Origin of the sequence: Duganella radicis, assembly GCF_009720825.1 — a bacterium.
Lineage (GTDB): Bacteria > Pseudomonadota > Gammaproteobacteria > Burkholderiales > Burkholderiaceae_D > Rugamonas > Rugamonas radicis.
Map to the genome: position 1 here is coordinate 114,238 of NZ_WNKY01000005.1, position 57,671 is coordinate 171,908.

The 57,671-nt window shown below is 62.6% G+C and carries 49 protein-coding genes and 1 pseudogene (1 of these 50 running past the window's edge); 9 read left to right on the plus strand and 41 right to left on the minus strand.

Annotation, left to right across the window (positions count from 1 at the left end; translation table 11 throughout):
• The 4 genes in view from GM676_RS07745 to panB are tightly spaced (at most 42 nt apart) and all read left to right on the plus strand, a layout consistent with a single transcriptional unit that may run on beyond the window.
• Positions 1-583 carry the 3' portion of a histidinol-phosphatase gene (locus GM676_RS07745; RefSeq protein ID WP_155462946.1) on the plus strand. 89 nt of this gene lie to the left of the window's left edge, so 583 of the gene's 672 nt are visible here — the last part of the coding sequence; its start codon lies beyond the left edge, outside the window; the stop codon is at positions 581-583.
• Positions 576-1,991 (plus strand): polynucleotide adenylyltransferase PcnB, encoded by a 1,416-nt coding sequence (pcnB, locus tag GM676_RS07750; RefSeq protein WP_155462947.1) that lies wholly within the window; start codon positions 576-578, stop codon positions 1,989-1,991. The genes GM676_RS07745 and pcnB overlap by 8 nt, the downstream gene beginning before the upstream one ends.
• A gap of 24 nt (positions 1,992-2,015) precedes the next feature.
• The gene (gene folK, locus GM676_RS07755; RefSeq protein ID WP_155462948.1) at positions 2,016-2,555 is read left to right on the plus strand and encodes a 2-amino-4-hydroxy-6-hydroxymethyldihydropteridine diphosphokinase; all 540 of its coding nucleotides are present in this window, start codon (positions 2,016-2,018) and stop codon (positions 2,553-2,555) included.
• Positions 2,556-2,597: 42 nt separating this feature from the next.
• Entirely contained in the window at positions 2,598-3,449 is an 852-nt protein-coding gene (gene panB / locus GM676_RS07760; protein ID WP_155462949.1) for a 3-methyl-2-oxobutanoate hydroxymethyltransferase, read from the plus strand.
• Here the strand turns inward: panB and GM676_RS07765 are convergent.
• From GM676_RS07765 to GM676_RS07800, 8 genes are read right to left on the minus strand one after another with little or no spacing between them, the layout of a single operon-like run.
• Entirely contained in the window at positions 3,446-6,754 is a 3,309-nt protein-coding gene (locus GM676_RS07765; protein WP_155462950.1) for a DEAD/DEAH box helicase, read from the minus strand. The two genes, panB and GM676_RS07765, sit on opposite strands and share 4 nt — an antisense overlap.
• 56 nt (positions 6,755-6,810) lie before the next feature.
• Positions 6,811-8,166: an aspartate aminotransferase family protein gene (locus GM676_RS07770; RefSeq protein ID WP_155462951.1), complete on the minus strand. Its 1,356-nt coding sequence runs from the start codon at positions 8,164-8,166 to the stop codon at positions 6,811-6,813.
• Entirely contained in the window at positions 8,163-9,500 is a 1,338-nt protein-coding gene (locus GM676_RS07775) for a glutamine synthetase family protein (RefSeq protein WP_155462952.1), read from the minus strand. The genes GM676_RS07770 and GM676_RS07775 overlap by 4 nt, the downstream gene beginning before the upstream one ends.
• 13 nt (positions 9,501-9,513) lie before the next feature.
• Positions 9,514-10,812, minus strand: coding sequence for a type III glutamate--ammonia ligase (glnT, locus tag GM676_RS07780; RefSeq protein WP_155462953.1), 1,299 nt, complete (start codon positions 10,810-10,812; stop codon positions 9,514-9,516).
• Positions 10,794-12,275 carry an aldehyde dehydrogenase gene (locus tag GM676_RS07785; RefSeq protein ID WP_155462954.1) on the minus strand — a complete coding sequence of 494 codons (1,482 nt, stop codon included), beginning with the start codon at positions 12,273-12,275 and terminating at the stop codon, positions 10,794-10,796. The genes glnT and GM676_RS07785 overlap by 19 nt, the downstream gene beginning before the upstream one ends.
• A gap of 10 nt (positions 12,276-12,285) precedes the next feature.
• Positions 12,286-13,674, minus strand: a complete 1,389-nt coding sequence (locus GM676_RS07790) for an aspartate aminotransferase family protein (protein ID WP_155462955.1) — start codon at positions 13,672-13,674, stop codon at positions 12,286-12,288.
• A 9-nt stretch (positions 13,675-13,683) separates the two neighbouring features.
• Complete coding sequence (locus GM676_RS07795) at positions 13,684-15,054, minus strand: glutamine synthetase family protein (protein WP_155462956.1); 1,371 nt, start codon at positions 15,052-15,054, stop codon at positions 13,684-13,686.
• Between the two features lie 18 nt (positions 15,055-15,072).
• Positions 15,073-15,825 carry a gamma-glutamyl-gamma-aminobutyrate hydrolase family protein gene (locus GM676_RS07800; protein WP_155462957.1) on the minus strand — a complete coding sequence of 251 codons (753 nt, stop codon included), beginning with the start codon at positions 15,823-15,825 and terminating at the stop codon, positions 15,073-15,075.
• A 95-nt stretch (positions 15,826-15,920) separates the two neighbouring features.
• On the opposite strand from GM676_RS07800, the gene pdxR reads away from it, so the two are divergent.
• Positions 15,921-17,459, plus strand: coding sequence for a MocR-like pyridoxine biosynthesis transcription factor PdxR (gene pdxR, locus GM676_RS07805; RefSeq protein WP_155462958.1), 1,539 nt, complete (start codon positions 15,921-15,923; stop codon positions 17,457-17,459).
• The gene (locus tag GM676_RS07810) at positions 17,456-18,421 is read left to right on the plus strand and encodes an MFS transporter (RefSeq protein ID WP_155462959.1); all 966 of its coding nucleotides are present in this window, start codon (positions 17,456-17,458) and stop codon (positions 18,419-18,421) included. The genes pdxR and GM676_RS07810 overlap by 4 nt, the downstream gene beginning before the upstream one ends.
• Here the strand turns inward: GM676_RS07810 and GM676_RS07815 are convergent.
• The 29 genes and pseudogenes from GM676_RS07815 to GM676_RS07955 form a co-directional block, all read right to left on the minus strand.
• Complete coding sequence (locus tag GM676_RS07815; protein WP_092276520.1) at positions 18,418-19,254, minus strand: ABC transporter permease; 837 nt, start codon at positions 19,252-19,254, stop codon at positions 18,418-18,420. The genes GM676_RS07810 and GM676_RS07815 overlap by 4 nt on opposite strands.
• Positions 19,251-20,156, minus strand: a complete 906-nt coding sequence (locus GM676_RS07820) for an ABC transporter permease subunit (protein ID WP_155462960.1) — start codon at positions 20,154-20,156, stop codon at positions 19,251-19,253. Before GM676_RS07820 ends, GM676_RS07815 begins: the two co-directional genes overlap by 4 nt.
• A gap of 13 nt (positions 20,157-20,169) precedes the next feature.
• Positions 20,170-21,297 (minus strand): ABC transporter ATP-binding protein, encoded by a 1,128-nt coding sequence (locus GM676_RS07825; RefSeq protein ID WP_155462961.1) that lies wholly within the window; start codon positions 21,295-21,297, stop codon positions 20,170-20,172.
• A 54-nt stretch (positions 21,298-21,351) separates the two neighbouring features.
• Positions 21,352-22,722: a glutamine synthetase family protein gene (locus GM676_RS07830; RefSeq protein ID WP_155462962.1), complete on the minus strand. Its 1,371-nt coding sequence runs from the start codon at positions 22,720-22,722 to the stop codon at positions 21,352-21,354.
• Between the two features lie 54 nt (positions 22,723-22,776).
• Positions 22,777-25,497 carry a nitrate reductase gene (locus tag GM676_RS07835; protein ID WP_155462963.1) on the minus strand — a complete coding sequence of 907 codons (2,721 nt, stop codon included), beginning with the start codon at positions 25,495-25,497 and terminating at the stop codon, positions 22,777-22,779.
• 17 nt (positions 25,498-25,514) lie between these two features.
• Positions 25,515-26,729 (minus strand): NAD(P)/FAD-dependent oxidoreductase, encoded by a 1,215-nt coding sequence (locus tag GM676_RS07840; RefSeq protein WP_155462964.1) that lies wholly within the window; start codon positions 26,727-26,729, stop codon positions 25,515-25,517.
• On the minus strand, positions 26,726-27,073 hold the full coding sequence (gene nirD / locus GM676_RS07845) for a nitrite reductase small subunit NirD (RefSeq protein ID WP_155462965.1): 348 nt from the start codon (positions 27,071-27,073) through the stop codon (positions 26,726-26,728). The genes GM676_RS07840 and nirD overlap by 4 nt, the downstream gene beginning before the upstream one ends.
• Before the next feature lie 10 nt (positions 27,074-27,083).
• Positions 27,084-29,618, minus strand: a complete 2,535-nt coding sequence (gene nirB, locus GM676_RS07850; protein ID WP_155462966.1) for a nitrite reductase large subunit NirB — start codon at positions 29,616-29,618, stop codon at positions 27,084-27,086.
• A gap of 13 nt (positions 29,619-29,631) precedes the next feature.
• Positions 29,632-30,936, minus strand: coding sequence for an MFS transporter (locus GM676_RS07855; protein WP_155462967.1), 1,305 nt, complete (start codon positions 30,934-30,936; stop codon positions 29,632-29,634).
• 300 nt (positions 30,937-31,236) lie between these two features.
• Entirely contained in the window at positions 31,237-31,911 is a 675-nt protein-coding gene (locus GM676_RS07860; RefSeq protein ID WP_170304248.1) for a methyl-accepting chemotaxis protein, read from the minus strand.
• A 15-nt stretch (positions 31,912-31,926) separates the two neighbouring features.
• The gene (locus tag GM676_RS07865) at positions 31,927-32,730 is read right to left on the minus strand and encodes an ABC transporter ATP-binding protein (RefSeq protein WP_155462968.1); all 804 of its coding nucleotides are present in this window, start codon (positions 32,728-32,730) and stop codon (positions 31,927-31,929) included.
• Positions 32,731-32,741: 11 nt separating this feature from the next.
• The gene (gene ntrB / locus GM676_RS07870; protein WP_155462969.1) at positions 32,742-33,659 is read right to left on the minus strand and encodes a nitrate ABC transporter permease; all 918 of its coding nucleotides are present in this window, start codon (positions 33,657-33,659) and stop codon (positions 32,742-32,744) included.
• 15 nt (positions 33,660-33,674) lie between these two features.
• Positions 33,675-34,847 carry a CmpA/NrtA family ABC transporter substrate-binding protein gene (locus tag GM676_RS07875; RefSeq protein ID WP_155462970.1) on the minus strand — a complete coding sequence of 391 codons (1,173 nt, stop codon included), beginning with the start codon at positions 34,845-34,847 and terminating at the stop codon, positions 33,675-33,677.
• Between the two features lie 361 nt (positions 34,848-35,208).
• Entirely contained in the window at positions 35,209-35,826 is a 618-nt protein-coding gene (locus tag GM676_RS07880; RefSeq protein WP_155462971.1) for an ANTAR domain-containing response regulator, read from the minus strand.
• A 128-nt stretch (positions 35,827-35,954) separates the two neighbouring features.
• Complete coding sequence (locus GM676_RS07885; protein ID WP_155462972.1) at positions 35,955-36,827, minus strand: ABC transporter permease; 873 nt, start codon at positions 36,825-36,827, stop codon at positions 35,955-35,957.
• A complete protein-coding gene (locus tag GM676_RS07890; protein WP_155462973.1) occupies positions 36,824-37,675 on the minus strand; it encodes an ABC transporter ATP-binding protein in 852 nt (283 codons plus the stop codon). The genes GM676_RS07885 and GM676_RS07890 overlap by 4 nt, the downstream gene beginning before the upstream one ends.
• Positions 37,672-38,667, minus strand: a complete 996-nt coding sequence (locus GM676_RS07895) for an ABC transporter substrate-binding protein (RefSeq protein ID WP_155462974.1) — start codon at positions 38,665-38,667, stop codon at positions 37,672-37,674. Before GM676_RS07895 ends, GM676_RS07890 begins: the two co-directional genes overlap by 4 nt.
• Before the next feature lie 26 nt (positions 38,668-38,693).
• A pseudogene (locus GM676_RS07900) lies at positions 38,694-39,462 on the minus strand (TauD/TfdA dioxygenase family protein).
• A gap of 78 nt (positions 39,463-39,540) precedes the next feature.
• Positions 39,541-40,392, minus strand: coding sequence for a nucleotidyl transferase AbiEii/AbiGii toxin family protein (locus GM676_RS07905; RefSeq protein ID WP_155462975.1), 852 nt, complete (start codon positions 40,390-40,392; stop codon positions 39,541-39,543).
• Complete coding sequence (locus GM676_RS07910; protein ID WP_155462976.1) at positions 40,367-41,428, minus strand: type IV toxin-antitoxin system AbiEi family antitoxin; 1,062 nt, start codon at positions 41,426-41,428, stop codon at positions 40,367-40,369. Before GM676_RS07910 ends, GM676_RS07905 begins: the two co-directional genes overlap by 26 nt.
• Before the next feature lie 393 nt (positions 41,429-41,821).
• A complete protein-coding gene (can, locus tag GM676_RS07915) occupies positions 41,822-42,493 on the minus strand; it encodes a carbonate dehydratase (RefSeq protein WP_155462977.1) in 672 nt (223 codons plus the stop codon).
• A 99-nt stretch (positions 42,494-42,592) separates the two neighbouring features.
• A complete protein-coding gene (dnaJ, locus tag GM676_RS07920) occupies positions 42,593-43,714 on the minus strand; it encodes a molecular chaperone DnaJ (protein ID WP_155462978.1) in 1,122 nt (373 codons plus the stop codon).
• Between the two features lie 107 nt (positions 43,715-43,821).
• Positions 43,822-45,765, minus strand: coding sequence for a molecular chaperone DnaK (gene dnaK / locus GM676_RS07925; RefSeq protein WP_155462979.1), 1,944 nt, complete (start codon positions 45,763-45,765; stop codon positions 43,822-43,824).
• A 75-nt stretch (positions 45,766-45,840) separates the two neighbouring features.
• Entirely contained in the window at positions 45,841-46,389 is a 549-nt protein-coding gene (grpE, locus tag GM676_RS07930) for a nucleotide exchange factor GrpE (RefSeq protein ID WP_155462980.1), read from the minus strand.
• A gap of 212 nt (positions 46,390-46,601) precedes the next feature.
• Positions 46,602-47,720 carry a ferrochelatase gene (gene hemH, locus GM676_RS07935; RefSeq protein ID WP_155462981.1) on the minus strand — a complete coding sequence of 373 codons (1,119 nt, stop codon included), beginning with the start codon at positions 47,718-47,720 and terminating at the stop codon, positions 46,602-46,604.
• 34 nt (positions 47,721-47,754) lie between these two features.
• On the minus strand, positions 47,755-48,006 hold the full coding sequence (locus tag GM676_RS07940; protein WP_170304249.1) for a hypothetical protein: 252 nt from the start codon (positions 48,004-48,006) through the stop codon (positions 47,755-47,757).
• Between the two features lie 68 nt (positions 48,007-48,074).
• Positions 48,075-49,727: a DNA repair protein RecN gene (gene recN, locus GM676_RS07945; protein WP_155462983.1), complete on the minus strand. Its 1,653-nt coding sequence runs from the start codon at positions 49,725-49,727 to the stop codon at positions 48,075-48,077.
• 18 nt (positions 49,728-49,745) lie between these two features.
• Complete coding sequence (locus GM676_RS07950; protein WP_155462984.1) at positions 49,746-50,654, minus strand: NAD kinase; 909 nt, start codon at positions 50,652-50,654, stop codon at positions 49,746-49,748.
• 63 nt (positions 50,655-50,717) lie between these two features.
• Positions 50,718-51,785 carry a DUF3667 domain-containing protein gene (locus GM676_RS07955; protein WP_155462985.1) on the minus strand — a complete coding sequence of 356 codons (1,068 nt, stop codon included), beginning with the start codon at positions 51,783-51,785 and terminating at the stop codon, positions 50,718-50,720.
• A 132-nt stretch (positions 51,786-51,917) separates the two neighbouring features.
• Between GM676_RS07955 and GM676_RS07960 the strand changes: the two genes are divergently transcribed.
• The 3 genes from GM676_RS07960 to gloA are packed head-to-tail and all read left to right on the plus strand — an operon-like array spanning position 51,918 to position 53,944.
• Positions 51,918-52,157, plus strand: a complete 240-nt coding sequence (locus tag GM676_RS07960; RefSeq protein WP_155462986.1) for a hypothetical protein — start codon at positions 51,918-51,920, stop codon at positions 52,155-52,157.
• A 17-nt stretch (positions 52,158-52,174) separates the two neighbouring features.
• A complete protein-coding gene (locus tag GM676_RS07965) occupies positions 52,175-53,497 on the plus strand; it encodes a PQQ-dependent sugar dehydrogenase (protein WP_155462987.1) in 1,323 nt (440 codons plus the stop codon).
• Positions 53,498-53,536: 39 nt separating this feature from the next.
• A complete protein-coding gene (gene gloA / locus GM676_RS07970; protein WP_155462988.1) occupies positions 53,537-53,944 on the plus strand; it encodes a lactoylglutathione lyase in 408 nt (135 codons plus the stop codon).
• Between the two features lie 4 nt (positions 53,945-53,948).
• On the opposite strand, the gene GM676_RS07975 is transcribed toward gloA, so the two are convergent.
• From GM676_RS07975 to GM676_RS07990, 4 genes are all read right to left on the minus strand, one after another.
• A complete protein-coding gene (locus GM676_RS07975; protein ID WP_155462989.1) occupies positions 53,949-54,857 on the minus strand; it encodes a UbiA family prenyltransferase in 909 nt (302 codons plus the stop codon).
• A complete protein-coding gene (locus GM676_RS07980; protein ID WP_155462990.1) occupies positions 54,854-55,813 on the minus strand; it encodes a hypothetical protein in 960 nt (319 codons plus the stop codon). Before GM676_RS07980 ends, GM676_RS07975 begins: the two co-directional genes overlap by 4 nt.
• A gap of 87 nt (positions 55,814-55,900) precedes the next feature.
• The gene (locus tag GM676_RS07985; protein ID WP_155462991.1) at positions 55,901-56,803 is read right to left on the minus strand and encodes an SDR family NAD(P)-dependent oxidoreductase; all 903 of its coding nucleotides are present in this window, start codon (positions 56,801-56,803) and stop codon (positions 55,901-55,903) included.
• 12 nt (positions 56,804-56,815) lie between these two features.
• Positions 56,816-57,550 carry an SDR family oxidoreductase gene (locus GM676_RS07990; RefSeq protein WP_155462992.1) on the minus strand — a complete coding sequence of 245 codons (735 nt, stop codon included), beginning with the start codon at positions 57,548-57,550 and terminating at the stop codon, positions 56,816-56,818.
• Positions 57,551-57,671 lie beyond the last annotated feature (121 nt).

Genomic DNA, 57,671 nt, shown 5'->3' on the forward strand with positions numbered 1-57,671 from the left:
CGTGGATGCGGCCGAATTCGACCGCCGCAACCGCGAGTTCTTCGCCCAATACCAGGCCGGCACCCTCGATCCGGTAGAATACCTGGAGTTCGCGCTCGGCACACTGGCCGGCTTCCCGCGCGCGCGGCTGGAGCAAATGCAGGCGCAGTACATGGCCGAAGTGATCGCGCCGGCGCTGCGTCCAGCGGCGCGCGCGCTGCTGCAAAAGCATCTGGACGCGGGCGATCTGGTGGCCATCGTCACCGCCACCAACCACTTCGTCACGGCGCCGATCGCCAAGGCACTGGGCGTGGAGCACCTGATCGCGGCCATGCCTGAAGTGGACGCCGAGGGCAACCTGACCGGCAAGCTGCTTGGCACGCCGACCCAGGGCACGGGCAAGATCGTCCACACCAAGGCGTGGCTGGAAAAAATGGGCAAGAAGCTGGAGGACTTTGAAACCGTCCACTTCTACAGCGATTCGCACAACGATTTGCCGCTGATGTCCATCGTCAGCCATCCGGTGGCGACCAACCCCAATGAAAAACTGAAAACGCACGCCGCCGCCAACGGCTGGCCATTAATTGAGCTGTTCAATGATTAAGAAACTGATCCGCAAAATCCTCGGCACCAAGAGTAAAGCGGCCCGCGACGCAAACACGCCAGTGGTGCTGGGGCCGGAAGCCCACGGCATCGATCCGCGCCTGCTGTCCAACAACGCCATCCGCGTCACCAGCGCCTTGCAGGAAGCCGGCTACGAAGCCTTCGTGGTGGGCGGCGCGGTGCGCGACCTGCTGCTGGGCGTGAAGCCGAAAGACTTCGACATCGCCACCAACGCCACGCCGGAGCAGGTCAAGCGCCTGTTCCGCCGCGCCTTCATCATCGGCAAGCGCTTCCAGATCGTGCACGTCATGTTCGGCAACGACCTGCTGGAAGTGACCACCTTCCGCGGCACCACCTCGGCCAACGCGCCAAAGGATGAACATGGCCGCGTCCTGCGCGACAACACCTTCGGCTCGCAGGCGGAGGACGCGGAGCGCCGCGACTTCACCATCAACGCCATGTACTACAACCCGGCGAATCAGCAGGTGCTGGACTACCACGGCGGCATCGAGGACATCCGCGCCAAAACGCTGCGCATCATCGGCAAGCCGGAAGAGCGCTACCGCGAAGACCCGGTGCGCATGCTGCGCGTGGTGCGCTTTGCCGCCAAGCTGAAATTCTCCATCGAGCAGGAAACCGGCGCGCCGATCAAGGTCATGGCGCCGCTGATCAACAACGTGCCGGCCGCGCGCGTGTTCGACGAAATGCTCAAGCTCCTGATGAGCGGCCACGCGCTGGCCTGCTTGCAGCAGTTGCGCAAGGAAGGCCTGCATCACGGCCTGCTGCCGCTGCTGGACGTGGTGCTGGAACAGCCGATGGGCTTCAAGTTCGTGACCCTGGCGCTGGACTCGACCGACGCCCGCATCCACGCCGGCAAGACCGTGTCGCCGGGTTTCCTGTTTGCCTCGCTGCTGTGGCATCAGGTGCTGGAAAAATGGGAAGCCTACCGCGCGGCGGGCGAGCAGACCATCCCGGCGCTGCATCTGGCGGCCGACGACGTGCTTGATTCGCAGACCGAGAAACTGGCCTTGCAGCGCAAGATCGGCTCCGACATGCGCGACATCTGGGCCATGCAGCCGCGCTTCGAGCGCCGCACCGGCAAGGCCCCGCACAAATTGCTGGAACACCAGCGCTTCCGCGCCGGCTACGACTTCCTGCTGCTGCGCTGCGCCTCGGGCGAGATCGACGCCGAGATCGGCGAATGGTGGACCGCCTTCTACGAAAGCGACGAAGCATCGCGCGAGGATTTGATTTCGTCGGCCAGCCAGCCATCGGGCGGCGGCGCAGGTGGTGCTAAACGCAAGCGCGGCCCGCGCCGTGGCGGCCGCAATCGTAGCGGCGGTGGCCGCGGCGACGAAGGTTCCGGCCCGGACAACGCGGCGCCGGCGCATGACGGCGGCGGCGACTAACAACGCCCACCTGCCCATCGCATCATGAACACCGCAATCACAGCGGGCCTCGCGCCCGCTACGCCGCAGGACGACAAGGCGCCCTTCGCCTTCACCATCGCCTACATCGGCATTGGCGCCAACCTGGGCGACGCCCGCGCCAACGTGCTGGACGCGCTGGAACGCCTGCAACGCCAGCCCGGCTGCACCTTGATGGCGGCATCGGGCCTGTACCGTACCGCGCCCATCGACTCCAGCGGCGACGACTACATCAACGCCGTCGCCCGCATCGCCACCACCCTGGACGCCGAAGCCCTGCTGCAAGCGCTGCAAGCCATCGAACAGGCGCACGGCCGCGAACGGCCCTACCGCAACGCGCCGCGCACGCTCGACCTGGATCTGCTACTGTACGGCGACGCCACCATCAACAGCGCCACGCTGACCGTGCCGCATCCGCGCATGACCGAGCGCGCGTTTGTGCTGGTGCCGCTGCTGGAGCTGGCGCCATCGATTCACATCCCCGGCCACGGCGCGGCGTCGCAATATGCGGCCGGCGTGGCCGACCAGGGCATCAGCCCTCTTTAACACAAAGGATTTACCATGACTGGATATCTGCAAGGAAACGAAATGGCCGCGAGCCAAAAGCCCGCCGACGCCAACGCACCTGCACCGGCCAAAGCGGTCGTATCGAAAGCCGTCACCGTCAACACCCTGGCCACGCTGCGCAACGCCGGCGAAAAGATCACCATGCTGACCTGCTACGACGCCAGCTTCGCCTCGCTGATGGACCGCTGCGGCATTGAGATCCTGCTGATCGGCGACTCGCTGGGCATGGTATGCGCAGGCCACACCTCCACGCTGCCGGTCACCATGACCGACATCGTCTACCACACCGCCTCCGTGGCGCGCGGCACCAAGAACGCCATGATCGTGGCCGACCTGCCGTTCGGCGCCTACGGCACGCCGGAAACCGCGTACGCCAACGCCGTGCTGGCGATGCAGGCCGGCGCGCACATGGTCAAGATCGAAGGCGGCGCATGGCTGGCCGACACCATCAAATTCCTGACCGACCGCGGCGTGCCAGTGTGCGCCCACCTCGGCCTGACGCCGCAATCGGTGCACCAGCTGGGCGGCTACAAAGTACAAGGCAAAACCACCGAAAGCGCCGATCTGCTGAAAGCCGACGCGCTGAAAATCCAGGCCGCCGGCGCCTCGATCGTGGTGCTGGAGGCGATTCCTTCGGCCCTGGGCAAGGAAGTAACCGAACTGCTGTCGATTCCAACCATCGGCATCGGCGCGGGTCCGGATTGCTCAGGCCAGGTGCTGGTGATGCACGACCTGCTGGGCGTCTTCCCGGGCCGCAAAGCGCGCTTCGTGAAAAACTTCATGGAAGGCCAAAGCAGCATCGAAGCCGCCTTCACCGCCTACGTCAGCGCCGTCAAGGACGGCAGCTTCCCGGCGCTGGAACACTGCTTCTAAGCGAGACTGGCGGATGTGACCACACCCGCCAAGAACTCCGCCGGGCTGCGTACCGGCAGCTTGGCATACACCGCGCCGAAGTACGGCTGACCACGCCACACATCCGCGGCTCCTACCATGTAGAAATGTTGCTGTGCTCTCGTCAACGCGACATTGAGCAAGTTCGGCTTGGATGCAGCCCACGTCGCAGAGCCGGCATGGTCCGCATCCACGCCTAGCACCATAATTACCGCTGGCGCCTCCTTGCCTTGGAAGGTATGCACCGTACCGATCCGGTTTTTACACCATTTCTTCACGGTTTTGCGCCCAGGTGATTGGCCCGGCCATTGAATTTCCACGATGCGCCTCCTCAACGCATGGCGCACCGCCTTGAACGGCGAAATGATGAAAAGCTCCGGCAAGGTATCATCACCCAAGCGGTATAACCGGGCAATCAACTCGCCAACGAAGTCGATTTGTTGCGGCACCACCTGCTTGAAATCGACCTGGCCACCAAGCTCGATCCACGCGCTTTCCCCCATCGGCACCTTGAGTGCCTGCGGCGCGCGGCGCGCAGTTTCAATCACCATCTTGCCGTCATAGGCGATGGTGTTGGCCATAGAGAACATGGGATCGGCACAGCGGCGATGTACCCGCAGCGGGCTACCGATCCACAGGCCGTCACCGCCCGGTAACGGCACCAGCGTGCCGTAACGGTTGGCTTCATCGGCCAGCCGCTGGACCGATACCTTGTCCGGTGCATATGCTTCACCAGCGGTGTGAACCGATTGCGCCGACAGCGCCCTTATCAACGATCGGGGGACCGTGAATACCGGTTCGATCTGCAGCGGGTCGCCGACGACTATCGCACGCCGCGCGCGCCACAGGCCGCCCACCGCCGCCTGTGGCACGGCCTGCCCCGCCTCGTCGATGAACAGCCAGCCTATAGCGTCGGCCCCCATGCCATGGAACTGCCGCGCCAACGAGGCAAAGGTGGTCGACACGACCGGCACTACCATGAACAGGCTTTGCCAGATTAAGGGGATGAAGGTGTCGTCATCCGGACGCTGGTTCGTCAGCAGTTGAGCAAGCGCAAACAGGTTGCCACCAAACCCACCGCCCTTACCGACCTCTGCCAACCACGCTTCGTGCAAAGTTAAGGCGGCGGCGAACAACTCTGATCGCAGCTGGGCTAATTCGTTGTCATGCCACAAGCCGGCAATTTGAAACTTGTCTTGCTCAAGTGCGTCCGGAGAGCTGGGCAAGTCAAACGCATATTGCTGCCGCAATCGGCGCAACTGCTCCTGGCCGTTATTCCATGCATCCATACGCCCTTGCCACGCAGTGCGTGCCGCATGGACATCGCTGGTCTGCTGGCTAAGCGAAGTAGTGTACCTGCCCAGCGCCTCCCTGGCCGCAGCCACCTCTCTCAACAAGGCTCGCTGCTCGCCGGCATTGGCCATGCATTCATCGCGATAGCGCGCAGCGCGCGATGGCTGGAACCAGCGTACCCACCAGGCTGGACGCTGCAGTCCCAGCAAGCGCTCCTCCTCGCGCAGGTCGGCCTGCCGTTGCTGCAGTTGCGCCAGCATGGCTTGTGCCGCCGTGTGTTCTTGTGTTGTGTTGTCCAGCCGTTCGTGCGCCAGCTGCAAAGCAAGGTATTCAGTCTTGCAAAAGGCCTCGGCATCCGTACCTTGGTACTGCCGCCATAACGTGGCATATGCAGCTAACGTACCGACCGCGTGCTCCACCTTGGCTGCCAGCTCGCGATAGCGTTGCGCTGCCTGTGAAAAACTGGGGCCTTGGTAGCTGTCCAGCCACTCGCGGATATTTTGACATGTCGGGTCAGGCTCGACCTCTTCATTCCAGTTATTGTGATAAAACTTGGAGACGAAGCGGCGGCGGTTTTCGCTATTGCCCAGCGCGCAGGAAATCAGCCCCCATGGCTCACTCTCAGGTGACGGGTGAAATATGCCATCCTCGTCTTCGGCGGCAATGCGATAGGCCACAGACTTGAGATAACTATTCGCCCGCCAATCCTCGCCGAGCGATTTTAGCTTGGGCAGATCGCGCGAGATATTCTCCACTGCGGCATTGTTGGAGGAGGCAACCACCATTTCAAAGCCCGTCAGCTCTGGCCGCAACCGCCCCATCCAGGTGCTCTTGCCATTCCTGAACTCGACCTTGACCTTGCCGCTAAACGCATCCGCCGCGGTATTCAGGCCGGCCAACACTGCGGCGCGGCGGACAATATTATCGGCAAAGATTTCGCGCAGCAGCGTGGTCTTCCCCGTTCCTGGGGGACCGTTGACCGCAAACATGCCGCCATCGCGCAGCTTATCCAAAGCGGCATTGATCGCAAACTGCTGCATCAGGCTCATACTGTGCGACGCCTGGCTAAGCCAGTGTCCATGGTTGTAGCGCGACGGATGCAACCAATCCAGCAAGGCCAAGCGGCCATCGGCGGCGTAGAGATCCATGCGCTGATCCGCAGGCAGCGGCGACAGATAAGATTCCAGCACGGGTACGCTACCGGCGCGCAGGCTGCTCATGGCCCGTTCGATATCCTCGATATAAAAGCTGTTCAGGATATCGATGTCGATTCCGTCATCTTCGTCGTCATCATGTGGCTCGACATCGGCGTTATCACGCTTGCCGTCTTCCCGTTTCTTGCTGGTCCGCAGCTCCAATAGCAGCGGTTGCTCCGGCGATGGCGCAAAACCAGCCCATTCCGCGAATAGCGATAGCAGTTGACTGATCTCGACTCCGGTCAACGGGGCGATCGGAGCGCCACCAGGCTTGGCTGGCTTGGCCGGAGGGCGCCGCGTCCGAAAATCTTCCAGCAAGTCTTTCAGGTCGAACTTTGCATCCTCGAACGCAGCGGAGGTAAGGCTGCCGATACCCCGTGCCAATGCGCATCCTAGCGCCCACGGCACGGTAGATACCGATACGGGATCAAAGCTGGGTTCACCGTACACGTTCAGATCGATCCTTGCAAAACAACTGCGCCCATCCGCCGTACCGCGTTCATCCTCCTCTTCGCCACTGGCCGCCGTAGGGAAAATTTTCTTGCAGGCTGCCGCAATCTCGCCGGCATCGAATAGGCCAATATACAGCCGGAAGCCAGTAATCTTGCGGTCTTCCGGTATATCAAACCGCTCGAAGTAGTTTGAGGGCCCAGTCTCCAATTGATCTGGTTTGATCCAGCGCAGTTTCCAAGCCTCTTCTACATCCGTAACCTGATCAAGATCAAAAGGGATAAAAAATTCGACCTTATGCCAATAGTCAAGAATCTCAATCAATCGTTGCTGCGCGGCTTGAACCATAACGCTCTCTGAATCTCCATCGTGAAAAGTCAGTATCGCAGTGCCAGTGGCTAGGGTCAACTCCGCAATTCAAGCAGACATTCACCGAAGACTTGCAGGAGCCTGTTCACGTCACATTCGCTGGTCCCTGGACAGACCAGCAGCATGTTGTGGAAGGGCGTGATGAGCAGGCCGCGGTTGAGGAGGTAGAGGTGGATGGCTTGTTCTAGTCCGCTGTCCATGGCGGCCTGCGCCTCCGTGCCGTTGCGCGGGGCGGTGGGCGTGAACTGGAATTCCGTGCGGGCGCCGATTTGGGTGACGCACCATGGCAGCTGGTGGCGCGCGATGATGTCGCGCAAGCCTTCCGCCAGTTGGGCCGCCAGCGTGAACATATGCTGGTAGGCCTCCCCGGTCATTACTTCTTCCAGATTGGCGCGCATCGCCGCCATGGCGAACATATTGGCGCTCAACGTGGTGCCGATGCCGGAATGGCCCGGCGGCGCGCTGCGCTTGGCGTGCTCCACACGGCGCGCCACTTCTTCCGTAAATCCGTATACCGCGCAGGGAATGCCGCCGCTGATTGGCTTGCCGATCACCAGCGCGTCTGGCTGCATGCCGTGCGCGCGGGCGTAGCCTCCGGGGCCACTGCTGATGGTGTGGGTTTCATCGATCACCAGCAGCGCGCCGTGTTGCCTGATCAGCTGCTGCGCTGCTTCCCAGAAGCCCGGCTGCGGCAGCACCATGCCGACGTTGGTCATCACCGGTTCCGCCAGCACGCAGGCGATGTCGCCGGCCGCCAGCGCCGCTTCCAACGCCGTCAAGTCGTTGAACTCCACCACCACAGTGTGATCCGTCAGTTTGTGCACTTGACCCAGCAGGCTATCGCGCTGCGCCGGCACGCCGCCGACCAGATCGACGAACACATCGTCCACCGTGCCGTGGTAGCAGCCGTTGAAGACCAATACCTTGCTGCGTCCTGTCGCCGCACGCAGCCAGCGCAGCACAAAGCGGTTGGCGTCGGAAGCCGATAACGCGAACTGCCAGCATGGCAGGCCAAAGCGCCGCGCCAGTTCGGCCGCTACCGGGCCAGCGTCTTCCGATGGCAGCATGGCGGTGTAGCCGCGTGCCGACTGACGGGCGATGGCTTGCGCCACCGGCTGCGGCGCATGGCCGAACATGGCGCCGGTGTCGCCGAGACAGAAATCCACGTACGCATGGCCGTCCGCATCGCGAAAGCGCGCGCCAGAGGCTTCGCGCACTGTCAGCGGGAACGGCGTGGACCAATCGCTCATCCAATGCATCGGCACGCCGAACAGCAGGTGCCGGCCCGCCTCCTGCGCCAGACGCGCCGATTCAGGATTGCGCGCAATGTAGCTGGCGCGTTCGGCCGCGGCCATCGCCTGCACGCGCTGCCAGTCCAGGCCCGCTCTCATACCAGCAACATCAAATGCTCGCGTTCCCACGAGCTGATAACGCGGCTGTAGGTGGCGAACTCCAGTTCCTTCACCTCGCAGAACGCTTGCACGAACAACTCGCCAAGGATGTCGCTCAGCGGCTCGCACTCGCGCAGGCGTTGAATGGCATCTTCCAGATTGCGCGGCAACTGGTCGTGTACATGTTCAGCGCTACCCGATGTCGGCGCGGATGGTTTGAGGCCTTCCACCATGCCGAGATAACCACATGCCAGCGTGGCCGCCATCGCCAGATACGGATTGACGTCCACACCCGGCACGCGGTTCTCCACACGCCGGTTGACCGGCGCGGAGTTGGGAATGCGGATGCCGCAGGTGCGGTTGTCATAGCCCCAATGCACATTGGTCGGCGCCGACATGAAACGCGACAGGCGGCGGTAGGAATTCACATGCGGCGCAAACAGCAGCGTGGCCGGCGCGATGTACTTTTCCAGCCCGGCGATATAGTTGAAAAAGAGGTCGCTGGCGTCGCCATCCTTGCGCGTGAAGATATTCTGGCCGCTGGTGGTATCCAGCACGCTCTGGTGAATATGCATCGCGCTACCCGGCTCGGTCTCCATCGGCTTGGCCATGAAGGTGGCGAAGATGCCGTGCCTCAAAGCCGTTTCCCGCACGGCGCGCTTGAACAGGAACACACGGTCGGCCAGTTCCAGCGCCTCGCCGTGGGTGAAGTTGATTTCCATCTGTCCCGCGCCGGCTTCGTGAATCAGCGTCTCCACGCCGAGATCGTGCTGCTTGCAGAAGGTCGATAACTCAAGGAAGAACGGATCGAAGTCGTTCACCGCGTCGATGGAGTAAGACTGGCGGCCGGACTCCGTCTTGCCGCTGCGGCCCAGTGGCGGCGCCAGCGGCTCGTGCGGATTGCTGCTGCGGGCCACCAGATAGAACTCCATCTCCGGCGCCACCACCGGTTGCCAGCCGCGCTCCTCGTACAGCCGCAGCACCTTGCGCAGCACGGCACGCGGCGACAGGCCGACCGGCGAGCCGTCGAAATTCTGGCAATCGTGGATCACCAGCGCCACGTTCTCCGCCGCCCAAGGCACCTGACGCAGCGTGGCGATGTCCGGCACGCAGATCATGTCGGGATCGGTCGCGCCGACGTATGGCGTGTTGTTGGGCTGCTCGCCGTTGACGGTGTTCAGCAGAACACTCTTCGGCAATCGCATCTCGCCTTCGTTCAGGAACAGATCCTTGGGCAAAATTTTGCCGCGCGCGATGCCGGTCATGTCCGCGATGACGCATTCCACTTCGTGGATATTGCGTTCGCGTAGAAAGTCTTTCATGGCCTGGCTCATTGCGGTCTCCTGTTTAGAAGCGGTTCAGGTAGCGCGTGGTTTCCCATGCGCTGACGTGTTGGCTGTATTCGACCCACTCGGCGCTTTTCAACGCGGCGAATTCAGCGACGATGTTTGCGCCCAGCGCTTCGGCCAACATGGCATCAGCGCGCAATGCTTCCGTCGCCGCGCCGAGATTTTGCGGCAGCAGGCGCAAGCCAAGCGCCGCGCGGTCCGCGTCGCTCATCTCGTAGACGTCCTGATTTACCGGGGCGCCGGGATCAAGCTTACGGTCGATGCCATCCAGCCCTGCGGCGATCACGCCGGCCAGCGCGAGGTAGGGGTTGGCCGAACTATCGGGCAGGCGCCATTCGATACGCCCGTGGACAGTGCGCGCGACCACTGTGCGATTGTTGTCGCCATGGCCGATAAACGCTGGCGCCCAACTGGTGCCGGACAACGATTGCCCGCACATCAGGCGCTTGTACGAATTGACCGTCGGCGCGCACAGCGCCGTCAGCGCTGGTGCGTGATGCAGCAGGCCAGCCAGGAAATGGCTCACTGGCGCGCCCACCTCGTTGCCATTATCGTCCGCCAGCGACAGATGGAAATGCAGACCGCTGCCCGGCCGCTCGGCGAAGGGCTTGGGCATCATCGAGAACAGCATGCCCTCCTCCTCCGCGATGTGATGCGCGGCCATCTTGAACAGCATGAAATTGTCGGCCGCGCGCAGCGCATCGGCGTAGTGGTAGTTCACCTCGAACTGGCCAGTCGCGTCCTCGTGGTCAATCTGGTAGACGCCGAGGCCGCATTCGTTGAGCGATGTGGTCAGCTTGTCGAGGAAGGCGCGCTGACGCAGCAGGCTTTTGGTGTCATAGGATGGTTTCTCCAGCGTGTCGGCCGCTTCGGCATCGTAGCCGCAGGCGCTTTTTTGCAGCAGGAAGAACTCCGGCTCCAGGCCGGCATTCAACGTCCAGCCACGCGCAGCGAGGCGAGCTACCTGTTTGCGCAGTACTTGACGCGGACAGGCATCGAATGGCTCGCCGGCGACGTGGCCATCCAGCACCACGCGCGCATAGCCGGGCAGCCATGGCATGGGCTGCAAGGTGGTCAGGTCGGCACGGCCATAGTATTCTGAACGCGGTCCGTTGCGCGGCAAGCCGGTTCCCCAGATCGAGGGCCCGGAGAAGCCCGCGCCCGGCGCGACGATATCGCCAAGATGCGCCAGCGGCACCAGCTTGCCCTTGGCAGCACCGTGGATGTCGGTGAATTGGGCGAAGACATAGCGCACGCCTTGCGCCGCCAGCTCCGCTTTTAGCCTATCTGTATCCATGTAGTTTTCAATTCGGTGTATTTATCGAACGCGTGCAGCGACTTGTCGCGGCCATTGCCGGACTGTTTATAGCCGCCAAACGGCACCGTGATATCGTCGCCGTCGTACTGATTGACGTGCACCGTACCGGCTCTCAATGCGCGCGAGGTCTGGATCGCCTTGCTCAGATCCGCCGTCCACACGGCCGCGTGCAAGCCGTACTGCGTGGCGTTGGCCTGCCGCACCGCCTCCTGCACATCGGTAAAGCTCAGCACCGACAGCACCGGCCCGAAGATCTCTTCACGCGCGATGGTCATGTTGCTGTCCACCTGATCGAACAGCGTCGGCTCGACATAATAGCCGCCGGTTTCCGTGCGCGCCTGCTTGCCGCCCGCCAGCAAACGCGCGCCTCCGCTCTTGCCGGCTTCGATGTAGCCCATCACCGTCTTCAACTGCGTGGCGTCGACAATCGCGCCCATGACGGTGCTTTCGTCCAACGGATCGGCCGGCGCGTAATTCGGCACCAGCGCCAGCGCCTTCTCGACAAAGCGGTCCTTGATCGACGCCTCCACGAATAGGCGCGAAGGTGCATTGCAGCTCTCACCTTGGTTGAAGAAAATGGAGCCGATCGCCGACTCCACCGCCGCATCCAGGTCCGGGCAATCCGCGCACACGATGTTGGCCGACTTGCCGCCCAGCTCCGTCCACGCCCGCTTGAGGTTCGATTGTCCCGCCATCTGCATGATCTGCTTGCCCACACGGGTGGAACCGGTAAAGCCGATGCAATCCACATCCATATGCAGCGCCAGCGCCGCCCCAGCCTCCGCGCCATAACCCGGCAGCACATTGAACACGCCCGATGGCACACCCGCTTCCAGCGCAAGCTCTGCCAGCCGCAGCGCCGTCAACGGCGATTTCTCGGACGGCTTGAGCACCACGCTGTTCCCGGCAGCCAGCGCGGGGGCGATCTTCCAGGCTGCCATCAGCATCGGATAATTCCACGGCACGATGGCCGCCACCACACCCACCGGCTCGCGCGTGATCAGCGCCAGGCTGTCGGCCGGCGTCGGCGCGATTTCATCGTAAATCTTGTCGATCGCCTCGCCATACCAGCGAATGCAATTGGATGCGCCGCCCACGTCCACCGTCTGGCTGTACTTGATCGGCTTGCCCATGTCCAGCGTCTCCAGCAACGCCAGCTCCTGGCCGTGCTTCTGCATCAAATCCGCAAACTTGATCAGCACGCGCTTGCGCTGCGCCGGTGACTTGCCCGCCCAGCGACGATCCTCGAACGCCGCGCGCGCCGCAGCGACAGCGATATCCACGTCAGCGCCATCACAACGCGCCACCATGCCCAGCGTGCGGCCGTCGATAGGCGACAGATTCTCAAACTGCTGCCCGGATTTTGCCCATACCCGCTCACCGCCGATGAAGGCGCGGCCGTCCGCTTGCAGCGATGCGGCCTTGTCATACCATGTCGTCATCATCTTCTCCTTACAGCCAGCCGCGTTCTTTCACATCGGCGTAGGTCAGATCGAGGCAGTGGCGGATCAGCGCCAGCATTTCATCGATCTGCGCCGTGGTCAGCACCAGCGGTGGCGCGATGATCATGCGGTCGCCGACGGCGCGCATGATCATGCCGTTGTTGAACATATAGCCGCGACACACCATGCCGACAGCCAGCGATTCGTCGAACGCCACATTCTCATGCACCGTGGCGCCCTTGCTGCGCACCAGATTCAGGCCCGCCACAAAGCCGCAGCTATTGGCGTAGCCGACCAGCGGATGGTCCGCCAGCTCGGCAAAGCGCTTTTTCAGATATGGTCCGGTTTCCTGCGCCACGCGCTCGACCAGCTTTTCCTCTTCAATGATACGGATGTTTTCCAGCGCCGCCGCACACGCCACGGGATGGCCGGAATAGGTGAAGCCGTGATTAAACTCGCCACCCTGCTCGATCAACACCTTGGCCACGCGGTCGCCCACCAGCACGCCACCCAGCGGCACATAGCCCGAGGTCACGCCCTTGGCAAACGTGATCAGATCCGGCCTGATGCCGAACAGCTCTGACGCAAACCAGCGCCCCAAACGTCCGAAGCCGCAGATCACCTCATCGGCAATCAGCAGGATGCCGTACTGGTCGCAGATGCGCTGTATCTCCGGCCAGTAAGTGGATGGTGGAATAATCACACCGCCCGCGCCCTGTATCGGCTCGCCGATAAACGCAGCCACCTTCTCCGGCCCGACTTCCAGGATTTTCTTCTCCAGCCAGGACGCGGCCTCGATGCCAAACGCCTCTTCCGTCATGCCCTTGCCAAACTGAAGATAGTTGGGCTGCTCGATATGCACCACGCCCGGAATCGGCAAGCCACCCTGCGCATGCATATCCTTCATGCCGCCCAGCGAAGCGCCGGCCATGGTGCTGCCATGGTAGGCATTGTGCCGGCTGATGATGGTGTGGCGCTCCTTGTAGCCCAACACGTCCCAATAACGGCGCACCATGCGCACATTGGTGTCGTTGCCTTCCGAGCCCGAACCGGTGAAGTAGACGTGATTAAACTGCGGTGGCGAAATCTGCACCAGCTTGGCCGCCAGCTGCACCGCCGGCACATTGGTGGTGTTGAAGAAGCTGTTATAAAACGGCAGCGTCTCCATCTGCTGATAAACCGCTTCCGAAATGCTGGTACGGCCGTAGCCCACGTTCACGCACCACAGGCCGGACATGCCGTCGATGATCTTGTTGCCCTCTGAGTCCCACAGATAAATGCCCTCGCCGCGCACCATCACGCGCGCGCCCTTCTGGCCCAGTGCCTTGTGGTCGGTGAACGGATGCATGTAGTGCGCCGTGTCTAGCTTCTGGATTTCGTTGGTATCGTAGTTGCTCATGGCGGCTCCTTAAACGTGCAGCAGCAGGTGCTCGCGCTCCCACGGGCTGATAACGGTCATGAATTCCTGATGCTCCAGATCCTTGATAGCCGCGTAGACATCGATGAAACGGTCGCCCAGCACCGTGCGCAGCTTGTCCTCGGCACGCAGCAGTTGCAGCGCTTGCGGCAAGCCTTGCGGCAGCTCGATCTTCAAATCGTAGGCGCTGTCCACCGTCATCGGCGTTGGTTCCACCTGATCGATCATGCCGAGGTAACCGCAGGCCAGCGTCACCGCCAAAGCCAGATACGGATTGGCGTCCGCACCGATAATGCGGTTCTCCACGCGGCGGTCCTGCACGCCGGATTCCGGCACGCGGAAGCCCACGGTGCGGTTGTCCATGCCCCACTGGATATTGATCGGCGCCGCCGTGTGACGCACGATACGGCGGTAGGAGTTCACATACGGCGCCACGATCGCCATCGCCGACGGCATGTAGCGCTGCAAGCCGCCGATGTAGTACTTGAACAGCGGCGAGGCCGAACCATCCTCTGAGCTGAAGATGTTCCTGCCGGTCTTGGCGTCCACCACGCTCTGGTGCACGTGCATGGCCGATCCGGGCTCGCCCGCCATCGGCTTGGCCATGAAGGTGGCGTACATATCGTGCTTGAGCGCCGCTTCACGCAAGGTGCGCTTGAAGAAGAACACCTTGTCGCCCAAGCCTAGCGGATCGCCATGCAGGAAGTTGATCTCCATCTGGCCAGCGCCGATTTCGTGAATCAGCGTGTCCACATCCAGATTCATCATGTCGCAGTAGTCGTAAATGTCTTCGAACAGCGGATCGAATTCATTCACGGCGTCGATGCTGTAGACCTGACGGCTGGTTTCGGCGCGGCCGCTGCGGCCAATCGGCGGTTTCAAAGGCAGGTCAGGATCGCTGTTCTTGGCGGTCAGGTAGAACTCCAGTTCCGGTGCCACTACTGGCTTCCAGCCTTTGTCCTCGTACAGTTTCAGCACGCGGCGCAGCACCGAGCGCGGGGCGAAATCGACCAGACGGCCGTCGGCGAAGTAGCAGTCATGGATTACTTGCGCGGTGGGATCGGTAGCCCACGGCACCATGGTGATGGTGGTCGGATCGGCCTTCAGGATCATGTCGCGGTCGGTGCTGGAAATGGCGCGGTCGTAGCCTGCGTCCTCGGTCGGATAGTTGCCGGTCACGGTCATGCCCAACACCGCTTCCGGAATGCGCATGCCGCGCTCCTGCGTGAATTTGCCGCGTGGGAGGATCTTCCCGCGCGCCACGCCGGTCAGGTCGGGCACCAGGCATTCAATTTCCGTGACGTGCTTCTCGTTCAGCCACAGGTCCATATCGGTGTAGGTAAAGTTTTCGCGAATTGCCATTTGCTTCTCTCATTGTTGTTATCGGGCGGCCTTGTAGGCGCGGCAGGCGTCGCCGAAGGCTCTGAATAATTTGACGGAGTCCGGATTCTCGGAAAAACGCCACTCCGGGTGCCACTGTACTGCGAGCGTGAATCCCTTGGCGTCCGCCACGCGATAGGCCTCCACCAGTTCATCGTCAGCGCGCGCCTCCGCTGCGAGGCCAGGGGCCAGCTGCTTGATGCCTTGCCCGTGCAACGAATTGACCATGATCTCGGCGGCTCCGTCGAGGATCTGCGCCATGCGCCCTCCAGGGTCCAGCAGCACGCGGTGCGATGGCGCATATTGCCGGTCCAGTGTGTGTTCCTTGTTCTCGCGATGGTCGGCCATGCCTGGCACGCGGTGCACCGCTTGATGCAGCGTGCCGCCGAGGGCCACGTTCACTTCCTGGAAGCCGCGGCAGATCGCCAGCAACGGGATGCCGCGCTTGATGGCGGCAAGGATCAACGGCAGTGTGGTGGCGTCGCGCGCCGCGTCCTGCGGCAGGGACGGGTCCAGCACTTCCTCGCCATACAGGCTGGCGTGGACGTTGGATGGTGATCCGGTCAGCATCACGCCGTCGGCCAATGCCAGCAGCGCTTCAAAGTCGGTGGCCGCGCCGAGCGCCGGCACGATCAATGGCGTGCAGCGCGCGCCGTCGGCCACCGCTGCCACGTATTTGAGCTGCGCGGTGTGATATGGGTGCGCGCCGATCTGATTGACGCACGCAGGAACCAAAACGACAGGGCTACGCATAGAAGCTTTCATCTATTTGATTTAACTAAATGATATGCCTATTTTGGTATTATTGTGAGCGCCACTTTTTAATGTTTGATAGAACCACTTTCCAGATGTCCCCGACTTCCGACCTGCTGGCCGCCGCGCTGGCGCAATCCGGCTTTCATCCCCGTCTTCCCCAGCAGCGCAGACTGTACGAGGCCGCCAAGGCCGCGATCCATCAGCAGCGGCTGGGCGCGGGGAGCAAACTGCCGTCCAGCCGTGATCTGGCGCGGGATCTGGGCATTGCACGCAATACGGTGATCGCCGCGTTTGAGCAGCTTGCAGCGGAAGGTTATGTGGTCAGCGCGAAGGGTAGCGGCACTTACGTCGCCGATTTGCAGGCCCACAGCGCTTCCATGCGGGGTGTTGGCGCCGTGCCACAGGGGAGGTCCGCCGCGCGCGGGGGAAGCACCCACGGCGCCATGGCGAGCGGCGCGACGGCGACCATCGCACGGCCTGTGCGCCTCTCGCGGCGCGGGCAGGAACTGTCGGCTGCGGCCGGGCCGCAGTTCGAGATTCAACCGTTCGCGCCGGGCGAGCCGGATTTCTCGTCGTTTCCGTTCAAGCTGTGGCAGCGGCTGCAAAACCGCATCTGGCGCGAGGCGCGCAACGATTTGCTGGACTACGGCCAGTCCGGCGGCCATCTGCCGCTGCGGCAGGCCATCACAGAGTACCTGCGCATCTCGCGTTCCGTGAAAGTGGAAGTCGATCAGGTGCTGATCACCGCCGGCACACAGCAATCGCTGGACCTGTGCGCCCAGTTGCTGGCCGATGCCGGCGACACCGCATGGGTGGAAGATCCGTGCTACTGGGGAGCGCGGCGAGTATTCAACGCGCGCGAGTTGAAACTGCGCCCGATCACCGTCGACAGCGACGGCATGGCGCTGGACGAAACCGATCTCGCCACCAAGCCACGTCTGATCTATGTGACGCCATCGCACCAGTACCCGACCGGCGCGGTGATGAGCCTCGCCCGCCGCCGCGACCTGCTGGACGTCGCCGTGCGCAAGGACGCCTGGATACTGGAAGACGACTACGACAGCGAATTCCGCTACACCGGCCGTCCGCTGGCCGCGCTGCAAGGCCTCGACACCGACGACCGCGTGCTGTACATGGGCACCTTCTCGAAAGTGCTCTACCCCGGCATCAAGGTTGGCTACCTTGTCGTGCCGCCGGCGCTGATCCCAGCCTTCCGCAGCGCGCTGTACGACTTGCAGCGCCCCGGCCAGCTGACCGTGCAAGCCACGCTGGCGGACTTCATCACGCTGGGCCACTTCACCACCCACGTGCGCAAGATCCGCCAGACCTACGGCGCGCGCCGCGAACTGCTGCGCCACATGCTGGCGCAGCAACTGCCGCTCAACGTCAGCATCTCGAAAGAGGAATCCGGACTGCATCTTGTGGTTGAACTACCGGACAGCGTAGACGACGTGGCGCTGGCGCAGCGCGCCGCAACGCTGGGCATCTCGGTCAAGGCGCTGTCCACCTACTACCTCAAGCCGCAAGTGCGGCGCGGCCTGCTGGTCGGCTATGCCTACTGCACGCCCGAGCAAATCACCGACTACGGCCGCCAGCTAGGCGCGTTGATCGCAGCAGAGGTGGCGGCATGAAGAACATGCCATGGCGCGACTTTGCCGCCTTGGTAGCCAGCATCGGCGTGGTCGGCCTCGGGCTCGGCGCGACGATTCCTTTAACCGCGCTGTCGCTCGACCAGCGCGGCGTCGGCTCCGGCGTGATTGGCGTGATCACCGCCATCAGCGCATTCGGGATTCTGGGGGCGGCGCCGTTCGTCTCACGCTGGGTAGCGGGGCACGGCCCACGCGGCTGCATGATCGGCGCGATCGTAGCGGCGGCGCTCTCCACCGCGCTGATGGAAACCACGGACAGCTTGTGGGCATGGGGCGCGCTGCGTTTTGCGTTTGGTGCGGCGATGGGCGTGCTGTTCACGATAGGTGAGGCATGGGTCAACAATCTGGCGCCGGAGAATTCACGCGGGCGGGTGGTGGCGATCTACACGACGGCCTTCACGCTGTTCCAGATGATCGGCCCTGCGCTGGTGGCGGCATTCGCGGGAAAAGTGGCCCTGCCGTTCGCTGCATGCGGCGCGTTGTTCCTGCTCGCGCTGCCCGGCATGCTGCTGATCTCCGGCGGGCTGTCGGCCACCGTGGTGCTGGTGGGCGACACCGCGTTGCAATTCGCCTTCGGCTGGCTGGCCGACCATGTGGGACGGCGCAAAGTACACATCGGCTGTGGCGTAGCCGTGTGCGTGCTGCTGCCGATACTACCGTTTGCGGCGGGCACGCCCTGGCTGTGGTGGACATTGTTGCTGGTACTGGGCGCGGTGGCGGGGGCGATCTACATGCTGTCGCTGGTGGCGTGCGGCGAGCGCTTCGAAGGCCAGTCGCTGGTCGCGGCCAGCGCGGTAGTCAACGCCAGCTGGGGCATCACCAGCGCCGGCGGACCATTGGTGACGGGAGTCCTGATGCAAACGGCCGGCGTGAATGCACTGCCGGCCGTTCTGTGGGCAGGCGCCGCGATCTTCATCGCCAGCGCCGCATGGGACAGGGATTAGCCTTTGGCCGCAGCCGCCAGCTGTTTCGAGCGCAGACGCTCGGCGCGGGCGATGTAGAGGCTGGAGGCGATCACGCCAATCGACACCACCAGAATCGTCAGCGCCGCTACCGCATTCACGCGTGGATCGAGGCCCAGGCGGGCGCGCGAGAAAATCACAATCGGCATGGTCGATGAGCCGGGGCCGGACAGGAAGGCCGACAGCACCACGTCGTCCAGCGACAGCGTGAACGTCAACAGCCAGGCGGAGCCCAAGGCCTGTTTGATGTTCGGCAGCGTCACCAGGAAGAACACCTGGAACGGGCGACAGCCCAGATCCATGGCTGCTTCTTCCAGCGACTTGTTCATTTCCTGCAAACGCGATTGCACCACCACCGTCGCATAGGCCATGCCCAGCAAGGTGTGGCCCAGCCAGATGGTGACCAGGCCGCGTTCCGGGAAACCGAACATTTTCTGCACCGATACCAGCATCAGCAGCAGCGACAGGCCGATGATCACCTCCGGCATCACCAGTGGCGCGCTCACCATGCCGGTGAACAGAGTGCGGCCGGCGAAACGCTGGTAGCGGTCCAGCACAAACGCCGCGAACGTCCCGAGAATCACCGAGCCGCAAGCCGTCAGCAGCGCGATGCGCAGCGACAGTCCGAAGCCGCTGATGATCTCCTGATCGTTCAGCAGCGCCGCATACCATTGCAGCGAGAAACCGCTCCACACCATATCCTGGCGCGAGCTGTTAAACGAGAACACCACCAACACCACGATCGGGATGTACAGGAACAGATAACCGAGCGACAGCCAGCCGCGCCCGAACCAGCGATGCAGGAACTGCGTCATTTGCGCGCCTCCTGTTCCGCCTGATATTTATTGAAGATCGCCATCGGCACCAGAATCAGCAGAATCACCACCACCGTCACCGAGGACGCCAGCGGCCAGTCGTTATTGGTAAAGAATTCGTCCCACAGCTGGCGGCCGATCATCAGCGTTTCCGGGCCGCCCAGCAGCTCTGGAATCACGTACTCGCCCACCGCCGGGATAAACACCAGCATGGTGCCGGCGATGATGCCCGACTTCGACAGCGGCACGGTCACACGCCAGAAGGTCTGCCAAGGCGTGGCCCCCAGATCGGCGGCGGCCTCGATGAAGCGCACGTCCATCTTCACCAGATTCGCATACAGCGGCAGAATCATGAACGGCAAATACGCGTACACCATGCCGATAATCAGCGAGAACTTGGTGTTCATCAGGTGCAGCGGCTCGCTGATCATGCCGATATCGATCAGGAAGCTGTTGAGGATACCGTTGTTGGCCAGGATGCCCTTCCACGCGTAGATACGCAGCAGGAAGGAAGTCCAGAACGGCATCATCACCAGCATCAGCAGCACCGGACGAATCGCCGGCTTGGCGCGTGCCATGAAGTAGGCGAACGGATAGCCGATGGCCAGGCACAATGCCGCCGTAATCGCGGCGAACTTGATGGAGTTCAGGTAGGTGATCGCATACAGCTCGTCCTGCGCGATGTACAGGTAATTGGCGATCTTCACCTTCAGCGTGACCACACCGTCGACCACCGTCATCAGAGTGCCGAACGGGCTGCCGTCGCCGGAATCCAGATCGGTAAAGCTGATGCGCAAAACGATCAGGAATGGAATCAGGAAAGCAAACGTCAGCCACAGGAACGGCACGGCGATGACCGTCGCGCGCCCCGGATGCTTGAACAGGTTCTTGAGGAAGTTCATGCCGCGCCCCGCCTTAGCTGGTCAGCACGACGACGTCGGCGCCGTCCCACCATGCGTAAACGCGCTGGTCGCGCTTGAGCGCCGCGTCATCGTGGCGCGCCACGTTGGTGCGCGAAGCCTTGAGCACCATGCCGCTGTCCAGCGTGATGTGATAGCTGGTCTCGTTACCGAAGTAGGAGATGCCGGTGATGATGCCCTGCACGCAGTTGTAGCCATGTTCGGCCGCCTTGGCGCGCTGCTCCTGCGTTGGCGCCTCCGCCTGCACGGCGATTTTTTCCGGACGCACCGCCACCGATACCTGCATGCCCAGCGTGCCGGTAATGCCGTGGGTGACGTAATGCTTGCCTTCCGGGCTGTCGATGATGACGTGGTCCGCCTCATCTTCCGCCACGCTGCCATTGAACAGATTCACGCTGCCGATAAAGTCGGCCACGAAGCGGCAGTTCGGGGTTTCGTAGATTTCATCCGGCGCGCCCACTTGCAGGATGCGGCCCGCGCTCATGACGGCGATACGGGTGGCCATGCTCATGGCCTCATCCTGATCGTGCGTCACCATCACGCAGGTCACGCCCACTTCTTCAATGATGGACACCAGTTCCATCTGGGTGCGCTCGCGCAGCTTCTTATCCAGTGCGCCCAGCGGCTCGTCCAGCAGCAGCAACTGCGGACGCTTGGCCAGCGAACGCGCCAGCGCCACGCGCTGCTGCTGGCCGCCGGACAGCTGGTGCGGCTTGCGTTTGGCGTAATCGGTCAACTGCACCAGCGACAGCATCTTTTCCACGCGCGATGCGATTTCGTCTTTCGGCAGGCCATCGCGGCGCAGGCCGAAGGCGATGTTGTCCCAGACCGACAGGTGCGGGAACAGCGCATACGACTGGAACATCATGTTGATGGGGCGCTGATACGGCGGCACGCTGACAATATCTTGTCCGGCCAGCGTGATGCTGCCCGACGTCGGCGTTTCAAAGCCGGCCAGCATGCGCAACAGGGTCGACTTGCCGCAGCCCGAGCTGCCCAGCAGTGCGAAGATTTCGCCCTTGTTGATCGCGACCGATACGTCATTGACGGCACGGACACCGTCGAATTCCTTCACCAGGTTCTTGATCAGGAGGAAAGGTTCAGCAGCTCGCTCTATGGTCATGTTGTTAGAAAAATAAAAGGATATTGGCCAAACCTGTGATTATAAAGGCAGTGCTCAGACATGCAGCAATAAGTGTTCCCGTTCCCATGGGCTGATCACCGTCATGAACTCCTGATGTTCAAGTTCTTTAATCGCGGTGTAGACGTCGACAAAGCGCTCGCCCAGCACATCGCGCAGGCGGTCCTCCTGCCGCATCAGCGCCAGCGCCTGCGGCAGGCCTTGCGGCAGCTCGTACACATGGTCGTAGGCGCTGCCGGTGTACATCGGCGTGGGCTCCAGCTGGTCGATCATGCCAAGATACCCGCAGGCCAGCGTCACCGCCATCGCCAGATACGGATTGGCGTCCGCGCCGATGATACGGTTCTCCACACGCCGCTGCTCCACGCCGGAGATGGGAATGCGGAAGCCTACCGTGCGGTTATCCATGCCCCACTGGATGTTGATTGGCGCCGCCGTGTGGCGCACGATGCGGCGGTAGGAGTTCACATATGGCGCCAGGATGGCCATCGCCGCCGGCGTGTAACGCTGCAAGCCGCCGATGTAGTGACGGAAGTGCGGCGACGGCGAGCCGTCCGGCAAATTAAAGATGTTACGGCCGGTGGCGGCATCGCTCACGCTCTGGTGCACATGCATGGCCGATCCGGGCTCGCCCGCCATCGGCTTGGCCATGAAGGTGGCGTACATATCGTGCTTGAGCGCCGCTTCGCGCAAGGTGCGCTTGAAGTAGAACACATTGTCGGCCAGCGCCATGGCGTCGCCATGCTGGAAGTTGAGGCCCATCTGGCCGGCGCCGGTTTCGTGGATCAGGGTGTCGACGTCGAGATTCATCAGCGCGCAGTAGTCGTAGATGTCCTCGAACAGCGGATCGAATTCGTTGACGGCGTCGATGCTGTAGACCTGGCGCGTGGTTTCGGAACGGCCGCTGCGGCCCACCGGCGCTTTCAATGGCAGGTCCGGATCGATATTCTTTTCGGTGAGGTAGAACTCCAGCTCCGGCCCCACCACCGGCTTCCAGCCCTTGTCCGCATACAGTTTCAGCACGCGCCGCAGCACGGAGCGCGGCGCGAAGTCGACCAGCGTGCCGTCGGCGAAGTAGCAGTCGTGGATCACCTGCGCGGTGGGATCAATGGCCCATGGCACGGTGGTGATGCTGCCCGGGTCCGCGCGCAGGATCATGTCGCGGTCGGTGTTGGAGATGGCGCGGTCGTAGGCCGCGTCCTCGGTCGGATAATTGCCGGTGACGGTCATGCCCAGCACCGCCTCGGGGATGCGCATGCCGCGCTCCTGCGTGAATTTGGCGCGCGGCAGGATCTTCCCGCGCGCCACGCCCGTCAGGTCGGGCACCAGGCATTCAATTTCAGTGACTCGGTTATCGTTGAGCCACTGGTCCATATCGGCATCGGAGAAATTTTCACGGATAGACATGGTGCACTCAAGGTTGCGATTGACAAGCCTAGCTTACCATAATCGCAACCTTTCTTACTGCGCTTCCGCTGCCTCCACGCGCGTTTGTACCAGTATCTTCTTGATCTCCGGGACGCAGGAACCGCAATTGCCGCCCGCTTTCAGGCAGGCCGTCACCTCCGGCACCGTCTTCAAATCCTTCTCGATGATGGCATTGCAGATGGTGTTGCGGCCGACGCCAAAGCAGGAGCACACGGTAGGACCGGTGTCGGCACCCTTCTCGACCGGCATGCCAACCAACAGGCCGACGCGGTCAATCTCGCTCAACTGCTCTCTGGCGAACAGGCTGGCCAGCCATGCGCGCGATGGCATGTCCTGGCGCGGCGAGACGAAGATGCACTGGTCGATGCGGTCATTCACCACGTGCACGGCGCGATACACGCCGGCGGTGCGGTCTTCGTACTCCAGCCAGTCGGCATCCAGATCTTCAACGCCCAGCAGCGCGCGCGCCCAGGCAGGATAGTCCTTGATGGTGTTGCGGCCGGCCAGTTCGTAGCGCGCGAATTCGCGGCCCTGAATACGGGTCCAATGCGCCACGCTGTCGAGATTCACTTCGGCGCGGCTCAGGATGAAGCCATGCCAGTTGACGCGGAACTGTTCCACACGCACCGGCGTGTGCTTGAATTCAGGCTCGCCGGACACCGGGTCCACCACCGGATTGACCACCGCGCCAACACGGGCGTCGGAGGCGGTCTGGCCGTTCCAGTGAATTGGAATGAACACGCTGCCGCGCGGGATGCCGCCGCCGTGCTGCACGCGCGCCACCATGGCGCCCCACTCGGAGGTGATGCGCGCCAGTTCACCCTCGCGCACACCGCTCAGCAGCGCGTCTTGCGGGTGCATGTCGACAAACGATTCGGCGATGTGGTCGGCCAGCGTGGCCGACTTGCCGGTGCGGGTCATGGTGTGCCACTGGTCGCGCACGCGTCCGGTGTTGAGCGACAGCGGGTAGTCCTCGCTGACGGCGTGCTTCGGTGCGCGCGGCGCGGTGGCGATGAAGCGCGCCTTGCCGTCCGGGTGGGCATACACATTGTCCTTGAACAGGCGGGTTTCCACTTGCAGCTCGCCGGAAGCGGTGCGGCGCACCGGCCACTGGGTCGGCTCCAGATCGTCGTACTCGCGCTGGTTCAGGCCGCCGAGGCCGGACATGTCGAAGGCGCGCGGCACGTCGCCGACGGCGTTGCGGAAGCCGCTCAGGCGCGCATGCTCATCGAACACATCGTGCTGGCCGCGGAAATCGAAACCGCTGTAGCCCATGCGCTGCCCGAACAACGACAGGATCTTCCAGTCCGGCAGCGCTTCGCCGGGAGCCGGCAGGAAGGCGCGCTGGCGCGAGATGCGGCGTTCGGAGTTGGTCACCGTGCCATCCTTCTCGCCCCATCCCAGCGCCGGCAACAGCACGTCGGCGTAGGCGGTGGTGTCGGTGTTCTGCATGATGTCGGAGGAGATCACCAGCTCGCACTTGTCCAGCGCGCGGCGCACCTGATCGGCGTCCGGCAGGCTGACGACAGGATTCGTCGCGATCACCCATACCGACTTGACCTTGCCTTCTTCGATGGCCTGGAACAGGTCCACCGCTTTCAGGCCGCCCTTGTCGGCCATGACAGGCGATTCCCAGAAAGTCTGCACCACCTCGCGGTGCTCGGCACGCTCCAGATCCATGTGCGCGGCCAGCATGTTGGCCAGGCCGCCCACTTCGCGGCCGCCCATGGCGTTCGGCTGGCCGGTGATGGAGAATGGTCCCATGCCCGGCTTGCCCAGACGGCCGCCGATCAGGTGGCAATTGATGATGGCGTTGGCCTTGTCGGTGCCGGCCGAGGACTGGTTCACGCCCATCGAATAGGCGGTAATGGTTTTGCGGGTGGAGGCGAACAGCTCGTAGAACTCCAGCAGCACCGGCAGTTCGATGCGGCAGATCTTCGCCACCACGGCCGGATCGGCGCAATCGGCATTGGCCACGTCCAGCGCGGCGTCAAAGCCGTTGGTGTGATTCTCGATGAAGCGCGGATCGACCGCGCCGATGCGCGACAGATAGCTCAGCAAGCCGTTGAACAGCCACACGTCGGTGCCCGCCTTGACCGGCAGGTGCAGATCGGCCAACTCGCAGGTGGCGGTGCGGCGCGGATCGATCACCACCAGTTTAAGCTCGGGACGCGCTTCCTTGGCTTTCAGGATGCGCTGGAACAGGATCGGGTGGCACCACGCGGTGTTGGAGCCCACCAGCACGATCATGTCGGCCAGTTCCAGATCGTCGTAGCAGACCGGCACCAGGTCTTCGCCAAAAGCCCGCTTGTAGCCCGCCACGGCGGACGACATGCACAGGCGCGAGTTGGTGTCGATGTTGGCGCTGCCGACGTAGCCCTTCATCAGCTTATTGGCGACGTAGTAGTCTTCGGTCAGCAGCTGACCAGAGACGTACAGCGCCACCGCATCGGGGCCATGTTCGGCGATGATGGTTTTCCACGCATCGGCCACTTTGCCGAGCGCTTCGTCCCACGAGGCGCGGCGCAGGCCATCGGTCTCGCGGATTTGCGGATACAGCATGCGGCCTTCCAGCCCCACGGTTTCGCCCAGTGCGGAACCTTTCACGCACAGGCGGCCCTTGTTCGCCGGGTGCAGCTTGTCGCCGGCGATGGCAATTGCGCCGTCGGCCAGCGGCGTGGCCTGCACACCGCAGCCTACGCCGCAGTATGCACAGGTGGTACGGATAGCCAGATGGTCGGTGGACAGGTTCAAGATGCTTCTCGCTTAAATCATGCGGCCCGGTTGGACAGGGCTTCGCCAAATAACAGGGTTTGCCGGATCGGCGTGATGTCGGCGCGATTCTGGATCAGGCCAAAGTACCACGGGCCGTCCTTCACATCGCCATACAGCACGGCGCCGGTGACGCGGTTGTCCTTCAATACCAGGCGCTTATAGACGCCGCGGCGGGCATCGCGCAGCACCAGGTCTTCGCTGCCTTCGCCGCCGATGAAATCGCCGACCGAATACAGGTCGACGCCGGTGACTTTCAGACGGGTCGGCGAGGTCGATTGTACATAACGGCGCACGCCGGCGCCGGCCAGGTGGGCGCCGCACACGCGGGCCTGATCCCAGATCGGCGCAACCAGGCCGAAAGTGGCGCTGCGGTGCTGCACGCATTCGCCCACGGCGTACACGCGCGGGTCGTAGGTTTGCAGCGTGTCGTCGACCACGATGGCGCGCTCGCAATGCAGCCCGGCCGATTTGGCCAGTTCGATGTTCGGACGCACGCCGGCGGTCATCACCACCAGATCAGCCGGAATCACGGTGCCGTCCTTGAAGCGCACGCCGGTCACGCGGTCGGGGCCGAGGATTTCTTCGGTCTGCGCTTCCATCATGAACTTGAGGCCTTTGGCTTCCAGCGCTTTTTGCAGCAGCAGCGCGGCAGGCTTGTCGAGCTGCTGGTTCATCAGTGCGTCGGTCACGTGCACCACGGTCACGGACATGCCCTGGCGTTGCAGGCCGTTGGCCGCTTCAAGGCCCAGCAGGCCGCCACCGATCACCACCGCGTTGCGGTGATTGCGCGCCATGGCCAGCATGGTCTCGACGTCCTGGATGTCGCGGAAGGCCAGCACGCCATCCAGCTTGTGACCCGGCACCGGGATGATGAAGGGCTTGGAGCCGGTGGCGATCAGCAGACGGTCGTAGCGCACTTCCAGCCCGGATTGCGCGCGCACGATGCGCTTGCGGCGATCGATGTGCACCACCGGGTCGCCGGCGTGCAGCGTGATGTTGTGCTGGACGTACCATTCGCGCGTGTTGAGCATGATGTCGTCGATGCTCTTCTCGCCCGCCAGTACCGGCGACAGCAGGATGCGGTTGTAGTTACCGTGCGGCTCGGCGCCGAACACGGTGATGTCGTACATATCCGGCGCCAGCTTGTACAGTTCTTCCACCGTACGCATGCCGGCCATGCCGTTGCCAATGACGACCAGCGCGGGTTTCATAAACCTACCCAGACTTTGCCGCCGTCGATGCGGGTCGGATAGGTGCCGACCGAGTGCTCGGGCGCTTCCAGGCATTCGCCGGTTTGCAGGTCGAAGTGCTGCTTGTAGATCGGCGAAGCAACCACAATGCGCTCGCCCAGCGAACCGACCAGACCGCGCGACAGCACGGAGGCTTCCGAGTTCGGATCGTAGTTATCGATGGCGAACACGCGCGGGCCGCCGTCGTCGACGTGGAACACCGCCACTTGTTCGTCGTTCAGCAGCGCGCACACGCCGGTGTTGGGCACGATGTCGTCCAGGTTGCAGACGGCGATCCAGTTATCGGTTTGAATATCACGGTGCATAATTTTCTCCTCAAGCTGCCTTGACTGCGATAGGGATAACGCGCTTGCGTTCTTCGATGGTGGCCGGGCGGATCTGGCCGCGTTCTTCCATGAACAGCACGTTCTGGTCGCTCTTGTCGCTGTTGACGAAGTGGCGGAAGCGTTTGCGGGTCTCCGGATTCTCGACCGCTTCTTTCCACTCGCAAGCGTAGGTGCTGACCACGTGCGCCATGTCGGCTTCCAGCTCGGCGGCGATGCCCAGCTTGTCGTTGATGATCACGTCTTTCAGGTAATCCAGGCCGCCTTCCATGTTTTCGCGCCAGGTGCTGGTGCGTTGCAGGCGGTCGCCGGTGCGCGCGTAGAACATCAGGAAGCGGTCGATGTACTTGATCAGGGTCGCTTTATCCAGCTCGGTGGCGATCAGTTCCGCGTGGCGTGGCTTCATGCCGCCGTTGCCGCACACGTACAGGTTCCAGCCTTTTTCGGTGGCGATCACGCCGACGTCCTTGCCCTGCGCTTCGGCGCACTCGCGGGTGCAACCGGATACGCCGAACTTGATTTTGTGCGGCGCGCGCAGGCCCTTGTAACGGTTTTCCAGTTCAACGGCCAGGCCGATGGAATCGTCCACGCCATAACGGCACCAGGTCGAGCCGACGCAGGACTTCACCGTGCGCAGCGACTTGCCGTAGGCGTGGCCGGATTCGAAGCCGGCGGCGATCAGTTCTTCCCAGATCAGCGGCAGTTGCTCAACGCGGGCGCCGAACATGTCGACGCGCGCGCCGCCGGTGATCTTGGTGTACAGGCCGTACTTCTTGGCCACCTGGCCGACCGCGATCAGGCCATCGGCGGTGACTTCCCCGCCCGGCATGCGCGGCACCACCGAGTAGGTGCCGTCCTTCTGGATGTTACCGAGGAAGTAGTCGTTGGTGTCTTGCAGGCTGGCGTGTTCCTTCTTCAGCACGAAGTCGTTATACACGGTCGCCAGGATGGAGGCGGTCAGCGGCTTGCAGACGTCGCAGCCCAGGCCCTTGCCATGCTTGTGCAGCAGGTCGCCGAAGGTTTTGATCTGGCCGACTTTGATCAGGTGGAACAGCTCCTGGCGCGAGTAGGCGAAGTGTTCGCACACATGGTTGTTCACCTCCATGCCCTGCTTCTTCATCTCGGCCTTCATCACTTGCGTGACGAGCGGCACGCAGCCGCCGCACGCGGTGCCGGCGGTGGTGCACGACTTCAGTTCGCCGATGGTGCAAGCGCCGTTCTGCACGGCGGCGCACAGCTGGCCCTTGGAGATGTTATTGCAGGAGCAGATCTGCGCCGAATCCGGCAGCGCATCCACGCCCAGCGCCGGCTTGGCCGCGCCATCCGATTGCGGCAGGATCAGGAACTCCGGCGATTCCGGCAGTTCGATCTTGTTCAGCATCATTTGCAGCAGGGTGCCGTATTCGGTGGCGTCGCCCACCATCACGCCGCCCAGCAGGTATTTGCCGCAGCTGGACACCACGATTTTCTTGTAGATCTGTTTGCGCTCGTCGATGAACTGGTAGGAATGGCTGCCTTCTTCCTTGCCGTGCGGGTCGCCGATCGATGCCACGTCCACGCCCATCAGCTTCAGCTTGGTGCTCATGTCGGCGCCGGCGAATTCCGCCGCTTCGCCCAGCATGTGCTTGACGGCGACGCGCGCCATCTCGTAGCCAGGCGCCACCAGGCCGAAGATCATGCCGCCCCACAGCGCGCACTCGCCGATGGCGTAGACGTGCGGGTCGGAGGTGACGCAGTTGTTGTTGATTTCAATGCCGCCGCGCGGGCCGATTTTCAGGCCGGCTTCCTTGGCCAGCATGTCGCGCGGGCGGATACCGGCCGAGAACACGATCATGTCGGCGTCCAGATGGCCGCCGTCGGCGAATTCCATGCGGTGGGTGCCGTCCACGCCATCGACGATGGCGGTGGTGTTTTTGCCGGTGTGGACGGTCACGCCCAGGTCTTCGATCTTACGGCGCAGCACACGGCCGCCGCCATCGTCCACCTGCACCGCCATCAGGCGTGGCGAGAATTCCACCACGTGGGTTTCCAGATTCATGTCGCGCAGGGCTTTGGCGCACTCGAGGCCCAGCAGGCCGCCGCCGATCACCACGCCGGTTTTCGAGCGCTTGCCGCATTCCAGCATGGCTTCCAGATCTTCGATGGTGCGGTAGACGAAGCAGTCCTTGCGGTCCTTGCCCGGCAGCGGCGGCACGAACGGGAAAGAGCCGGTGGCGATCACCAGTTTATCGTAAGGCAGGACATCGCCTTCGCCGGTGGTGACGGTTTTCGCCGCGGTGTCGATGGCGGTGGCGCGGGTGTTCAGGCGCAGCACCATGCCGTCGTTTTGTTCGAAGAAGCCCGGCTTCACCAGCGACAGGTCTTCGGCCGATTTACCGGAGAAGAATTCGGACAGGTGCACGCGGTCGTAGGCGGGGCGCGGTTCTTCGCACAGCACGGTCACCTGCACGTTGGCGGCGCCGCTATTGGCCAGGCTTTCCAGGAATTTGTGGCCTACCATGCCGTGGCCGATAACGATAATTTTCATGATGCTAGTCCTATTAAGCTGCCAGCTTGGTGGCGATTGCGGATTCTTCTACTGCGGCGGCGCTGAAACGCGCGGCCAGTGCGCACAGGGCGGAGATACCGACCAACACGCCGAGGATGCTCAGGGTTTGCTGCACATCGCCGGTACCCTTCATCAGGAAGCCGGCGGCGACCGCGCCCACATTGCCGCCGGCGCCGATGATGCCGGCCACGCCGCCCAGGGCGCGCTTGTCGACGAAAGGCACCACCGCGTAAGTCGCGCCGCAAGCCATGTGGGTGAACAGGCCGAAGAACAGCATGGCGCAGATGGCCAAGGTGGCGTTGCCGGCGTGGGCAAACATCAGCAGGCCGGCGCCTTCGCCCAGCATCAGCACGAACAGCAGGGTGACGCGGTTATTCAGGTTGCCGGCGGCGGCGAATTTGTCCGACACCCAGCCGCCCAGTGCACGGGCGAACAACGCCAGCAGACCAAAGGAGCCTGCCGCCATGCCGGCTTGGGCCAGCGTCAGCTTGAAGTGATCGACATAGTAGGTGGCGGCGATGTTGTGGATGAAGATCTCCACGCCGAAGCAGGCGCCGTAGGTGATGAACAGCAGCCATACGCGGTAGTTGGCGCCGGCCAGCTTGAACGACTCCCAGCCGCCTTTCTTGCCGCCGTCGATGGTGATGCCGGCGGCGCGCAGTTCGGTGAAGTTACCTTGCGGGCAATCTTGCGTGAAACGGTAGTACACGCCGGCCATGATGATCATCAGGACCCCCGGCACGATCAGGGCGGCGCGCCAGCCGAAGCCCTCGTTCACACCCAGCATGATCATGGCGGCCATCAGTAGCGGCATCAGCGCTTGCGCGGCGCCGCCGCCGGCATTGCCCCAACCCGCGGCGGCGGCGTTGGCGGTGCCCACCACTTTAGGCGCGAACATCACCGAGGTGTGGTACTGGGTGATGACGAAGCTGGCGCCGGCCGCGCCGATGGCGAGGCGGAAGAACAGGAAGCTTTCGTAGGTCTGTGCGAAGGCCACGCCGATCACCGGGATGGCGCCCAGCAGCAGCAGGCCAGTGTAGGCCTTGCGCGGGCCGAAGTGGTCGCACAGCGGGCCGATGATCAGGCGCACGATGATGGTGACGGCGACAGCGGCGATATTGATGTTGGCGATTTGCGCCGGGGTCAGGCCGAACTCGCCTTTAATCACCGGCATCAGCGGCGCGCAGGCGAACCACGCGAAGAAGCAGACGAAGAACGCCATCCAGGTCAAGTGGAACGCCCGCATCTGAGGCGTTGAAATCGAGAAGAGCTTGATGCTGGTAGCTTTGCTTGCCATTTTTTTATCCCATTCAGAAAACAAAAAGGCGCCCGCGCAACCACAGGCCAAGAGACCGGGTTGGGCGGACGCCGTTGTCCTGCCAGTCCGTCCTTGGACCAGCTGTGAATTCTTGTACTTCCGGGGATCGCCGTTGATCCCTTGCCCTATGCTTTGCAAGAGCTGTGCCAGCCCCGGAAAGGGGCCGGTCACAGAGGGAAATGACGGAAAAATGCGGGTTTGCGGGGAGTCAGTCAGAATGGTGCACTGCGATGTTGCGGTGCACCGTGCACGCTATCGGTGCGCAGCGGCGGTGCAAGCCTAGCCGGCGGCGGCCAGGGCGGCGGCGACCATTTCGTCGATCTCGCCGCTGATGTTGGAGAGGACGCCCGCCACCACCGCGAACTCCTTGCCGGCCTGTCCGGCGCGTGCCGCCACCACACGGGCGTTGAAGGCCACCATGCGCGCCTGGCGGTTGATGGTTTCAATATCCGTGATCACGCCGCGCAGCTGCTTTTTCATCAATCTTGCATGCAGCTTCGATTGTTCCTCGTAGATGGAGGTGATCTGGTTGAGGATGGCCAGCGTGGGCGTGGTGGTGCGCACCAGCTCCGCCAGCAGCGCGGCGCTGTCGCTGGCGTCGTTGGCGATCGCGCGCAGGGCGCGTTCGGCCAGGTCGGCAAAGGCGGTGATTTCACGGTCGCCTTGCAGCTTGCCGAAGTAAGCCTGCTCCAGCTCCGGACAGAACACGCCCGGCAGGCCGTCGCCATCGGTCAGCAGCGATTTGTGGGCGCCGCGGAACAGCGCCAGCGTCTCCTGCGCGATGGCCGCCGCGCCCTCCTGCTGCTGCGATGCCAGCACGGCGTACAGCACCAGCCGCTGCGAGGTGAAACGGCGACGCCCGGACAGGTTGATCAGGACGCCGAACACTTCTCCCGGCAGTGGCTTGCCGCCATGGGAACCGGCGGCGGGTGCGACAGGCGCGTGCATGTGCATCGTTTTCTCCTTGGGTTAAGCGGCTTTGGCGGGATGCGCTTGTTTCCGGTACAGGAACTCCAGCACCGCGGTGCGGTATTCCATGTACCTGGCATCCGACGCCAGCGCCACGCGGTCACGTGGACGCTCCAGCCGCACATCGACGATTTCGCCGATGGTGGCGGCCGGGCCGTTGGTCATCATGACGATGCGATCGGACAGCAGCACCGCTTCGTCGACATCGTGGGTCACCATCACCACTGTCGACTTGGTGGCGGCAACGATCTTCAACAGTTCGTCCTGCAAGTGGGCGCGCGTCAGGGCGTCCAGCGCACCGAAGGGTTCATCCATCAGCAGCACTTTCGGCTCCATCGCCAGCGCGCGGGCGATGCCGACGCGCTGCTTCATGCCACCGGAGATTTCATGCGGGCGCTTGGTCTCCGCATGCGTCAGGCCCACCAGCGCCAGCGCCGCCATGGTGCGTTCCTTGAGCTGCGCCTTGGTTTCAGCCGCGCCGAACACGCGCTCCACGCCAAGGTAGATGTTTTCGTAGCAGGTCAGCCACGGCAGCAGCGAGTGGTTCTGGAACACCACCGAGCGTTCCGGCGACGGGCCGGCGATCTCGCGGTTGGCGCATAGCAGCACGCCGTCGGTCGGCTTCAACAGGCCGGCGATCAGGTTGAGCAAGGTCGATTTGCCGCAGCCCGAGTGGCCGATCAGGGTGATGAATTCGCCCTTGGCCACTTTGAGGTCGATCTCACGCAGCGCGTGGAAGATGCCCTTTTTGGTGTGGAACACCATCTCCACGCCTTCGATATCGATGAATTTTGGATCGTCCATGACTGTGCTCCTTAGTTCGATACTTGTTCGTAGGTGAATGCACGGGCCAGCGCCATCAGCGCCTGCTCCAGCAGCAAGCCAACCAGGCCAATGGCGCCGATGGCGATGATGATGTGCGGGACGTTCAGGTTGTTCCACTCATCCCACACCCAGAAGCCGATGCCCACGCCGCCGGTCAGCATCTCGGCCGCGACGATCACCAGCCACGCGGTGCCGATCGACAGGCGCACGCCGGTCAGCACGAAAGGCAGCGCCGATGGCAGCAGGATCTTGGTCAGGATCTTCCATTCCGACAGATTGAGCACCCGCGCCACGTTCATGTAGTCCTGCGGCACGCGCTGCACGCCGATGGCGGTGTTGATAATCATCGGCCAGATCGAGCAGATGAAGATCGACCAGATGGCCGCCGGGTTGGCCGACTTGAACACCAGCAGGCCGATCGGCAACCACGCCAGCGGCGACACCGGTTTCAGCAGGCTGATAATGGGGCTGAACATGGCGCTGGCAAACTGCACGCGGCCGATCAGGAAGCCCAGCGGAATGCCCACCAGCGCGGCCAAGCCGAAGCCCACGCCCACACGCTGCAAGGAGGCCAGCAGGTTCCAGCCTATGCCCTGGTCGTTCGGGCTGTTGCGGTAGAACGGATCGGAGAACAGCTTGACCGCTTCTTCCAGCGTGGCGGCCGGCGTCGGGAAGGTGCTGTTCTTCACCGTGATGATTTGCCAGATCAGCACCAGCAAGGCGGCGCCCAGCAGCGGCGCGATGATTTTCAGCGCGGTGGCGGAGACTTGCTGGCGCACCCGTGTCGTTGAATTGGCGGCGAGCGGACGGCGTGGACGGCGTTCCGGCGCAGCGGGCGCGGCGGCTTCATTGGCGGCGATGGCGGCTGCCACCGGTTCGGCGCTATCAGGTTTGAGCATGGCATTCATGGCATCCTCCCGTCATCAGGCTTTGATCTTGAACGAGGCGGCGAACGCTTTCGGGTTCTTGCCGTCCCACACGGAACCATCCATCAGTTTCGACGAGCGCAGCGGGCTCTTGGGCACCGGCGTCTTGGTCATGGTGGCGGCGTCCTTGTACAGATCGATCTGATTGACGGCGGTGGCCACGGCCAGGTAATCCGGATCGTCCTTCAGCAAGCCCCAGCGGCGATGCTGGGTCATGAACCACATGCCGTCCGACAGGTACGGGAAGTTGACCGCGCCGTCGTTGTAGAACTTCATGTGATTCGGATCGTCCCAGGTCTTGCCCAGGCCATTCTGGTAGCGGCCCATGATGCGCTGGTCGATCGCATCCTTGCTGGTGTTGACGTAGGATTTATCGGCGATGGTTTCGGCCATCTTGTTCTTGTTGGCCAGCGAGGAGTCGATCCACTTGCCCGCTTCGAGAATGGCGGCCATCATGGCGCGGCAGGTGTTCGGATATTTTTTCGCGAATTCCAGGGTGGAGCCCAGCACCTTCTCCGGGTGGTCCTTCCAGATTTCCTGGGTGGTGACCGCGGTGATGCCGACGCCGTCCATAATGGCGCGGTGGCCCCATGGCTCGCCCACGCAGAAGCCGTCCATGTTACCGACCCGCATATTGGCCACCATCTGCGGCGGCGGCACGGTGATGACCTTGGCGTCCTTCATCGGGTTGATGCCGTTGGCGGCCAGCCAGTAGTACAGCCACATGGCGTGGGTGCCGGTCGGGAAGGTCTGCGCGAAGGTGTATTCGCGCTTATCGGTTTGCATCAGCCTGGCCAGCGAGGCGCCATCGACGCCGCCCTTGTCGGCGACTTTCTTGGACAGGGTGATGGCCTGGCCGTTGTTATTGAGGCTCATCAGCACGGCCATGTCTTTCTTCTGGCCGCCAATGCCCATCTGCACGCCGTACAGCAGGCCATACAGCACATGGGCCGCATCGAGGTCGCCATTGGCCAGCTTGTCGCGCACACCGGCCCACGAGGCCTCCTTGCTCAACACGAATTTGACGCCGTACTTCTTGTCGAAGCCCAGCACCGAGGCCATGACCACGGAGGCGCAGTCGGTCAGCGGGATGAAGCCGATCTTGATTTCTTCCTTCTCCGGCTTATCCGAACCCGCTGCCCACACACCACCCGTCGACAAACCCAACATACTTCCTCCCGCTACAAGACCTGCACCATGAATTATTTTTCTGCGTGTTGCGTTGACCGTTTCGTCCGTCTTTGGAGTACCTAGTTTTTTGTAGTTCATGGTGTTTCCCTTCTTGTAGTCGTCGATAACTAAGAGCCAAAAAAAAACGCCTACCCTCACGAAGCGAATTCATGATTGGTAGACGTCGTTGTCTGGTGGGCCCTACCGCCGTTGGCAGGACACATCCGCGCAGCATTGCGCTTGCATAGCGTTATGCAATGTCCGTGCCAGCGGATTTACAGGGGGAAAGGAGAGTTTTCGGGCAAAAAAAATGCACCGCTTTTGCGCGGTGCATCATTTTGGGCGGGCGCGGCGTTCCGGCTTAGCCCAACAGGTCTTCGACGTCGAGAATGCGCTGCGCCACTTCGGACAGCTTGAGGTTTTTGCTCATCGCCATGGAGCGCAGCTTCTGGTAGGCCTGCTCCTCGGTGAAGCGCTGGCGCTCCATCAGCAGGCCCTTGGCGCGCTCGATCACCTTGCGCTCGGCCAGCTTGCTCTTGGTGTCGGACAGCTCGTCCAGCAGCTTTTGCTCGCGCTTGAACTGGGCCAGCGCCACTTGCAGCACCGGTTTGATGCGCTCGCTTTGCAGGCCGGCCACGATGTAGGCCGAGACCCCGGCTTCGACCGCGGCTTCCATGCTTTCCGGGTCCTGGTCTTCGGTGAACATGACGATGGGGCGGCGCTCGTCGCGGGTGGCGATGACCACGTGCTCCAGCACGTCGCGCGCATCGGACTCGGCGTCGACGATGATCATGTCAGGCTGGAGCTGGGCGATGCGCTCCGGCAGATACATATCCGGCGGCAGCGAAGCGATGATGTCGTAGCCCGCCTCCAGCAGGCCGATGCGCAGCACCCGCGCGCGCTCGGCTTGCGCATGGAGCGACTCGTCATCCTCGTCATGGATGACGGTGTTGACGACGACGATACGCAAATTGGACATGGCCGGCTTACGCATGGGAGTGGGTTATGAGCCTGCTGCAAGCAAGAATCAAACCAGTAGTTTCGATGTGCATTTGCAGATTTTACGGCACAACGCGCCAATTCTGCCAGCACTCCCCTCGCCGTTGATTACCTTTGCATGCCCCAGCGCCGTATCGTCAGCGTTTCGAGTGGACGGAATACCACGTTGTCTACGAGCAACCCTATCAGGATGACGGCGGCCAGGCCGGCGAACACTTTATCGGTGTACAGCTCGTTGCGGTTCTGGAAGATGTACCAGCCGAGTCCGCCCTGCCCGGCGGTGGTGCCGAACACCAGTTCGGCCGCGATCAGGGTGCGCCAGGCAAAGGCCCAGCCAATTTTCAAGCCGGACAGGATGGACGGCAACGCGGCCGGCACCAGGATGTGCAGCACGAAGCGCAGGCCCGTGAGGCCGTAGTTGCGGCCGGCCATGCGCAGGGTGTCGGGCACCGACTGGAAGCCGGCATAGGCGCCCACCGCCAGCGGCCACAACACGGCGTGCACGATCACGAACAGCAGGCTGGCTTTGCCGAGACCGAACCAGAGCAGCGCCAGCGGCAGCAGGGCGATGGCCGGCAACGGGTTGAACATCGCGGTCAGGGTTTCCAGCAGGTCGCGGCCGGTGCGGGTGGAGGCCGCCAGCGCGGTCAGGGCGAAGGCGGCCAGGATGCCCAGCAGGTAGCCTTGCAGCAGGACGGTGAGCGAGACGCGCACGCGGTCCGGCAGCTCGCCGCTGGCCAGGCCTTGCACGAAAGCTTGTGCGGTTTGCAGGAAGGTCGGCAGCAGCAGGTCGTTGTTTTGCCAGCGGGCGATGGCTTCCCAAATCGCGGCCAGCAGGATGAGGATCACAGTCTTGCGCAGCCAGCCTTGCCGCCAGGCGCCGCGGGCCAGCGGCAGCGCGGGAGCGGGCGGACGCGGCGCCGCTGGCGTGACGGTATATTCGCGCTCCTGGCGGATCGGCGGATCGAGGACGAGGCTCATAGCGCCACCCCGCCGTCCCGGCGCAGGCCGGGCGGTACGCCGGTGCGGCCCAAGGTACACCTGGCGGCAGGGTCGGTGCCGAACAGCAGTCCGTGGATGCGCTGCGTGGCCGCCTGAAACTCCGCGCTGCCAGCGCTCACCAGATCGAACTGATGGCTATTCAACTCCGCCCTCACCTGCCCCGGATGCGGCGACAGCAGCAAGATCCGATTCCCCACCACCAGCGCCTCCTCAATCGAATGCGTGACAAACAACAGCGTAAAGCGCAGCTCTTCCCACAAACGTCCCAGCTCCTCCTGCATCTTGCGTCGCGTGAGCGCGTCAAGCGCGGCGAAGGGTTCATCCATCAACAGCATCTCCGGCTGCATGGCCAGCGCGCGCGCAATCGCCACGCGCTGCTTCATGCCGCCGGACAGTGTGTGCGGATGGGCATCCTCAAATCCGCCCAAGCCCACCTTGGCTATCCAGTGCATGGCCCGCTCGGCCGCCTCATGACGGCTCACGCGCTTGGTCATCAGCAGCGGGAACATGACGTTCTCCTTCACCGTCTTCCACGGCGGCAGCTGATCGAACTCCTGAAACACCACGATGCGATCCGGCCCCGGCCCGCGCACTTCGGCACCGTTGATGGCAATGCTGCCGCTGGCCGGCTTGATGAAGCCCGCCGCCGCCTTCAACAGGGAAGACTTGCCGCAACCCGAAGGCCCCAGCAGCACAAAGCGATCGCCGCGATACACATCGAAGCTGACATCGTGCGTGGCGCGCGTGCCGCCATACTCCAGGCTCACGCCCTCGGCGCGCAGCAGCGGCTGGATGCCACCGGTCGGGCTGACGATCTGCAAGCTCATGATCCAGCCGCAATCACGGGATCTTCAAAGAAGTAATCGCGCCAGCTGGCAGGCTGCTTCTTGATCGCGCCAACGCGGTACAGGAACTGTGCCAAGCCATAGGTGTTCTGCGGCGCGACGCTGAAATTCACCTGCGGATTCTTAATGATTTTCACCAGCAGATCACGATCCACCTTGGCCTTGCTGACGCGCAGATAGGTATCGGCCGCGCCTTCCGGATTTTTGGCGATGTACTGCGCCGCCTCCGCCAGCGCGGCGGTGAAGGCGCGATAGGTCTTCGGATTCTCGTTGCGGAACTTCTCGGTCGCATACAGCACCGTGGCCGAGCTGGGCCCGCCCAGCACATCGTAGGAATTCAGAATGATGCGCGCATTCGGATTCGCGGCCAGCTCCTGTTCCTGGAACGGCGGATTGCCAAAGTGGCCGTTGATCTCCGTACCGCCCGCAATGACGGCCGCCGCTGCGTCAGGATGCGGCAACGTCTGCGTGTACTTGTCGAGACGCGCAAACTCCTTGTCGCCCCACTGCCTGGCCGCCGCGTATTGCAGGATGCGCGACTGCACCGACACCGTCACCGCCGGCAGCGCAATGCGATCCTTCTCGCTCAGGTCCGCAATCGACTTCACCCTGGGATTGGTGCTGACGAGGTAGTACGGGAAGCTGCCCAGCGAAGCCACGCCCTTCACATTCTGCTTGCCATGGGTGCGGTCCCAGATCGTCAGCAGCGGGCCGACGCCGGCGCCGGCGATATCGATGGCGCCCGACAGCAGCGCATCATTCACCGCCGAGCCGCCCGACAACTGCAAGCGCTCCACCGTGATATCGACGCCCAATTTTTTCCCCTGCTTCTCGATCAGTTGCTGATCCTGCGCCACGTTGAGCAGCAGGTACACCACGCCGAACTGCTCGGCGATACGAATGCGTCCCTCGGCCTGCGCCGGCGCGGCGGCGGCGAGCGTCAAGGCGAGAACGGCGGCGGTCAATCTGAACATGGTTATCCTCTGTGAGTTACAGTGCGTTAGAAAGGCACCTCGCCTTCGATGGTGGTGCGATACAGCTTGCGGCGCAGATGATCCGGCGTGCCGCCGGCGAGATGCATCAGCGAGCGGTTGTCCCAGAACACCAGATCATGCGGCGCCCAGCGATGGCGATACACATGCTCCGGCTTCACGCTGTGCGCGAACAACTCGGCCAGCAGCGCGCGGCTCTCGTCTTCGGGCATGCCGACCATGCGGGTGGTGAAATGCTCGCTCACGAACAGCGCCTTGCGACCGGTCTCCGGATGCGTGCGCACCACCGGATGCACGACCGGCTTGACCTCATCGATCTGCGCCTGCGTCAGCGCCGGACGGAACGGACTGCGGCGGCGCAACTCCTCGTACTGCGCGAGATAACTATGCTCGGCACGCGCGCCGTGCACCGCATGACGCAGCGCGACCGGCAGCGTGTCGTAGGCGAGGTGCATATTGGCGAACAGCGCTCAGGCCCAGCGGCTGGCCGTTCTCGATGATATTGGAAATGATCAGCACCTCCGGATGGGAGGGCAGCTGGAAATTGCGCAGCACATGGATTTGCAGCGGCCCGAAACGGCGGCTGAAATCGACTTGCTGCTGCGGCGTGATGCGTTGATCGCGGAACACCAGCAGATGGTGATCCAGATGCGCCTTATGAATCCGCTGGAAGTCCCGCCGCGGCAGCGGGCGGTTCAGGTCCAGCCCCAGAATCTCCGCGCCCAACGGCGCATCAAACAACTCAACCTGAAAAGAATCCTGAAGAACGGCAGCCATGACACACTCTCTCGTAAAGATGTGCCATACAGTCTATGTCGCCGTTCTTATTTAGAAAACGAAGCTTATCCGATATCCTTATGCGGATAGTGCTCGTAGTAGTGAACGCAAACGCAATACCACCCGCTCTTCCACGCTTTCAAGATAGCGTAGAGGTTTTACCATTTCGGTCGTGAGCCTGTCGAAGTCTCGTTCGGTGATCTGTTTGAGTTTATTTAATGTGCTCGCACTTGCCACCTGCCGAATATCCAATCCTAACAAATAAACACCTGCCACATCAGGGTCACCATCGCCTGCTTCCAGAGCTTCATCGACCTCGTATATTCGGTCGAAATTTCCCGCATTGGCATAGTTATCCATGATAAATATGAGATCTTGCGCATCTTTAGGATTGTCTCTTCCACGATCTGACCAGGCGACTATCTTCAGGATCGCCAGTCCTGGTATTGAAACCACTTTTTGAACAAACCCATGAGAGAACTCCACTAATTCTGCTGCCGCGAGGACATCCTCGTAGCCCGCCACATTCATAATCGTCTTGAGATCAGGTGGCCAAGCTACCTCATCGGTGCCATTCGAGATCTCGCCGAAAGGAACCAAGTCGATGTGATAGTCGTATTCGCCGTCCGCGCCTTTATAGTAGAGGCGCTGCTTGGCCCTCACCCCATTCTTAAAGGTTCCGCGCGCAATAAGTCGTGCACGCAACGCTTCAAACTGATTCCAATCCTTCACTGCAACTGCGAAATCTACGTCGTGTGTCGCTCGCTTGATCTCAAGTCCGAACACATGCGTGAGAAGTACGTCACGCGCGGTTGCACCGACCAGCATGTGGGCTATTCCTTCTGCTTCGGCACCGATTGCGACCTCACGTAGAATCTCTATCGTGATCGGATCGACAGGACGGTCAGCGAGGATTGATCGTGGGCTCAATGAAGTTATCCTTAATTATGGTGGCAATTTCTTTTGCTCTCGGATCTAGCAAAGATAAAAGGTCGGAATACACCAGCAATGGAGGTACGATCCCAGGAACAGTTTCAATACCAGGCGACCAAAACTTCTCCAACACTTCAATCTGTCCTTCAGGATCAGGCCTCATGCGTATTGTCTTCGTAAGCACCTTGATTGCATTACGGATTTCCATTACATCTACATATATTGTTTGAGTAGACGGCTTCAAATTTGTGGACATCCTTGCTGCCGCCACTTCAGCTCCCCATGCTGCATGAAGGCCTCCAATATCTGTATTTTTCCACCAGTAGGGATCAGGACAACTGAATCGACGGCTGTTAAGCTTTGTACGGAGCGTAGTTGGGAAGTTAGCTACCCATTCGTCTACAAGGCGATTCGGTTCCAGAATTTTTCGGGTGTGCTTAGTACCAGTGAGGAGGTAGCCTCGCCGTTCCAAATCCTCCAACACGTTGTAAGCGGTACCTATCGCCACACCTGAGATTGCCGCGATCTCCTTGTATGTCGCATTAATGAGATCCGGCTCGCATAGCAAAGCAAAAATAACACGTAAGGCTGCTGCGTTTGTAAGGCCTTTGGGTGCTTTGGATAATTGCTGTCTGTGTGCGTTTTTTTCACCTACCGTAAAGACGAACAGACCTCTGCTCCTTAAGTAGGCGTTCCCGTGTGTATCGATGAACTGTAGGCCGACGGTCCGGCAGTACACAGCAAGCTCCTTGCTCATGTATTCAGTTACCAATATGAGTGGGGAGCTGATTTGTCTCGAACGGAGATCAATCTGGTCCAGCTGTATTTTTCGGTCGATCGCCGTTTTACATTCCACAATGTAATGATGGGTTTGCCCGTCCAGTATGAGATCCACAGAGGCATCTGCTTCATAGGCAACTCCGACCTTTGGATGGATCTCAACCACGGTACCTTGAATTTCGGTTTTTTCCCGTAGCGCGTCAAGAGCGTTGTAGAGCAAAGTCTGCTCCAATTCGTATGTCGGCTGATTCATTCAATTCCCCCTCGTTTTCACGATCCGTGAATTCTTCCATTTTATGAAAATATCACGTTATTTTCAATAAATTTAAAAATTCACGGAACGTGAAAATAACTAAAAATTGAATCCCCGTATATTAATGCAATTAGTCTCCATAGTTGGCTTCAAGAGGTCCTTATGACTCAAGCGCGACGGCAGGGGTAAGGATGTGGAGGGAACTTCGTCCAGCAGCGTGATCACGGAATGGAGGATAGGGCGAGCACCTGGGGAGGTAGCACCTCCTTGTAGCTGGTGCTCGCGCTGCGGGCAGCAATCCCGAGGGCATTGCTGCTTAACTTAAAGCGATCCATGTTGTCCTCCGTTAGATCGCTCTAATTTTAGGACAACTGGATCGGCCTAAAACTGTTCTTACGCGGTTTCGTATTTCGCCAGGCGTTGCTGCACCGCCGGGGCCAGCTGCTCCAGGGAGCTGACGGCGATGCCCATGTCTTGCAGCTTGCCGTCGTTGATGCCGTAGACCCAGCCGTGCACGGTCAGTTCCTGGCCGCGGTCCCAGGCGTCGCGCACGATGGTGGTTTGCACCACGTTGTTCACCTGCTCCACCACGTTCAGTTCGACCAGGCGCTCCGAACGCTTCTGCTCGTTGACCACGCTGCCCAGGTAGCGCTCGTGCTTCTGGTTGACGTCGTAGACGTGGCGCAACCAGTTGTCCACCAGGCCGACGCGGGTGCCGGTCATGGCGGCGTGCACGCCCTTGCAGCCGTAATGGCCGACGATGATCACGTGCTTGACCTTCAGCACCTCGATCGCGAACTGCAACACCGACAGGCAGTTCAGGTCGGAGTGCACCACCACGTTGGCGATGTTGCGGTGGACGAACACGTCGCCCGGCGCCAGGCCCAGCAGTTCATTCGCCGGCACGCGGCTGTCCGAGCAACCGATCCACAGGTATTCCGGCGCGGCCTGGTTGGCCAGGCGGTTGAAGAAGTCCGGGTCGCGTTCCACTTCCGATGCGGCCCATTTGCGGTTGTTCTCCAGCAGGTGACGCAGGGGGGATGTGCTGTTCTTCAGGCTTTCCATGATGCTCCTCTCGTACATAAGAAGACCGCCGGTCTGCTGAAAAGCAGCGCGGCGGTCTGGATATTACCGATTCAACGTGACAACTCAGTGACCCATTGATTACTCAAAAAAGTCCTTTACCTTGTCGCGCCAGGTTTTCGTCTGTGGGCTGTGCTTGGCGCCGCCTTCGGTGGTCGACTTCTCAAACTCGCGCAGCAGTTCCTTCTGCTTCTCGGTCAGCTTGACCGGGGTCTCGACCGCCACGTGGCAGAACAGATCGCCGGCGAAGCCGGAACGCACGCCCTTGATGCCCTTGCCTTTCAGGCGGAAGGTCTTGCCCGACTGGGTACCCTCGGGGATCGTAAACGCTACTTTACCAGACAAGGTCGGCACCTCGATTTCGCCGCCCAACGCCGCCTTGGCGAAGGAAATCGGCATTTCGCAGTGCAGGTCGTCGCCTTCGCGCTGGAACACGCTGTGCGGCTTGATGTGGATTTCCACGTACAAGTCGCCCGACGGACCGCCATTGGTGCCCGGTTCGCCGTTGCCGGACGAGCGGATACGCATGCCGTTGTCGATACCAACCGGGATCTTCACTTCCAGCGTCTTGTTGCGCTTGATGCGGCCCTGGCCCGAGCACGCGGCGCATGGCTCGGGAATGATCTTGCCGGTGCCATGGCATTTCGGGCAGGTCTGCTGGATGCTGAAGAAGCCCTGCTGCATGCGCACCTGGCCGTGGCCGGCGCAGGTCGAGCAGGTCACCGGCGAGGTGCCCGGCTTGGCGCCGGAACCGTGGCAGGTGTCGCACTTGTCCCACGACGGCACGCGGATGGTGGTGTCGAAGCCGTGCGCGGCCTGTTCCAGCGTGATCTCCAGGTTGTAGCGCAGGTCGGCGCCACGGTACACCTGCGGGCCCTGGCTGCGGCCGCGGCCGCCGCCGAAGATGTCGCCAAAGATGTCGCCGAAGGCATCGCCGAAACCGCCGCCGCCAAAGCCGCCACCGCCGCCCATGTTCGGATCGACGCCGGCGTGACCGTAGCGGTCATACGCCTCGCGCTTCTCTGGATTGGTCAGCATCTCGTAGGCTTCTTTGACTTCCTTGAATTTCTCTTCCGCGTCCTTGCTGTCCGGATTGCGGTCCGGATGGTACTTCATAGCCAGTTTGCGATAGGCCTTCTTGATCTCGTCCTCGGAGGCGCTCTTTGCAACACCGAGTACTTCGTAGAAATCACGCTTTGCCATGTTGTCGTAACCTTGCTTATATTCTGTACTGATTTATGCGAAAAAGCCGAGCCGGCGGCGCTGCCACACGACTCGGCTGGCCAAACCCGCTTGCGCGGGGATGGCGATTACTTGCTGTCTTTGACTTCCTTGAAGTCGGCGTCGACCACGTCGTCCTGCGGCTTGGCCTGCTCGGCGCCGGCGCCCGGGGCCGCGCCACCTTCGGCGCCGCCAGCGGCTTGCTGGGCTTGCATGTCAGCATACATCTTCTCGCCCAGCTTCTGCGAGGCGGTCGACAGGGCAGCCACCTTGGCGTCGATCTCGGCCTTGTCGCCCGACTTGATCGAGGCTTCCAGGTCGTTGATCGCCGCTTCGATCTTCTCTTTCTCGCCGCCTTCCAGCTTGTCGCCGTATTCGGTCAGCGACTTGCGGGTCGAGTGCACCAGCGCGTCGGCCTGGTTGCGCGACTCGGCCAGTTCCTTCACTTTCTTGTCTTCCTCGGCGTTGACTTCGGCGTCCTTCACCATTTTCTGGATTTCCGCTTCGGTCAGGCCCGAGTTGGCCTTGATCGTGATCTTGTTCTCTTTGCCGGTGGCCTTGTCCTTGGCGCCCACGTGCAGAATGCCGTTGGCGTCGATGTCGAAGGTCACTTCGATCTGTGGGGTGCCGCGTGCCGCTGGCGGGATGCCTTCCAGATTGAATTCGCCCAGGCCCTTGTTGCCGGCCGCGATTTCACGCTCGCCCTGGTAGACCTTGATGGTCACCGCTGGCTGGTTGTCGTCGGCGGTCGAGAACACTTGCGAGAACTTGGTCGGGATCGTGGTGTTCTTGTGGATCATCTTGGTCATCACGCCGCCCAGGGTTTCGATGCCCAGCGACAGCGGGGTCACGTCCAGCAGCAGCAGGTCTTTGCGCTCGCCCGACAGCACCGAACCTTGAATCGCCGCGCCAACCGCGACCGCTTCGTCCGGGTTCACGTCCTTGCGTGGGTCCTTGCCGAAGAACTCCTTGACCTTTTCCTGCACCTTGGGCATGCGGGTCATGCCGCCGACCAGGATGATGTCGTCGATGTCCGTCACCTTCACGCCCGCGTCCTTGATGGCGGTGCGGCATGGCTCGATGGTGGCGTTGATCAGTTCCTCCACCAGCGCTTCCAGCTTGGCGCGGGTGATCTTCAGGGTCAGGTGGACCGGTGCGCCGTTCGCCATGGCGATGTACGGCTCGTTGATTTCGGTCTGCGCCGACGACGACAGTTCGATCTTCGCGCGCTCGGCCGAAGCCTTGATGCGTTGCAGGGCGATCGGATCTTTTTTCAGGTCCAGGCCGTTGATCTTCTTGAACTCTTCGATGATGTAGTCGATCACGCGCTGGTCGAAGTCTTCGCCGCCCAGGAAGGTGTCGCCGTTGGTCGACAGCACTTCGAACTGCTTCTCGCCATCGACGTCGGCGATTTCAATGATCGAGACGTCGAAAGTACCGCCGCCCAAGTCGTACACGGCGATCTTGCGGTCGCCCTTTTCCGACTTGTCCAGGCCGAAGGCCAGGGCTGCCGCGGTTGGTTCGTTGATGATGCGCTTGACGTCCAGGCCAGCGATACGGCCGGCGTCTTTGGTGGCCTGGCGCTGCGAGTCGTTGAAGTACGCAGGCACGGTGATGACGGCCTCGGTGACTTCTTCACCCAGGTAGTCTTCCGCGGTTTTCTTCATCTTGCGCAGCACTTCGGCCGAGATTTGCGGTGGCGCCAGTTTCTTGTCGCGCACGCTGATCCAGGCGTCGCCGTTGTCTGCCTTGGTGATGGCGTAAGGCATCAGGCCGATGTCCTTCTGCACTTCCTTCTCGTCGAACTTACGGCCGATCAGGCGTTTGACCGCGAACAGGGTGTTTTTTGGGTTGGTCACGGCCTGGCGTTTCGCCGGTGCGCCGACCAGGATTTCACCATCTTCTTGATAAGCAATGATAGATGGCGTCGTGCGCGCGCCTTCGGCGTTTTCGATGACCTTAGGCTGGCCGTTTTCCATGACGGAAACGCAGGAGTTGGTGGTTCCCAAATCGATACCGATAATACGACCCATGATTTTATTCCTTATTTGCTAAAGTTCAGATGGTACTAATATGTGGAAAAACTCTGTCGTTTCAAGAGCTTAAAATTACTTCGCTTGCGCCGCGGTGACGATGGCCGGACGCAGCAGGCGGTCGGCGATCATATAACCTTTTTGCAGCACAGCAACAACGGTATTGGCTTCCTGCTCGGCAGGCACCACGGCCACGGCCTGGTGCTTGTTCGGGTCCAGCTTCTCGCCCTGCGCCGGTTCGATGGCGATCAGGCGGTTGCGCTCGAAGGCCGAGGACAGCTGTTTCAGCGTCATTTCCACGCCTTCTTTCAGCGATTCCACGGTGGGCGTGTCGACTTTCAGGGCCATTTCCAGGCTGTCCTTGACCGGCACCATGGCTTCGGCAAAGCTTTCGACAGCGAATTTATGGGCCTTGGCCACATCTTCCTGGGCGCGGCGGCGGATGTTTTCACCGTCGGCTTTGGCGCGCATGAAGGCGTCGTGCATTTCAGCCAGTTTGGCTTCGGTGGCGGCCAGCTGTTCTTCCAACGATGGGCCGGTTTCCGGGGTCGATGGTGGGGCCGACGCAGCGGCTTCGGCCGCCTCTGGATTAGGTGGTACGGCTTGGTTTTCCTGATCTTGCATCTAAAGACTCCTACAATCGTATTTGTTTGACATTACTTTTGTTACCGCTGTGGCAGCAAATGGGGCAATAACCTACGATTTCAAGGGTTTATTTGCCTGCCATTTCGACAAGGTTAAGCTTGCATCAGGCGGCTATTTTAACAGGCTGGCACTCGTCACCCGCAAGTGCTGATTGTCGGGTGACGGTGGGATGGTGGCGGGATTGTTGCGTTTCAGTCAGATGCGCCCAGTTGCAGGGCGACGGCGCGGCCGGCTTCGGCGTCTTTTTTCAGCGCCTCGCGCTGCGACGGCGCCAGCTGCGTCGGCCAGCCGATGATGTGCTGTTCGGCAATCTCGGCCAGCGCGGCGATCCAGGCCGGCGATTCGTTCAGGCAAGGGATGTAATGGAACCCGGCCCCTTGGGCGCCGCCGTTGCTTTCGAATTCATGGCGCACTTCCATGCTGATTTCCTCCAGCGTTTCCAGGCAGTCGGCGATGAAGCCGGGGCAGATCACGTCCACACGGCGCACGCCGTCGCGCGCCAGCTGGGCCACGGTCGGCGCGGTGTAAGGTTGCAGCCACTCGGCCTTGCCGAAGCGCGACTGGAAGGTGACGACGTACTCGTCCGGTTTCAGCTTGAGGGCGGCGGCCAGCAGGCGCGCGGTTTTCAGGCATTCGCAGTGGTAGGGATCGCCCAGCATCAGGGTGCGCTTGGGTACGCCGTGGAAGGACATCACCAGCTTTTCCGGCTTGCCGTGCTGTTCCCAGTGGTTGAGCACGGAGTCGCGCAGGGCGCGGATATAGCCGTCGTGGTCGTGGTAGTTGCGCACGAAGCGCAGCTCCGGGATGTTGCGCACGCTGCCGTAATGCTGGAACACGGCATCGTAGATGGAGCCGGTGGTGGTGCCGGAGTATTGCGGATAGGCCGGCAGCAGCAGGATGCGGTCGGCGCCGTCCTGCTTCAGCTTGGACAGCACTTCCGGCAGCGACGGCGAGCCGTAGCGCATGGCCACGGCGACGGTCAGGTCCTGATGGCCGCGTTCGCCGAGCGCGGCGCGCAGGCCGAGCGCCTGGGCGTCGGTATGGGTGCGCAGCGGCGAGCCTTCGTTGGTCCAGATGGTGGCGTATTTTTTCGCCGACTGGCCGGAGCGGAACGGCAGGATGATCAGGTTGAGGATGAACCACCAGATCACACGGGGAATCTCGACCACGCGCGGGTCGGACAGGAACTGCTTGAGATAGCGGCGCACGGCGGAAGCAGTCGGCGCATCGGGCGTACCGAGGTTGACCAGCACGATGGCGCTGCGGCCAACATTGCCGTGCTTGTGCGGAGGTTCTTTTTGGAAGGTCATGAATGGCTAAAGGGGAATACCGTTAGCCGTTATCTTAATGCATAAGCCTGATTGCCGCGACGGCAACGCCGCCCATGACCGTGGTCATTCCAAAAGCGGCAAAAATAAACCATTCCACCATTCGAACTTCCAATTGATAAATGTCCGTTCGAAGACCGGCAATCTCCTCTCTTGTAGCCATGCGCAACTCCATACCGCTAAGCTGTGTTTCAATGCGCACAAGCCGCTGCTTCGTGTCATCTGCGAAAGCTTCTTGCTTCTCAAACCGTTGCTCTGTTTCCATCATCGCCTCCCCTTGTAAAAAAGGGCAATGATCAATCTTAATCCTTTTAATGCACGCTGGTCTGATCTATATCAAGAGGCGAGCAGCTCGCGGGCGTGTTTGCGGGTGGTGGCGGTGATTTCCAGGCCGCCCAGCATGCGGGCGATTTCTTCCACGCGGGATTTGGCATCCAGCACGTCGATGCGCGAGGCGGTTTTGCCGTTGTCCAGCGTGCCCTTGGCCACCTGGAAGTGCTGGCCCGCCTGGCTGGCCACCTGCGGCAAGTGCGTCACGCACAGCACCTGGCGCTCCTGTCCCAGCCGGCGCAGCAGGCGGCCCACCACTTCCGCTACGCCGCCGCCGATGCCGCTGTCCACTTCATCGAAGATCAGGGTCGGCACCGTGGTCGCGTTCGAAGTGATCACTGAAATCGCCAGCGAAATGCGCGCCAGTTCGCCGCCCGACGCCACCTTGGCCAGCGGGCGCGCCGCCACGCCCGCGTGGCCGGCCACCAGGAATTCCACCTGCTCCAGACCGTACGCCGCCGGCTCGCACGCATTCAGCGCCACTTCGAAACGGCCGCCCGTCATGTTCAACTCCTGCATGGCCTTGGTGACCGCGTCACCCAGCTGCCGGGCGGCGCGCACGCGCGCGGCCGACAGCTTGCCCGCCTCCGCCATGTAGGCCGACTTCAATTTCTCTTCCTGCTTGCGCAAGCCTTCCAGATCAGTGGCGTCGGCCAGCTGCGACAGGCGCGTGGCCAGCTTGGCGTGTTCCTGCGGCAGCTCATCTTCCGGCACGCGGAACTTGCGCGCGGCCGAATGGATGGCGTCCATGCGCGCCTCCACCGTGCGCAGGCGCGCCGGGTCGAGATCCACGCGGTCCAGATAATCGTTGAGCGCATACACCGCTTCCTGCAACTGGATGCGCGCCGGCTCGATCAGGTCCACGATCGGCTGCAAGCCGCTGTCGATATCGGCCAGCTTGCCCAGCTTCTGGTTCAACGACGACAGCTGCGACAGGATCGGATGATCCTCCGCCTCCGAAATCGCCGCCAGCGCCTCCTGCGCGCCCTCCATCAGACTGGCGGCGTGCGACAGGCGGCTTTGCTCGTTGCTGACCTCCGCCCACTCGCCCGGCTGGACCGCCAGCTTTTCCAGCTCATTGACCTGCCACTCCAGCCGCTCGCGCTCGTACAGCACGTTGGCGGCATTGGTCTCGAATTCCTCCAGCTGCCTGGCCAGCGCGCGCCACGCCTTGTAGGCCGCCGACACCGCGCGCGCCTCGCCGCCGGCGCCGGCCTGGCCGTCCAGCAGATCGCGCTGCGCCTCGGTCTTCATCAGCGACTGGTGCGCGTGCTGGCCGTGAATGTCGACCAACAGGTCGCCCAGCTCGCGCAGCTGCGACGCCGTGGCGGCGACGCCGTTGATGTAAGCCTTGCTGCGGCCGGCGTTGTCGATCACGCGGCGCAGCAGCGCGCCGCCCTCTTCCACCGCGAACTCATGCGCCGCCAGCCAGTCGCACGCCTGCTCGCTGAGCGCGAAATCGGCCGTGATATCGGCCTTGGCCGCGCCCTCGCGCACCACGCTGGCGTCGCCGCGTCCGCCCAGCGCCAGCGTCAACGCATCGATCAGGATCGACTTGCCGGCCCCGGTCTCGCCGGTGAACACGGTGAAGCCGGCGGAAAATTCCAGTTCTATCGTATCGACGATAACGAAATCACGGATGGACAGGGTGCGCAGCATGAAGACCTGTAAATGTGGTTAGGCGAGCTTGCCCTCACCGGACGGATATTCGTTCCAGTGCAGCTTTTCGCGCAGGGTATTGTAGTAGCTCCAGCCATCCGGATGCAGGAAGGTGATCGCGTGCGGCGAGCGCTGGATCACGATGCGGTCCTGCGCTTGCAGGCTGGCGAAGGTTTGCATGTCGAAGTTGACGCTGATGTCGCGCCCGCGCACGATTTCCACCACGATCTCGCTCGACTCCGGCAGCACGATCGGCCGGTTGGACAGCGCGTGCGGCGCGATCGGCACCATCACGATGCCGCCCAGCGACGGGTGCAGCAGCGGCCCGCCGGCCGACAGCGCGTAGGCGGTGGAGCCGGTCGGGGTCGAAATGATCAGGCCATCGGAACGCTGGTTGTACATGAACTGGCCGTCCACGTCCACGCGCAGCTCGGCCATGCCGGCGCCGGCGCCGCGCGACACCACCACGTCGTTGACCGCCATGCCGACGTGGATGCTGGCGTCGCCGCGCATCACGCGGCCCTCCAGCAGGGTGCGGCGCTCGGCCTTGTAGCTGCCGCTCAAGATGCGGCCCAGCGCATCGTGCATGCCTTCCAGCGGGATATCGGTCATGAAGCCCAGCCGGCCCTGGTTGATGCCGATCAGCGGCACATTGAACGGCGCCAGCTGGCGCGCGATGCCCAGCATGGTGCCGTCGCCGCCCATCACGATGGCGGCGTCGCATTCGGCGCCGATGCCGGCCGCGCTCAGCACGCGCGCATCGTCCAGCTGCACGCCCAGGTGGGCGGCGGTGGTTTCCTCGAACACCACCTCGTAGCCGCGCTGCTGGAGGAAATCGACCACGCTGGCCACCGACTCGGCAATACCGTCGGTATTCGGGCGCACGACCAGTGCGATAGTGTGGAAAACAGCGTGCGTGGTGGTCATAAAAATCTCTGCTTCATGCTGGGAGCGCCATCACTGTACATTTAAACAGTATCTTGCGCAAGTTTAATGGCCAACCGACAGAATGCCCATGCCGGCCGAAATCATCACGGCAAACAGCAACGCGATCATATAGGCCAGCATCAGCACCGACCAGCGCGCGAAGGTGCCGAAGCGGCTGCTATGGTACACGCGCCGCATGGCCCACGGCAGGTAGCCGATCAGCCAGCACCACAGCGCGAATTGCAGCAGCGGAAAATGCGCCAGCAGGATCAGGCTGAAGGTCAGGAAGGCAAAGGCGTTGGTGTGCAGCGCGAACAGCATGTGCTCGCCGAAGCGGCGGCCCGAGCCCAGGTACAGCACCTTGAGCAACAGCGCAAACACCGGCATCAGCAGGAAGATGGCGTACGGCGCGTAGTGGCTCATGCCGTTCTTGAACACCTTGACCTGCTCTTCCGGCGGCAGCTGGTTGAGCGCGTGCCACTGGCGGCGCAGCAGCGGCCAGTCGGTCAGCTTGCCGTCGATGTATTCCTCGTTGATGTTGAGATCGACGTTTTCCTTGCCCTCGGCCTTGGCGTCGGTGGCGGCCGATTCCTGCGCCTTGGCGGCGCGCATTTCCGATTTGGCGTCCTCGGCCGCCATCTCGCTCATCATGTCGGCCAACGCTTCCTTGGCGGCCGATTTGCCGGCCGCGTCCTCCGGCGTTGGCGGCTTGCCGAGCTTGTCCCGTTCGGCCGCCACCGTATCGGCCAGCACGCGCGCCGGCGCCACCGCCTTGGCGGCGGTGGTCTGGCCTTCCAGCTTGCTATCGCCATGCGTCCCGCCGCCACCGGTGAGTTTCAACAGCGCAAAGAACAGCACGGAAAAGGTCAGGTACATGCGCAGCGGCTGCACGTAGCGCACGCGGCGGCCGCGGATATATTCGTTGGTCAGCTCGCCCGGCTTGAGGATCAGCAGCCGCAACGAACTCCACAGCTTGCCTTCCAGCGCCACGTAGTGGCCGATGAACTCATGCAGGAACTCGCGCGTGCTGGCGTGGTGCAACACCGCCTCCTGCCCGCAATGGGAGCAGTAATGGCCGCTCAGCGGCGTTTCGCAGTTGGCGCAATTGTCCAGCTTGGCGGCAGTGCTCATGCAGAAAATCCCGGTGAAGAAATGTGGTCTGAATGATAAACGACTTCTTGCCACTGTTGTCAGAATTCAAGGTGGCGACTGACGCAAAACCAACTGGCTAACATGGCCGCATACTCACGGGAGGCCATCATCATGAAAGACCAGCACGTCAATACCGATGCCAAGGTGAAGGACGACGGCATCAAGCGCATGCCGCATGAGCGCGACGAGGCGCCCGACAATAACGGTGCCAAGACCCGCAGCATCATGCGCCAGGCGGCCAACGATATCGACAGCGGCATGGTCGACACCGATCTGCACAATCAGCGCGGCGTGCAGAAGCCGCGCGAGGACGCCAAGGCGCGGCCGCAGCCGCAAACCAAGCGCGATTGATCGCAAAGGAGCCGCCCATGCGCCAGCACACCGCCCGCTTCCTGTTCGCCATCGCCTGCCTGCCGCCGCTGGCCATGGCCCAGTCCTACCCGACCGGCTACGGCCCCAACCCGGCCTTGCCGGAGCCGGACCGCAAACTCATCCCCACGCTCAACGTGGCGCCCACCGAACCCTGGACGGCGCAGCAGCAGCCCAGCGCGCCGCCCGGTTTCAGTGTGACCGCCTACGCGCGCGGGCTCGACCATCCGCGCTGGCTGTACACGCTGCCCAACGGCGACGTGCTGGTGGCCGAAACCAACGCCCCGCCCAAGCCGGACGACAGCAAAGGCATCAAGGGCATGGTGATGAAATTCGAGATGAAGAAGGCCGGCGCCGAAACGCCCTCGGCCAACCGCATCACGCTGCTGCGCGGGCTGGACGCCAAGGGCATGGCGCAAAGCCGCAGCGTGTATCTCGCCGGTTTGAATTCGCCGTTCGGCATGGCCCTGGTCGGCAAGGACCTGTACGTGGCCGATACCGACGCCGTGCTGCGCTTCCCCTACCAGGAAGGCGCCACCAGCATCACCACGCCGGGCGTGAAGGTGATGGACCTGCCGGCCGGCACCATCAACCACCACTGGACCAAGAACGTGATCGCCAGCCCGGACGGCAAATACCTGTACGTCACGGTCGGCTCCAACAGCAATGTGGCGGAAAACGGCATGGAAGCGGAAAACGGCCGCGCCGCCATCTGGCAGCTGGATCTGGCCAGCGGCAAGTCACGCCTGTACGCCACCGGCCTGCGCAATCCCAACGGCATGGACTGGGAGCCGCAGACCAATACCTTGTGGACCACGGTCAACGAACGAGATGAACTGGGCAACGATCTGGTGCCGGACTACATGACCTCGGTGAAGGATGGCGGTTTCTATGGCTGGCCCTACAGCTACTACGGCCAGCATGTGGACAGCCGCGTCAAGCCGCAGAAGCCGGAGCTGGTGGCCAAGGCCCTCGTGCCCGATTACGCGCTGGGCGGCCACACGGCCTCGCTGGGCCTGACCTTCTACGATGGCAAGCTGTTCCCGCAGAGCTATCAGGGCGGCGTGTTCATCGGCCAGCATGGCTCGTGGAACCGCAAGCCGCACAGCGGTTACAAGGTGGTGTTCATTCCGTTCAGCGGCGGCAAGCCGTCCGGGCCGCCGCAGGATTTCCTGGCCGGCTTCCTCACGCGCGATGGCAAGGCGCAGGGTCGGCCGGTGGGCGTGGTGGTGGACGGACAGGGCGCGCTGCTGGTGGCGGACGATGTGGGCAACGTGGTGTGGCGGGTGGCGCCGTCCTCAGCGCAATCGGCCAGCCGCTGATAAAATCCTTGTCTGGTTTTCACAGACAAGGATTTAAACATGCGCATCCTGCACACCATGCTGCGAGTCGGCGACCTGCAACGCTCCATCGATTTCTACACCAAGGTGCTCGGCATGAAACTGCTGCGCACCAGCGACAATCCGGAATACAAGTACACGCTGGCCTTCCTCGGCTACGGCTCGAATCCGGACCACGCTGAACTGGAGCTGACCTACAATTACGGCACCACCAGCTACGACATGGGCACGGCTTATGGCCACATCGCCATTTCGGCCGAGGACATCTACGCCACCGCCGCCGCCGTGAAGGCCAATGGCGGCAACGTCACGCGCGAGCCGGGCCCGGTGAAAGGCGGCACCACCGTGATCGCCTTCGTCACCGATCCCGACGGCTACAAAATCGAGCTGATCGAACGCAGCTTCGACGGCCAGGGCGCCGGCCTGTAAGACATCACACGGCGGCCGCGCCCAGTGCGGCGCAGGCCGCGATCACTGCCAGGCTGACGGGGTCCTTGCTGACGTACAGCAGCGGGTCTTCGTTGACCTCGCCCCGGAACGACAGCACCCACAAGCGTCCCAGCCACAGCATGGCCAGCGGCACGATGCCGTACAGCCAGGCTGGATGACGATACAGCCTGAGCACGTTCTCCGAATTAAAGTACAGCATGAAAATCACCACCGACACGAAGGCGCTGTTCATGCCCAGCATGCCGATCGGCGCGCGGTCGGCGGTGGCGTAGCCGCGTCCCGAGGTTTTATCCTTGCCCACCTGCTCCAGGTTGAACAGTTCGCTGTGGCGCTTGAGCAGGGCCAGCGACAGGAACAGGAAGAAGGAAAACGCCAGCAGCCAGAACGACGGTTCGATGCGCGTGGCGGCGCAACCGCCCAGTACGCGCAAGGTGTGCAGCAGGGCCAGCGTGACGGTGTCCACCATCAGCAGGCGCTTGAGGTAGGCCGAATAGGTGACCGTGACGCCGAAATACACCGCCACGGCCGCCAGCAGCAGCCAGCCGTAGTAGGCGCACAGGCCCAGCGCCGCCAGTGCCAGCACGACGCTGACGGCGCGCGCCAGCGCTGCGGACAGCGCGCCGCTGGCGATCGGGCGGTGGCGCTTGATGGGATGGTGGCGGTCGTCTTCGGCGTCCATCGCGTCGTTGAGCAGATAGGCGCTGGAGGCGCACAGGCAGAACGCCACGAAGGCCAGCAGCGATTGCAGCGCGGTGGCGCCGCTGATCGCATGGCCGGCGAACATCGGCACGAACACCAGCAGGTTTTTCAGCCAGTGGCGCGGGCGCAGGCCTTGCCACAGGGCGCGCGCGGTCGAGGGCTGACGGGTCAGTTGCAGTTCGGCGCTGCTCATGCCGCGGCTTTCGCGGTGCCGCCCGGCAGGCGCGCGGCCAGCCAGATGGCGGCGAACGGCACCAGCATCGGGTACAGGCCCCAGATGGCGCGGCCATCGACGCGCACGCACAGCGCGGCATACAGCGGCGGCAGCGCCATCAACAGCAACAGCGACTTCAGTGGCCGCAGCATAGCCCCGGCGGCGTGTGCAGCCGCCACGGACGCGGTGCCGGGGGCGGGGGCGGCGGTCGTGCTGCCGGTGCCGCGCATGCCCAGCAGCGCCAGCGGCAGTACGACGCCTACCGCTGTCGCCAGCGAGGCCAGCGAACGCACATCCTGCAAAGCCGTAATCACGGTATGAATGCTCGGCGCCCAAACATAGCTCGGCAAGCCGGGAATCAGCCACCAGCGCACCGCCACCATCCACGCGCCGGCCGCCGCCAGCGCGGCCAGGCCCGGCAGGACTGCGATACGGCGCATGGCCAGCAGCCACACCAACAGCAGAATATTTTCCTCGCGCACCGCCGATCCCAAGATGCCAGCCAGCGCAGCCAACCACGGCTGTCCGGACAGCACCGCCAGCACGAACGCGGTGCGGGCGCAGATCGAGGCCGGATCGGTCAGCAGGTAAGGCGCGTACCAGAAGGTGGGCACCGACAGGATCATCAGCAGACCGGCGATCACGGCGGCGTTGCGGCCGGCCTGCACGCGCAGCATGGCCAGCGCCATCATCACGGCGGTGGCGCTGATGCACAGCCAGTTGAGCAGGGCGAAGCTGTGGCGCGTATTGCCAGGAATGGCGGCGGCCAGCGCCGGCGCCAGCAGACGATACGGGAACGGCGCGCGCAGTTCGCTGGCCGGGATTTCGCCGCGCAGGTAACGCGCGGTATCGAAGTAGGCTTGCGAATCCTCCACGGTGCCGCCCCAGCGCCAGATCATCACGAACAACGCCAGCGCGGCAAAGGTGGCGGTCAAAACAAGAAACTGCTTACGATTCAAAGAGGTAGTCATGCGGCTTTAACGATTTACTAACAGCGCCGGATACTACCTCCTCTTTGACTTTTAGTCCATCGCCGCACCGGACGGACGCAGCAGGTCGGCGATGCCGATGCGCTCGGCAAACTCCACGCGCACCCGCTCGGCCACCTCGGTGACCGCCGTCACGCCGTCATCGACAAAGTCGGTGATCGAGCGGAACGGGCGCGTGCCATGCGGCAGGCCGACGATGCGGGCGATGTCGGCCGCCACCGCCGCCGGATCGGCTTCCGGCGGCATCAACTCGGTCAGGCGCGCGCCAACCTGATCCATCAGGCCATCGTAGACCGCGTAGGCGGCGCTGGTGGCCTGGTCGGCCGGCTTGCCGGCGTTGGCGAAGTGGTCGGTGCCCGCCGTGAACGCGCCCGGCACCACGATCGAAGTTTCGATATTGAAGCGCGCCAGCTCGTACGCCATGGTCACCGCGATCGAATCCATGGCCGCCTTGGCCCCCGCATACGGGCCGAGGAAAGGCGGGAAGCCGCCGCGCGTGGTCGAACTGCTGACCCACAGCACCAGTCCCTGCTTCCGCGCCCGCATCACCGGCAGCACCGCCTTGTTGACGCGCTGCGTGCCGAGGACATTGGTGTCGAACACCTTGCTGATTTCCTCCGCCGTGTAGGCCTCGGTCGGGCCGATCACCAGATGGCCGGCGTTATGCACCACCACATCCAGCCGGCCGCGCTCGGCCATGATGGCGGCCACCGCCGCGTCGGCCGACGCCTGCGACAACACATCCAGCTCCACCGCACGCACATCGGCGCCATGGGCGAAGGCCCAGTCGCGCAGCTCGCGCACCTTGGCGGCGTTGCGGCCGTGGATGTCGCGCATCGAGGCATACACCGTGTGGCCTGCCAGCGCCAGCGCTTTCACGGACAGATGGCCGATGCCGGTGCCGGCGCCAGTAACGAGAATAATCGCTTTGCTCATGATGTGTTCTCCTTAAACCATGCCGCCGTTGGCGCGCAGCGTCTGGCCGTTGATCCAGCCGCCCTCGGCGCCGGCCAGGAAGGACACAGCGTTGGCGATGTCTTCCGGCTGGCCCAGGCGCTCCAGCGGCGTCATCTTCGCCAGCCGCTCGATCAGTTCCGGCGTTTTACCGTCCAGGAACAGCGCGGTGGCGGTCGGGCCTGGCGCCACCGCGTTGACGGTGATGTTCTTGCCGCGCAGCTCCTTGGCCAGGATGCTGGTCATGGCTTCGATGCCGGCCTTGGTGGCGACGTAGGCCGAGTAGCCAGGCAGCAGCGTGCCGACCAGGCTGGACGAGAAGTTGATGATGCGGCCACCCTGCTCCAGCTTGCCAGCCGCTTCGCGCATGGTGTTGAAGCTGCCTTTCAGGTTGACGGCCACCAAGCGGTCGAAGGTGTCATCGTCGGTGGCGGCCAGCTGCGGCAGTTGCGGCGGCATGATGCCGGCGTTGTTGACCAGCACGTCCACCCGGCCCAGTTGGGCGATGGTCTGCTCGAACAGGCGGCGCGCGTCGGCGCTGCTGGCGACGTCGGCCTGAATGGCGATGGCCTTGCCGCCATCGGCGTGGATGGCGGCGACCACCTTGTCGGCCTCGGCGACGTTGCCGGCATAGTTGACCACCACGGCAAAGCCGTCCTTGCCCAGGCGTTGGGCGATGGCGGCGCCAATGCCGCGGGATGCGCCAGTCACGATAGCTACTTGTTTCATGGTCTTGCTCCTTCGTTGTTTGGTTGCGATGGAGCTAGTATCCGCCTGCGCGGCGTTGGAATAAAGCCATGAAATTTGCTATGACTATGCAATTTTTACTAATAATATGGGCGAAAAAAAA

Bases quoted from the DNA above. Each gene is read 5' to 3' on its own strand.
- pcnB (WP_155462947.1), top strand. From the start codon at position 576: ATGATTAAGAAACTGATCCGCAAAATCCTCGGCACCAAGAGTAAAGCG.
- folK (WP_155462948.1), top strand. From the start codon at position 2,016: ATGAACACCGCAATCACAGCGGGCCTCGCGCCCGCTACGCCGCAGGAC.
- panB (WP_155462949.1), top strand. From the start codon at position 2,598: ATGGCCGCGAGCCAAAAGCCCGCCGACGCCAACGCACCTGCACCGGCC.
- GM676_RS07765 (WP_155462950.1), bottom strand. From the start codon at position 6,754: ATGGTTCAAGCCGCGCAGCAACGATTGATTGAGATTCTTGACTATTGG.
- GM676_RS07770 (WP_155462951.1), bottom strand. From the start codon at position 8,166: ATGAGAGCGGGCCTGGACTGGCAGCGCGTGCAGGCGATGGCCGCGGCC.
- GM676_RS07775 (WP_155462952.1), bottom strand. From the start codon at position 9,500: ATGAGCCAGGCCATGAAAGACTTTCTACGCGAACGCAATATCCACGAA.
- glnT (WP_155462953.1), bottom strand. From the start codon at position 10,812: ATGGATACAGATAGGCTAAAAGCGGAGCTGGCGGCGCAAGGCGTGCGC.
- GM676_RS07785 (WP_155462954.1), bottom strand. From the start codon at position 12,275: ATGACGACATGGTATGACAAGGCCGCATCGCTGCAAGCGGACGGCCGC.
- GM676_RS07790 (WP_155462955.1), bottom strand. From the start codon at position 13,674: ATGAGCAACTACGATACCAACGAAATCCAGAAGCTAGACACGGCGCAC.
- GM676_RS07795 (WP_155462956.1), bottom strand. From the start codon at position 15,054: ATGGCAATTCGCGAAAACTTTACCTACACCGATATGGACCTGTGGCTG.
- GM676_RS07800 (WP_155462957.1), bottom strand. From the start codon at position 15,825: ATGCGTAGCCCTGTCGTTTTGGTTCCTGCGTGCGTCAATCAGATCGGC.
- pdxR (WP_155462958.1), top strand. From the start codon at position 15,921: ATGTCCCCGACTTCCGACCTGCTGGCCGCCGCGCTGGCGCAATCCGGC.
- GM676_RS07810 (WP_155462959.1), top strand. From the start codon at position 17,456: ATGAAGAACATGCCATGGCGCGACTTTGCCGCCTTGGTAGCCAGCATC.
- GM676_RS07815 (WP_092276520.1), bottom strand. From the start codon at position 19,254: ATGACGCAGTTCCTGCATCGCTGGTTCGGGCGCGGCTGGCTGTCGCTC.
- GM676_RS07820 (WP_155462960.1), bottom strand. From the start codon at position 20,156: ATGAACTTCCTCAAGAACCTGTTCAAGCATCCGGGGCGCGCGACGGTC.
- GM676_RS07825 (WP_155462961.1), bottom strand. From the start codon at position 21,297: ATGACCATAGAGCGAGCTGCTGAACCTTTCCTCCTGATCAAGAACCTG.
- GM676_RS07830 (WP_155462962.1), bottom strand. From the start codon at position 22,722: ATGTCTATCCGTGAAAATTTCTCCGATGCCGATATGGACCAGTGGCTC.
- GM676_RS07840 (WP_155462964.1), bottom strand. From the start codon at position 26,729: ATGAAACCCGCGCTGGTCGTCATTGGCAACGGCATGGCCGGCATGCGT.
- nirD (WP_155462965.1), bottom strand. From the start codon at position 27,073: ATGCACCGTGATATTCAAACCGATAACTGGATCGCCGTCTGCAACCTG.
- nirB (WP_155462966.1), bottom strand. From the start codon at position 29,618: ATGAAAATTATCGTTATCGGCCACGGCATGGTAGGCCACAAATTCCTG.
- GM676_RS07855 (WP_155462967.1), bottom strand. From the start codon at position 30,936: ATGGCAAGCAAAGCTACCAGCATCAAGCTCTTCTCGATTTCAACGCCT.
- GM676_RS07860 (WP_170304248.1), bottom strand. From the start codon at position 31,911: ATGCACATGCACGCGCCTGTCGCACCCGCCGCCGGTTCCCATGGCGGC.
- GM676_RS07865 (WP_155462968.1), bottom strand. From the start codon at position 32,730: ATGGACGATCCAAAATTCATCGATATCGAAGGCGTGGAGATGGTGTTC.
- ntrB (WP_155462969.1), bottom strand. From the start codon at position 33,659: ATGAATGCCATGCTCAAACCTGATAGCGCCGAACCGGTGGCAGCCGCC.
- GM676_RS07875 (WP_155462970.1), bottom strand. From the start codon at position 34,847: ATGTTGGGTTTGTCGACGGGTGGTGTGTGGGCAGCGGGTTCGGATAAG.
- GM676_RS07880 (WP_155462971.1), bottom strand. From the start codon at position 35,826: ATGTCCAATTTGCGTATCGTCGTCGTCAACACCGTCATCCATGACGAG.
- GM676_RS07885 (WP_155462972.1), bottom strand. From the start codon at position 36,827: ATGAGCCTCGTCCTCGATCCGCCGATCCGCCAGGAGCGCGAATATACC.
- GM676_RS07890 (WP_155462973.1), bottom strand. From the start codon at position 37,675: ATGAGCTTGCAGATCGTCAGCCCGACCGGTGGCATCCAGCCGCTGCTG.
- GM676_RS07895 (WP_155462974.1), bottom strand. From the start codon at position 38,667: ATGTTCAGATTGACCGCCGCCGTTCTCGCCTTGACGCTCGCCGCCGCC.
- GM676_RS07910 (WP_155462976.1), bottom strand. From the start codon at position 41,428: ATGAATCAGCCGACATACGAATTGGAGCAGACTTTGCTCTACAACGCT.
- can (WP_155462977.1), bottom strand. From the start codon at position 42,493: ATGGAAAGCCTGAAGAACAGCACATCCCCCCTGCGTCACCTGCTGGAG.
- dnaJ (WP_155462978.1), bottom strand. From the start codon at position 43,714: ATGGCAAAGCGTGATTTCTACGAAGTACTCGGTGTTGCAAAGAGCGCC.
- dnaK (WP_155462979.1), bottom strand. From the start codon at position 45,765: ATGGGTCGTATTATCGGTATCGATTTGGGAACCACCAACTCCTGCGTT.
- grpE (WP_155462980.1), bottom strand. From the start codon at position 46,389: ATGCAAGATCAGGAAAACCAAGCCGTACCACCTAATCCAGAGGCGGCC.
- hemH (WP_155462981.1), bottom strand. From the start codon at position 47,720: ATGACCTTCCAAAAAGAACCTCCGCACAAGCACGGCAATGTTGGCCGC.
- GM676_RS07940 (WP_170304249.1), bottom strand. From the start codon at position 48,006: ATGATGGAAACAGAGCAACGGTTTGAGAAGCAAGAAGCTTTCGCAGAT.
- recN (WP_155462983.1), bottom strand. From the start codon at position 49,727: ATGCTGCGCACCCTGTCCATCCGTGATTTCGTTATCGTCGATACGATA.
- GM676_RS07950 (WP_155462984.1), bottom strand. From the start codon at position 50,654: ATGACCACCACGCACGCTGTTTTCCACACTATCGCACTGGTCGTGCGC.
- GM676_RS07955 (WP_155462985.1), bottom strand. From the start codon at position 51,785: ATGAGCACTGCCGCCAAGCTGGACAATTGCGCCAACTGCGAAACGCCG.
- GM676_RS07960 (WP_155462986.1), top strand. From the start codon at position 51,918: ATGAAAGACCAGCACGTCAATACCGATGCCAAGGTGAAGGACGACGGC.
- GM676_RS07965 (WP_155462987.1), top strand. From the start codon at position 52,175: ATGCGCCAGCACACCGCCCGCTTCCTGTTCGCCATCGCCTGCCTGCCG.
- gloA (WP_155462988.1), top strand. From the start codon at position 53,537: ATGCGCATCCTGCACACCATGCTGCGAGTCGGCGACCTGCAACGCTCC.
- GM676_RS07975 (WP_155462989.1), bottom strand. From the start codon at position 54,857: ATGAGCAGCGCCGAACTGCAACTGACCCGTCAGCCCTCGACCGCGCGC.
- GM676_RS07985 (WP_155462991.1), bottom strand. From the start codon at position 56,803: ATGAGCAAAGCGATTATTCTCGTTACTGGCGCCGGCACCGGCATCGGC.
- GM676_RS07990 (WP_155462992.1), bottom strand. From the start codon at position 57,550: ATGAAACAAGTAGCTATCGTGACTGGCGCATCCCGCGGCATTGGCGCC.